Source organism: Micromonospora sp. NPDC049051, assembly GCF_043197575.1.
Classification (GTDB): domain Bacteria; phylum Actinomycetota; class Actinomycetes; order Mycobacteriales; family Micromonosporaceae; genus Micromonospora.
Window position 1 is genome coordinate 508,425 of sequence record NZ_JBICTL010000001.1, and the last position, 56,706, is coordinate 565,130.

Sequence of the window (56,706 nt, forward strand, 5' to 3'; positions counted from 1 at the left end):
GTTGCTTGAGGACGTGGTGACGGTTCGTGCTGTCGGGCGTTGGGTTTCGGAGTCGGTGGCGCGGGGTGATGGTGTCGTGGTGGCGCCGGAGCCGGTCCTGGTGAGTGCTGGGCCGGCGGCGACGCCCGCTGCCCGGGGCGGCACCGGAGAGATCCGGCAGGCGGTGGCGGAACCGGCGGTGGAACGGCCGGGACACCAGCGGGACCGGGGCGCGACCTACGCCACGGCCACCGCCGCGTCGCGCGAGCTCAGCCGGCGCAGCCAGGGGCATCTGTGCAACAACCGGAAGATCGCCCAGCGTGAGCACGAGGAGCGGGCGGCGTCGTACCCGATCTGGATCGACCGGTCGAGCGGCGCCCACGTGTGGGACGCCGACGGACGGAAGCTGATAGACCTCACGATGGGGTACGGCGCTCACCTCTTCGGCCACAACCCCGACTTCGTCCGCGAAGCCGTCGAGCGGCAGATCGAGCGGGGGTTCCACATCGGCGCCGAGATCGCGCAGACCTCGGAGGTGGCCCAGCTGCTCTGCGAGCTGACGCGGATGGACCGGGTGAACTTCTGCGTCACCGGCACCGAGGCGGTCTTCACCGCGATCCGCCTCGCCCGCGCCTACACGGGACGGGCGCTCGTCGTCCTCCTCCAGGGCGCCTACCACGGCCATTCCGACTCCACCCTCTTCAGCCCGCGCCCGGGAAAGCGCCGCGAACACCTGGCGACCCCGTCCTTCCCCGGCGTGTCCCCGAGCGCCGCGGAGGACGTCCGCGTGCTGCCCGTGAGCGAGCAGCACCTGGCCGACTTCATGGCCGCGCACGGCGAGGAGGTCGCCGCCGTGGTGATGGAGCCCCGGCTGAACCAGTCGCCCGACGTCGACCTCGCCTCGCTCGCGCGAACGGCGCGGAGCCTGACCGAGAAGGCGGGCGCCCTGCTCGTGTTCGACGAGGTCCTCACCGGGTTCCGGTTCCACGTCCAGGGCTTCCAGGGGATCTACGGCGTCCGTGCGGACCTGGCCACCTACGGCAAGACGCTCGCCGCCGGTCTGCCGATGGCCGCCGTGGCGGGCCGCGCCGACGTCATGGACCTGATCGACGGGGGGCCCTGGACCGACGAGGTGCGCGCCGACCCGGACCGCGTGTCGTTCACCGGAGGGACGTACGCGAAGCATCCGCTCTCCGTGGCCGCGGCGGGCGCGGTGCTGCGGCAGCTCGCCCGGGAGGGGGACGGCGTACTCGCCGAACTCAACGCCGCGGGCGACGACCTGCGTGAGGCGATCGCGCGGATCCTGGAGGACTCCGGCGTCGGCGTCCGAGTGCTGGGGACCGGGTCCTTCTTCCGCTTCGTGCCCGCGACGTCGACGAGCTTCGCGTACGGGGGGAAGGCGTTCCACGAGTTCCGGCGCATGATGATCGCCGAAGGCGTACTCGTGCCGGAGACGGGCAACTGCTTCCTGTCTCCCGCCCACACGGCGGAGGTCCGCCGCGCCGTCCTCGACGCGGTCGCCGGCGCGACCCAGCGGCTCGCCCGGGGTGGCGACGCGGAGGTCGACCCCGAGGGGGGCCGGTCCCCGTCGGTGAGCCTCGCGCTGTTCGGTTTCGCGGCCAACGGCGAGAAGGACATCTACTCGCGCCTGCTCGACCTGGTCGAGGTCGCCGAGGCCGAGGGACTGGAGAACGTCTGGCTGCCCGAGCGCCACTTCGACGACTTCGCGGGGTTCTCGCCGAACCCGGCGGTGCTCGGCGCCATGGTCGCGATGCGCACCTCGCGGATCGGCATCCGGGCGGGCAGCAGTGTGCTGCCGCTGCACTCGGCGATCTCCGTGGCGGAGGACTGGGCGATGGTCGACGTCGCCTCCGGCGGGCGGGTCGGGCTCGGTGTGGCGTCCGGCTGGATGAAGCGCGACTTCGTCCTCTCCGAGGGGACGCACGCCGAACGCCGTGAGCTGTTCCGGACGCGTGTCGCGCAGCTGGAGCGTCTCTGGGGCGGCGAAGCCCTCGCCGTCGAAGGGGGGTCCGGCGAGCGTACGGAGGTCCGGCTGCACCCGCGTCCGCTGAGCGAACTTCGGCTCTGGCAGGCGTGCGTGGGATCGCCTGACTCGTTCTACGAGGCGGGCCGGGCCGGGCGCGGTGTGCTCACGAACCTGATCCAGCAGGACCTGGCTCAGCTCACCGGCAACCTCGAACGCTATCGGCAGGGGCGGCGCGACGGCGGGCTCCCGCCGGACGGCGGAGACGTGACGGTCCTGCTCCACGCCGCGGTCGCCACGGACGAGGCGGCGGAGCAGCGGAACATGGCGGCGCTGGAGCGCTACATGTTCGCCACCTTCCGCAGCACGCACGACAACCCCGAACTCGTCGCGGAGGAGACCTGGGCGCCGCGCATGAAGGCGGCCGCGAACCGTCTGCGCGACGGCCTGTCGCTCGTCGGCCCCGAGGCGGAGTGGGCGAAGCTGACCACCGAGCTCGCCCGGCTCGGCGTGACCGACATCGCCTGTCTCGTCGACTTCCTGCCGCCGGGGCAGGCGTGGAACGACACGATGCGAGCGCTCGGCCGGCTCAGCGAGCGGCTGGCGAGCACCCCCGCCGCAGCGGCGTCGTCGGCGGACCGTCCGGCCGCACCGGTCGAGAAGGCGGACCGGCCGGCCGGACCGGTCGAGGAGGCGGACCGGCTGGCCGGACCGGCGGCTGCGGAGTCCGTGGCCCCGCTGGGTGCCGCCCACGACGCGGATGAGGTGAGGCCCGTCGACCCGGCGGCGCGGGACCCGTTTCCCGTCTCGACCAGTCGAGCCGCCCGCGAGATCTGGGCCGCGTGCCAGATCAGCGCCGAGACGCGTGAGGCGTACGTCATCGACCGCACCTTTCTCATCTCCCCGGCAGTCGATCTCGACCGACTGCGGAGCGCCTATCTCGACACGATCGAAGCGCAGCCTGCCTACCGTCTACGTGTCAATACGGATGGCGTTGACGGGTGGGTGGAGCCGTTTGGCGAGGCGCATCGCCAGAGCTGGCAACTGATCGACGGGGTCGCGGAGTCCGTGGGGGACTTCGCGGCCGCCATCCGGGTGAGGTCGTACGCCGAACCGCTCGACCCGGTCGCGCGCTGCGGCGTGCGGCTGACGTGCCAGCGGTCCGCCACCGGGGTGTTCGTCAACCTCCGCGCGTCGCACGTCGTCCTCGACGGGATGCGCTTCGCCGAGCTGCTCGACTCCGTCGCCGCGCGCTACCAGGGCCGGCCCGTCCAGGAGCTGACGATCCCCCCGGTGGCGCAGTTCGACCGGGAGACCAGGGAAAGGGACCGGGCGCACTGGACCCGCTGGGTGGACGCCCTGCCGGACGAGGCGTTCGAGGCCGGGTTCGACGCGCGGACCCTCGACCGTCGCGGCTACCGGGTGTCGGGTCGCCTCGCCTCGGACCTGCGCGCGGGCCTCGCGTCGTATGCCCGCTCCGAGCGGTCGACGTCGTTCGCCGAGGCGCTCCGGGCGGCGGCGGAGATCATCGACGAGACGCTCGGACGGCACCACCTCTACGCGTTCCCCGCCAAGCCGTCGGTGGTCGAGTACGGCAGCTGCGCCGTGCTGGCGCCGTTCTGGCTGGGTCCGGTGGCGGGGGACGACCCACGCCCGTCGGTCAAGGGCGCCGTCATGTCGGGGGTCGAACACGGCTCGCTCACCTTCCGCCAGGTGTTCAACGACGTCACCCGTCGCGTGCAGACGCCCACGGTGACGGTGTCGTGGGACAACCTCGAGGCGTTCGCACTGGACGGCCACCAGGTGGACGAGGTGTCGATGCCCACCGACGTGGTCCGGTTCCCGCTCGCCGTGACCTTCACCCAGCGGCCCGGCGGTGACGTCGAACTGTCGATCGACGCGGCGCAGGCGTTCCTTCCGAAGGACCGGGGCGAGCTGCTGCTCGCGCGGTTGATCCGCGGCATCGAGGAACGGTTCGTCCCGACGACCGAGCCGGAAGCGGCCACCGCGGACGACGGGCGCGGCGGCGTGGACCGCGCGGAACGGGTCTCGGCGCGGGGGCTCGCCCGGCTCGTCCGTGGCCTCGCCGAGCCGCAGGGGGACCCCGGCGCCGCGGAGGCGCGGCTCGACGGCCGGGTCCGCCCCCTCGACCTCGTCGTGACGAAGGCGCGTGCGTCCGCGCGCGTCCTCGCCGAGGAGGAGCCGGGTTCTCTCGACGCCGAGGCGGTGGTGATCGACGTCGACACCGCGTTCGACGCCACCGTCGCGCTGCTGGTGACCGGCATGGTGGGTCTCGCGGGCCGGGTTCGTGCGGCGGGCGCGCCCGGTCGGCTCGTCGTCGTCGGCACGGGCCGGCCCGGCGCAGGCGCCGTCGGCGACGGCACCGTCCTCGCGCTGAGCCGCTGGGCGATGGTGGGCGCGGAGGAGAGGCTCGCACTCAGCCCGTCGTCGGCCGAGGACCTCGACGCGGCCCTGTCGCATGTGCTGCGCTCGCTGCGAGCCGACCAGGGGGCCGAGGTCATGGCGGCGCTCCGCGCACTGGTCGACGAGTACGTGGGCGAGGCGGATCAGGACCACGACGGTGACGGCGACCGGCCGGCCGGCGCGGAGGTCCACGGCTACGTTCCCGAGCTGGTACGGGGGATCTGGAAGCGGGTGCTCGACGGGTCCGTCGATTTCGGTGACGAGGACGACTTCTTCGATCTGGGTGGCGACTCGGTCGACGCGATCCGGATCATGGCGATCCTGAATCAGGAGCTGCGCACCGAGCTCGACGTGGCGTTGATCTTCGACAATCCGACGGTCAGCCAGCTGAGCCGGGCCGTGACCGCGCGCATCTGAGACAAGTCAGCTGCTTCGATCGAGGGGTGAGGGAATGGCTCTGGAAGTCAGGACAACGTTCGGGGAACTCCGCCAGTTCGCTGCGTGGGTGGAACCAGACGCGCGGACCGCAGCGCAGTACGGATTCCAGGACAGGACGATCCCCGACAGCGCACAGGCGATCGTGGACGGCGACCTCGCCGTGTCCACGACGCACGGGCGGGGCCCGATCGTCAACGACTCCCGTGCGGACTGGGCGTTGTTCTGCCAGGAACGGTTCGGGCTCCAGTCCTCGCGTTGGCCGTCCTTCCGCCGCCACCCGCTCAGCGACAGCTTCCTCTGGCGCTCGATCGGCAGCGGCAAGCGGGTGCTCAGCGACGCCGAGGCCGAGGCGTACGACCGTGACGGCTACGTGATCGTCGAGGACGTGCTCAGCAAGGCGTTCCTGGCGGAGGTGGTCGCCGACCTCGACCGCTTCGAAGCGGAGCGCCTCACGGCCGCGAGCGTCGCCGGCGGCAAGAACAACATCACGCAGGCCGGCAAGGTGTCGTTCAACGTCCAGCTCGCGCGCCATTCGGCACCGCTGCGCAAGCTCATCGCGCTGCCGCTCCTGCAACACATGATGTACGACCTGATCGGGCCGAACGTCCGCCTGTACTGGGACCAGTCGGTCTACAAGAGCCCGAACTCCTGCCTGGCGTTCCCGTGGCACCAGGACACCGGCTACACGTACGTCGACCAGCCCGGGAAGATCGTCACCGCCTGGGTCGCGCTCACCGACGCGGACGAGGATTCCGGGTGCATGTGGGTGCTCCCCGGCAGTCACCGCGTGGGACCGCTCGTGCACGAGAAGAGCGAGTTCGGCAACCGGGTGTTCGCCGAGGATCCGTCCGGCATGATCCCGCTGCCGATGCGGGCCGGATCCATCATGGTCTTCGCGGGCCTGCTGCCGCACATGACCGGCGGCAACTTCCAGAACTGGACGCGCAAGGCACTCGTCGTCGAGTACGCCCCGGACGGCATGAACCGGATCGCGATCGACCCGTGGGGCGACAAGGTCATCAGCCCGGCGAACAACCCGCACACGCAGTTCGACGTCCTGCGCGACGGGCGTCCGGTGGTTAGTCGGTAGAGATGCAGACCGAGCACCGCGTAATCGCCCAGCTCGCGGGCCGGCCGCTCGCCACGGTACGGACCGAGGGGACGCCACGGAGTCTCTCGGAGGTCCTCGACCGGGCGGCGGACGGCACGACCACCGTCGGCACGATCGACTCCGACGGGACCCGGCGCGAGGAGAGTTGGCGAGCCTTCCGGGACCGCGTACGGCTGATCGCCGCCGACGCCCGTCGCGGGGGCCTCGACCGTGGCTCCATCGTGGTCGTGGCCGCGACCGAACCGTCGGAGATCCTCGCGCTCTTCTGGAGCAGTGTCGTGGCGGGGGCCGAGCCGCTGCTGGTGCCGGCCGAACTCCTCGACGACCGCGCGGGAGGGGGCGAGTGGTTGGCCGCGCTCGCCGAGCACGCGCCCGTCCGCGCGCTCGTCCACGCCAGGGCCGCCCGGTTCCGGGTCGTCTCCGAGGCGCCGAGGTGGGGGATCGACCCGATCCCGCTCGACCTGGACGAGCCGGGCGGGCACGACGGCGCCGCTGCCACCGCCGACGGTCCCCTGTCGCTGGTGCACTTCATGACCTCGGGGAGCACCGGCGCCCCGAAGGTGGTGCCGCAGCGCCACCGGGGCGTCATCGACATGGCGCTCGGCGCCGTGGCCGTGAACGAGCTCGACGCCACGACGGTCGGCTTGAACTGGATGCCGCTGTCGCACGTCGGCGGCATGCTGATGGCCCACGTCCGGGACGCCGTGATCGCGGCCAGGCACCTCTCCGTCGCGACCGAACGCATCCTCGCGAATCCCGGCGAGTGGTTCCGGCTCGTGACCGAGCACCGCGTCAGCGCGGTGTGGTCGCCCAACTTCGCCTATCGCATGCTGGCCAACGAGGCCGGGAACATCCCGGCCGACGGGTCCGTCGACCTCGCGAGCATCCGGTTCTGCCTGAACGGCGGCGAGGCCGTCTCCGCCAGGGACTGCGCGCGCTTCGAGGAGTCGCTGGGCCGTCTGGGCCTGCCCAAGGGCACGATCGCACCGGCCTGGGGCATGGCGGAGACGTGCTCCGGGGTTCTGTACGCCCCGCACTACGACCCACTCGCGGACACGTCTCCGACGGTCTCCGTCGGCTTCCCGCTGCCCGGGGTCGAGGTCCGGATCGTGGCGACGGACGCCGCGGACGACGGCCTCGGCGTGGGGCACCTGGAAGTTCGTGGTTCGCCGGTGCTGGAGCGCTATCTGGTGGGTGGGGACCTCGCCATGGGTGCCGACGGCTGGTTCCGGACCGGTGACCTCGCCCGGATCGACGACAGCGGCGTGCACTTCGTCGGCAGGGACGGCACCAGGATCGTCGCGAACGGCGTGACCTGGAACTCCGCCGACCTCGAAGGTGAGGTCGAGCGGGTCGGGGGCGTCGTGCCGGGGACGTGCGCGATCACCTCCTTCCGGGCACCGAGGCTCGACCGTGATCAGATCGCCGTGTTCTGTGCCGTCGACGGTGACGCGTCGAAGGTGCGCGGCGAGGTCCGGCGGTGCGTGGAGACGATCATCGGCGTACCCGTCGCGCACGTCATCGACATTCCGGCGAGCGCGATCGAGCGGACCAGCATCGGCAAGGTCCGCAAGGGAAGGCTCGTCCGGAGGTTCATCGACCCCGACCCGCCTCGGCTGTGGGAGTTGGAGTGGGTCGCCCGGCCCTCGCCTGCGGAGGGGACACCGGCGGGAGCGCAGGGGCAGGTGCGCAAGCCGGTCGTCCTGCGTGGGCGCGGGCTGGTCCACTCGGCCCTGGCCGGCTGCGCGCCGCAGCAACTGCACGAGACGCTGGAGCACTGGCGTCAGGCGGCCGAGCCCGACCGGTTGCGGGGGCAGGACGTGGTGATCCTCGTCGAGGCGCGCGAGGGCGACGCCCGGCGGCTGCCCCGGTCGCATCCCGTGGCGGCGTACCTGCGCGCGGTCGCGCACGGGGCGGGCGCCCGCTCCGTGCGTACGGTCTGGCTGCATCCGCTCGCGCACGAGCAGGTGCTCGACGACGTCCTGGCGCAGGAACCGGCCGTGGAGGCGGGCGCGCGCACTGCCGTCGCGGACCTCTTCGTGGGCCCTCGCGGTGACCTGTGGCACCGCGTCCTCGCGCCGGTCTCCGCCGGAAGCGACGTCCCGCCCGCGACCCATGCCGTGCTCCTCGGTGGCACCGGGCGACTCGGCGAGGCGCTCGGCGCCGAACTGTCCGCTCGCGGCCTGCGCGTCACGCTCGTCGGTCACCGGGCCCGGTCCGGGAACGCCCCGGCGGACGGGGTCGACCGGGTCTGCACCGACATCGGTTCGACGGCGGCCGTGGGCGACCTGCTGGAGAAGATCGGATGGGCTCCCGGGGAGCGGACCCTGGTTGTCCACCTGGCGGGCGAGCCCCGGCCCGCGCCGCAGGACGCGCTCGCGCGTCTTCTCGGCCCGAAGACCGACGGGGTCCGCACGGCCGTGGAACTGGCGCACGCCCTGGACGCGCCGCTCGCGGTCGTCTCCTCCGTCAACGCACACGTCGCGGGGACGGGCGTCGAGACCTATTCGGCGGCGTGCGCGGCGGCCGAGGTGATCGCCGAGCAGGCCACCCGGATCCCGGTCACGGTCGTGTCGGTGACGTCGGTGCGCGAGGCACGGCAGACCGACGAGGCGAACGTGGCCGTGGCCCAGGCCCTGGGGCTCGACGAGATCAGCGTCATGGACATCGCCGCCTGCGTACTGGCCCGGCCTGCCCGCTCCGTGCTGCTCGGGGTACGCGAGGACGTCGCGTTCCTCCCGCAGCGCGACGGCGGGGCGCAGCCCTCGTCCGCCGCCGACCCGCCGAGCGCCGGGAAGGCGGACGAGACCGGGTGGTCGCCGACCGTCAGCGCGCTCGCGCTCGGGCTGCGCCCGCTCGTCGGCGCGGAAACGGTACGCCCGCACGCCAGCTGGTTCGACATGGGGTTGACGTCGGTCGACCTGCCGAACCTCGCTCGCGCTCTCGCGGGCCGTACCGGTCAGAAGATCGGAGTGTTGGAGCTGATGCGGTTCCCGAGCCTCGCGGCACTCGCGGACCACATCGACGACAGCGGGAAGAGGAATGCCGGGTGAGCGGCGAGATCGCCATCGTCGGGTACGACGCATGTCTGCCCGCCGGACGTGAGCGGGTCGAGATCGACTCGTTCCTGAGGTCGGGAACGAGCGCCGTCGTGGACGTCTCCCGCGAGGAGATGGTCGCCGCGGGCGTACCGGAGTCGGACTTCGGCCGCGAAGGCTACGTGGCGCGGTCGGCCAGGGCGGCCTGGAGCCCGGAAACCGCACGCCACCTGGCCGGCCTGACTCCACACGAACTGGCGATCACCGATCCGCAGCACCTGCTCTTCCTCGACTGCTGCATCGGGGCGCTGCACGACGCGGGCATGAGTCCCGACAGCGTGCGTGGCCGCGAGATCGGCGTGGTCGGCGGCATCGGCATGGGTCTGTACGCGGGCCAGTCGCTCGACTCGTACTTCACGACGCGGTTGCAGCGGGACCTCGCGATGCGGGACCAGCTCGCCTTCCCGGAGATCCTCATCGGCAACAGCAGTGACCACTGCGTCGGACGGGTCTCCTACCGGCTGGGGCTCATCGGCCCGAGCGTGAACGTCCAGACGGCCTGCTCGACAGCGCTCGCGGCGGTGGAGCACGCGGTGCTCCTGCTCCGCAGCGGCCGGGTCGACACCGTCCTCGCGGGCGCCGCGGCGTTGTACTTCCCCGATCGTCGGGGATACCAGTGGGAACGCGGCGGGATCCTGTCGCCGACCGGGGAGTGCCGGGCGTTCGATTCCCGGGCCGACGGCACCGTCGGCGGCAGCGGCGGGGGTGTCTTCGTGCTTCGTCGCCACGAGGACGCCGTCGCCGACGGCAACACGATCCACGGTGTGATCGAGGGCGTCTACTCCGCCAGCGACGGCGCGCAGCGCGCCAGTTACGCCGCACCCGCGTTCGACGGTCAGGTACGGGTCATCCGTCGGGCGATGGCGGACGCGTCCGTCGGACCGGACGACATCGCGTACGTCGAGGGGCACGGCACGGGAACGACGGTGGGCGACATCGTGGAGCTGGGCGCCCTGCACGAGGTGTTCGGCACGCGCCGGGACCCCCTTCCCGTGGGCTCGGTGAAGCCGGCGCTGGGTCACCTCGACACGGCTGCGGGCATCGCGTCCCTCGTGAACGTCCTCCTGGGGCTGAAGCGCGGCTGGATGCCCCCGACGGTGCACTTCGAGGAGCTGAACGCCGACGCACGCGAGTGGATCGCCCAGCCGTCGTTCCGTCCCGTTCCGCTTCCCACGGGCACCGCGCGGGTCGGCGTCAGCTGCTTCGGGGCGAGCGGCACGAGCGTGCACCTGGTGCTCTCCGCTGGCCGGGCACGGCCGGGCGAGCCCGGGGACGGGCCCGACGTGCGTGGCCGGGAGCGCCTCTCGATCGACGTCGGCGGCGCCGCGGGCCGGGCGCCCGCGCCTGCGGCGGACGAGGTCGGCGGCGACGCGGGCCGGATGTCCGCGCCCGCCCCGCAGCCCGCGGCGGACGAGGCCGGGGCGAACGGAGCCGCCCGGCCGGAGGACGGGCCGAGGTCCCGCCCCGGGCGGGAGGAGATCGTCAGCGGGCTCGTGGAGGTGCTCCGGCAGCGCGGCGACTTCGCGCACCTCAGCGACGACCAGCTCCTGGAGGTCGGGTTGCTCGACTTCGGGATCGACTCGGTCGACCTGCTCGCCGTCGTCAACCTCATCCACAAGCGGTGGGGAGTGGTCCTGGAGGTTCTGGACCTGCTCACGGCGGAGAACGTCGAGGCGATCGTGGACATGGTCGAGCAGGGACTGGACGAATGACGTCTCCGGAACACCCGGCGGTGCGGCAGCCGCCTCGCCAGCGGGCGGGGAGGCCGCCGACCACGGCCATCGCGGGTCACCGTTGAATGAGCAGGTGATGAGGCGACGGGTGGCACCGGACCGGCCAGGCGTCGGTACCACGGTCGTCAGGCGGCTCCGGCTGAACCTCTTCGCCGTGGGGTGGCGGCTCCTCCCCGGGTTCACGCTGGGTCTCGTCCTGCTCCTGCTGGCGACGGCGGCGGTGCCGGCCGCGTCGATCGTGGCGATCGGCTTCGTCGTGGGCGGCGTGGCCGGCGGCTCGTCGGCGGTCGTGCTGGCCGGTACGGCGTTCGTGGTCCTCTTCGTCGTCGACCAGCTCTGCAACGTGGTCGTGGACGTCCTCGCCGACCGCTACGGGGGCCGGATACAGGAGAAGTCGGAGCGCGCCCTGATCCGAGCGCGACTGTCCGACCCCGGTGCGGGTTCGCGGGCCCTCCGGGAGGCGCTGGATGCCGTCAGCTCCGCGCCGCCGATGCGGCGGCTCGTGGTGTCGACGGTGCGATACCTGCTGATGCGTGCGCAGGCGGTGATCCCTGGACTCGTGCTCGTGTTCGTGGAGCCGCTCGCGGGCGTCCCCGTCCTGGTCGCGTTCGTCGTGCTGTCCGCGACGATGGAGCGGGACTACACGGCCGAGCAGTCGGCGGCGTACTCGGCGGACAAGGAGAGTGCGCGCGCGGTGTACCTCGCGGGTCTGGCGTTCCACCGCCGCACGGCCCGCGAGGTGATCCTCTTCCGCGCGGCCGACTGGGTGATCGGCAGGTTCCGCGAGGCCGCGCACGGCGCCCGCCCGGCCACGCGCATCGGCCCGCCGCTGCTGGCGGCGCTGGCCCTCGCGGTGGTCGCGATGGCGTTCGCGCTGTTCGTGCTGGTGCGGGCCGGCCTGCCGCCCGCCCAGGTGGTGATGGGCGTGTCCTCGCTGGTCGCGTTGATGCTCGTCTTCGGCGTCACCATGGACGTGGTCTACTCGTCGATGGGTGCGGAGGTCTTCGACCGAGTCCGGCTCGCGACGACGGCGCACCCGCGCCCGGTGGTCACCGGCTGGAGCGCTCCCCGGGCGGGACCGGGCAGCAGGATCCGGTTCGAACGGGTCACGTTCCGTTATCCCGGCGCGGCCGAGCCGGTGTTCGCGGAGCTGAGCTTCGAGGTGGAACTCGGGGGCAGCCTGGCGATCGTCGGCGCGAACGGAGCGGGGAAGTCCACCCTGCTGAAGCTGCTCGTCGGGCTGCTCGCGCCCAGCTCGGGACGGATCCTCTGCGACGGGGTCGAGGTGTCCGCCGAGGCGCTGCGCGTCGCCTGGCGCGACTCGTTCGCGTTCCTCGGCCAGCAGTACGTCCGCTACCCGGCCTCGGCGTACGACAACGTGACGTTGGGGCGCACGGACAGTGCGGCCGTACGCGAACCGCGGGTGCGGGCCCTGCTCGACGATCTCGATCCGGAGCTGTTCGAGCCGGGAGCGCCACGCCTCACGGCGGCGATGGGCGCGGGGAGCGGCCTCTCCGGCGGGCAGTGGCAACGCCTCGCGACGGCGCGCGCGCTCGCGGGCATGGTGGACGACGATCGGCGCGTGCTGGTGCTGGACGAGCCGACGGCCGCGCTCGACGCGCAGGCTGAGGCGCGGTTCTTCGCCCAGCTCGGCGAACTCGCGGGCCCGGGCCGGACGACGGTGATGGTGTCGCACCGCTTCGCGGGCGTCCGGCGCGCGGCCGAGATCCTGGTGCTCCACGACGGCACGATCGCCGAGCGCGGGACCCACGCGACGCTGATGGACGACGACGGGACGTACGCGCGGATGTTCCGCTCGCAGGCCGACCGCTACCGGACGCCGAGCGAGGGGGGTGTGGCCCGATGACCTTCTCAGGCGCGCTCCGCGAGCTTCTGCGACTGTCCTTCCGGGCGGATCGGCGTGCCGCCTGGGTCACCCTCGTGGCGTTCACGGTGCGGCCCGTCGCCACCGTCGCCGCGTCGGTCGCGATCGCGATCATGGTGGCCCTCTGGGCGGCGGGGGAACCCACGTCGGGGGTGCCGTTCCTGGGCCTGGCCTGTGCGGCCCTGGTGGCGCAGGTGCTGCTCGGCCGCTACTCGCTCGCCGTCTCGGCTGTGTTGATCGACCGGACGAACCGGCTCATCGACGAGGACCTGCAGCGCGGGCTCTACGACGCCAGGTCGACCGAGCACTTCTCGGAGCGGCCCTTCGTCGACGACCTGCAGATCGTGCGCTCCGAACAGGCGCGGCTCACCGAGGGCGCCGACGTCGTGGGCCTCATCCTCGGCACGACCGTCCGGTTGGCCATGACCGTGGTCATCACGGTGCTGGCGACTCCGTGGCTCCTGCTCATGCCGCTCGCCGCCGTGGGGGCGTACCTGTGCGTCCGCCGGCGTGACGCGGCCGTCGGGGCAGCCCAGCGGGCGGCTGCCGAGAACGCGCGGGTCAGCGGCGAACTCGCGGGCATCGGCACGGACGAGAGGTACACCGACGAGCTGGTCCTGTCCCGGGGGAGCGAGTACCTCCTGGCGGCGCACCGCGCCTCGGCCACGGCGGCGGAGGCGACGCGGAACGCCGGCCTGTGGCGGGGTGCCCTGTGGACGATGCTCGGGATCGTCCTGACGGGTGCGGCGCTCGCCGCCGGGGTGGCTGGCCTCGTCCACGCGCTCGCGGAGGGCACCGTGGGCATGGCGACGACGCTGGCCTCGCTGCTGCTGCTCTCGACGACCACGTCGCTGGTCGGCGCCCTGGCGCGCTACCTGGCATCCTGCGCGGACTCGATCCGTGTGGTCCGCTCCCTCGATCGGGTACGCGAGCGGCTGCGCCGCGATCCGGTCGTGCACCGCCCGGCGGGCGAGGTCTCCGCGATCGAGCTGCACGACGTCTCCTACCGCTATCCCGGAGCGGCCACCGCCGCCATCGAGGGCGTCTCCCTCCGGCTCGTCGAGGGCCGCATCTACGCCCTCGTGGGCGCGAACGGGAGCGGGAAGACGACCCTCGTGAACCTGCTGAGCGGGTTGATCGCCCCCTCGTCCGGGGAGATCCGGCTGATCGGTGCGGGGGCGGCCGGCCAGGACGGGGCGCGGGGACGGACTCCCGGCACCACCTACATCACCCAGGACTTCGCCGAGCTGGAGTTCGAGCTTGGCGACGCGGTGCGGCTCGGCGACGACCGGTTCACCGACACCGATGTCGAGAACGCGGTGGAGAGCGCAGGTCTGGGGCAGCTCGTCAGGGAGCACGGTCTGGGGCTGCCGTTGGGCGCCACGATGACGGACGGGCGTCGCCTCTCCGGCGGACAGTGGCAGCGCGTGGCACTGGCCAGGGGCTTCCTGCGAGCGGATGCCGCTGTGCTGCTCTTCGACGAGCCGACCGCCGCCATCGACCCGATCGCCGAGGAGATGCTGCTCGACCGGCTCATGTCCCGGGCGCGCGCCGTCGCGCGGGAGCGGGCCGGAATCGTCGTCGTGGTCACCCATCGGATGTCGCTCGCGTCCGCGTCCGACGAGGTGGTCCTCCTGCACGAGGGCCGGGTGGCCGGGGTGGGTCCGCACGAGCGGTTGCTCGACGTGCCCCTGTACGCGAGGTTGTACGACGCGCAGCGCGAAGGCTACCTGGGCGGGGACTAGCCGACGGCCGCCTACGCCCGAGCGCCGACCGGGTCGGTCGATCCGTCGCGGGTGAGTTCGCCGACCGCGTCCCGCCACAGGGTCAGCAGTCGGTGCAGATCGTCCGCTCCGAGCACGTCCGCCGCGCCGATCAGCAGCGCGTTCGTGTCGGACGGGGACTCGGTGACGAAGATGAGCAGCTCGATGGACGCCTGCGGGTGATCGAGTTCCACCGCTCGCACGTCGACACCGTCCAGCGTCCAGTGCAGGTCCACGTCCTCCCGCGCATACGCCAGCACGACCTGGTAGAGCGGGCTCCGGCAGGCGCCTCCCTCGCGCTTCCCGGCGGCGTGGGCGATCAGCGAGGCGATGGGATAGTCACGCCGCCGCAGCGAGTCGCGTACGAGCGTCCGGCACTCCTCGAAGGTCCGTCGCAGGCCCGCGGATCGGGGCGAGCGCGAGCGGAGGAAGATCAGATTCTGGAAGAAGCCGACGGTGTCGAAGTCCTGCGGCCTGCGTCGGGTGTCCACGGCCGTGACGAGGCCGACGTCGTCGGTCCCGGAGAGCTGCTTCAGCGCCCAGAGCAGCGCGGTGACGTTGATGATGAAGCGCGTGCAGCCCAACCGCTTCGCCGCGGTGCCCATGCGGGCGGAGATCTCCGGGCCGAGCAGGCCCTCGGTCACCACCGGCCGAGTTGCCTCCACCTCGAGATCGGTCAGGAAGCGTGGCGGCAGCGGCGTGAGGAGATCGAGGATCTCCGGCGAGTCCTCGACGCTCGGGAACGTGTTCCGGACGGCGGACGAGTCGTAGGCGTACGGCTCGTCGAGATCCTCCGACCGGCCTGCGTAGAGCGTGGCGAGATCCCGCTGGAGGACCGCCCTCGAACGCTCGTCGATCGCGATGTGGTCGATGACCAGGAGGAGGCTGTGGACGCCTGGCGTGTGCGGGATCAGGATCGCCTGGAGCATCGTGTGGCGGTCCGGGGTCGTGAACCGTTGGGTGGCGTCGTCGAGGACGTCGCTCACGTGCTTGCGGATCTCGTCCTCGTCGGACATCCCGGTGGCCGGCGCGATCGTGAACACGTCCGGGCCCTCGCCCGGATGGACGATCGCCAGCACCTCTCCCGATTCGGCGAAGGCGTAGTTGGTGCGGAGGATGGTGTGCCGGCGGACGAGCCCGATCAGCGCGTCGCGGAGCCGGTCGACGTCCAGCGGCCCGCGGATCAGCAGGTGGGTGCCCACGATCTGCGCGGGCGGGCCGCCCGGCGCGTGACGTCCCTTGATCAGGCGGCTCTGGGTCAGCGACGCCGGATAGACGGTCGCCCGTGGCCGGCCGCTTCGATCGAGGTGGTTCGTCATCCTGCCCCGCCCTTCTCGCCGCTCGACCCGCGACCGCCGACCCGCGCCGCTGCCGCGGTCGGGTCCGCAGAACGCGCCCGCGAGCGTACTAGCTCGCGCCGGAAAGCGTTGCCCCAGAAGCGATTGAGGCGCGACAGAGCGGGTACGGGGCGGCATGCGGATCGTGGTGGTGGGGGCGACCGGCAACGCGGGCACCGCCCTGTTGCGCCGGCTGCGACGGGAGCGCGGGCTGGAACTCGCCGGGGTGGCGCGTCGGCTGCCTGGGCCGGAGTGCGGCGAGCCGTACGACCAGGTGGAGTGGCACTCCTGCGACGTCGGCCTGCCCGGGGCGGCCGGCCAGCTCGCCGAGGTCTTCGCCGGGGCCGACGCGGTGGTGCACCTGGCCTGGCAGATCCAGCCCAGCCACGACCAGCGGGTGCTGCACCGTACCAACGTGGGCGGGAGCGCGGCCGTGATCGACGCCGTGGTCCGCGCCGGCGTGCCGGCTCTGGTGTACGCGTCGTCGGTCGGCGTCTACGCGTCCGGCCCGAAGGACCGGCCGGTCTCCGAGCGCTGGCCGGCGACGGGGGTGCCCGGCTCGTCGTACAGCCGGGACAAGGCCGAGGTGGAGGCGCTGCTCGACCGGGCGGAGCGGGAGCACCCGGAGCTGCGGGTGGTGCGGCTGCGGCCCGGGCTGAACTTCCAGCGGGCGGCGGCCACCGAGATCACCCGCTACTTCCTCGGCCCGTTCGCGCCCGTCCGGCTGCTGCGCTTCGGCCGGATCCCGATCGTGCCGACGAACCGGCGGCTGCGGATGCAGGCCGTGCACACCGACGACGTCGCCGACGCGTACGCCCGGGCGGTCCTGGGTGACGCGCGCGGCGCGTTCAACGTCGCCGCGGACCCGGTGCTGACCCCGGAGCTGGTGGCCCGGCACTTCCACGGCTGGACGGTGCCCGTGGCCGCCCCGGTGCTGCGCGCCGCCGCCGCGCTGACCTGGCGGGCGCGGCTGCAACCGATCGACGGCGGCTGGGTGGAGCTGGCGTTGCACGCGCCGCTCATGTCGAGCGAGCGCGCCGAGACGGAGCTGGGCTGGCACCCGCGCCACGACGCGCTCAGCGCGCTGCGGGAACTCCTCGCCGGCATGGCCGACGGCGCGCACGCCACCAGCCCGCCGATGTCGGCGGCCGGCGGCCTCCCGGGCCGTCCCGCCGCCCTGCTCGGCGGTCGCCTCGCCGGCCACGGCAACCCCTACTGACCGACCGCGAGCGGCGGCGGTCAGAAGTCGGAGAAGAGGTACGGGTGCTGGCGGGGGAAGAGCCGGCGCAGCTCCGCCGCCGCCTCCGGCGACACGTCACCCAGCCCGCGCAGGCCCACCTCGACCGGGTCCAGCACCCCGTACGCCAGCGCGGAGAGTCCGGCGGCGGTCAGCGTGCTGGTCGGCGGCGAGCCGGCGGTGGCGGCGGCGCCGGTGACCAGCTCCAGCGCGCCGGTCGTGCCGTCCAGCAGGTACGACCCGGCCAGCCACCGGTCGCCGGCCAGCTCGATCCGCACCCGGCCCGGCCCGACGGGCAGCCCGGCCAGCGCGTCGATCGACAGCAGCCGGGCCATCGGCGCGGAGGCGCTCGGGCGGGCCACCCGTGCCTCGACGTGCACCGCCAGGTCGGTCAGCCACAGCTCCGGCGCCTCGTCGACGGGCACCTGGACGGTCACCCGCTCCACCTGGTCGACGTGCCGGGCGAAGAACTGCAACAGCAGCGTGCGCGCGAGCGGGTCGGTCGCGAGCAGGTCGCCGGCGGCGAGCGTGCCGCCGTGGTCGTCGATCCGGTAGATCACCGCGCCGGTGACCGTGCCGCCCGTACGGGCCGTCAGCAGCCAGTGTTCGTCGCGGTCGCGCAACCCCACGTCCCGGTAGCCGGGGAAGATCGCGAAGCCGTGCCGCTCGTTCAGGCACCGCTCGGTGAACGCGCGCCACTGCGGGTAGCCGTCGCCGATCCGCTCCCAGCCGACCTCGCCCGGCAGGTCGGCGCGGAGCAGCTCGCCCAGGTCCGCCGGCGAGAACGTGACGGTACGCGGCTTCGGCAGCCCCACGTAGCCGAACCGGGCGTAGAACGACGGCCGGAACGGGTAGAGCGCGCTGAGCTGGTGCCCCTCGTCGCGCATCTCGTCGAGGAGCTGGTGCAGCAGGGTGCGTACGTGCCCGCGCCGGCGGGCCAGCGGGTGGGTGGCCACCCCGGCGACACCGGCCATGGGCAGCACCTCGCCGCGCAGGTTCTGCCGCATCGGGATCGCCGAGGCGGCGGCGACCGTGGTGCGCCCCTCCTCGACGATCAGCGTCCGGTTGCCCTCGTTGTAGGGCAGGTAACCGCGGAACTCCTCCGCCCGGGCCACGCTGCGCGGCGACGCCTCGAAGGCGTACGCGCCGAGCGCGAAGCTGGTGGTGAGTCGTTCCTCGGCGTGCACCCGGCGGACGGTCATCCGCCCATCCCATCCCGGTCCGGCAGCCGCCGCAACCGCAATCGCCGGTTACCGGCGTGGCGCGCCGTCAGCCGATCGGCAGGTGTCGAAGGTGCCGGCGGCGGCGCAGCCGGACGCTGAACACGGCCGCCACGGCGCCGATCAGCAGCGCGGTGACGGCCAGCCCGTGCAGCGAACCGCGCGTCAGGTAGCCGGAGTCGGCGTGGTCCACCGCCCAGGTGGCGATCTCCCGACTGGACCAGAAGGGGGTCAGCTTGGCGCCGGTGCCGGCCGGGTCGATCAGCATCTGCACCGCCACCACGGTGAGCAGCAGCAGCGTCCCCTCCAGCTCGCGGGGGAGCAGCGCGCCGATCAGCATCCCGAACGGCGCGGCCACCGCCACGCAGCAGAGCATCGCCACCGCCACCCCGCCGTGCCGCAGCTCGGGCGCATCGACGACGGTGAGCAGGAAGAACGGTACGGACAGCAGGAGCCCGGCCGCCCACAGGCCGAGCAGCCGACCGAGGTAGAGATCGCGCGGGCGGTAGCCGGCCAGCCGCAGCCGGGGCTCCAGTTCGCGGGCCGCGCCGGTGGCGAAGAGGGCGGCGGTGCTGACGGCCCAGCTGATGCCGAGCAGCAGCGAACGCACCGACTGCCCGACGTGGGAGTCCCGCCGGATCATCCAGAACGCCAGCGGCATCAACAGCAGCAGCAGGAGCACGCCCCGACGGCGCAGCAACTCCCGCAGGGTCATCTCGGCGACGGTGGCGAGGCGGTTCACGCGCGCCCTCCCTGGGTTGCCGGGGTCAGGTCGAGCACCAGGTCGACCCGGTCGAGTTGGTTGAGCAGGTGCGTCACCACGACGATCGCCCGTCCCTCGTCGCGCAGCCGGGCGAGCTGGTCCCAGAAGTTGACGTACGTGCCCTGGTCGAAGCCCTGGTAGGGCTCGTCGAGCAGCAGCACGTCCGGCTCGCTGAGGGTGGACATGGTCAGGTTCAGCTTCTGCCGGGTGCCGCCGGAGAGGTCGCGGGCGAGGACGTCGCCGTCGGCCTCCCAGCCGAGGTGGCGGGCCGCCGCCCGGCCGGCGCGGCGAGCCGGACCGCGGGCCACGCCCCGGCCGGCGCCGATCAGCACGAAGTGCTCGTCGGGCAGCAGGAAGTCGGCGGTGCCGCCCTGCTGGGGGCAGTAGCCGACCCGGCCGGAGACGGTCACGTCCCCGGCGTCGGGGGAGACCAGGCCGGCGCAGACGCGCAGGAAGGTGCTCTTGCCGCAGCCGTTCGCCCCGATCACGGCGGCGATCTGCCCGGCCCGGACGGTCAGGGACGCGTCGCGCAGGACGGTGTGTCGCCCGTACCGCTTGGTGATGCCCCGGGCGTGCAGCCGGACCGGCCCGGGGCGCGGACCGGGCGCGGTGCCGATGGTCTCGACGATCGCGGCGGCGTAGTCCTGCGGCCGGCCGAAGACGGCCCACGGGTCGCCCCCACCGTCGCGCAGGTGCGCGGCGGCCTCGGCGACCACGTGCCGGGCGGCGTCCGCCCGGACCCGGCGCCGGTCCAACTCGGCCGCGAACGCCCGCAGCCAATCGTCGGCGTTCATCCGTCGACCCCCTTCGTGACGAGGCCGGTCACCGGGGCGACGAACGCGAGCCAGGCGTTGCCGCCCTGGCGCAGGGTCGCCCGCCCGTCGTCGGTGAGCCGGTAGTACTTGCGGGCCGGTCCGGCATCGCCCTCCCGCCACTCGGCGGTGACCAGACCGGTGCGTTGCAGCCGCAGCAGCACCGGGTAGAGCGTGCCGCCCTGGATCGGCCCGATGCCGGCGGCCTCCAGTGCCTGGGCGAGCTGGTAGCCGTAGGACTCGCCCTCGCGCAGCAGCGCCAGGACGCAGAGGTCGAGCACCCCGCGCAGCCACTGCCCACGCCGGTCGGATTCCACGCGACGAACATAGCGACGCTACCTAGATGGCACAACTACCTAGATACCCGCGAGCGCCCGCGAAAGGAGCCGGAACGATTTTCAGACGGTCACGACGTCCGAGACCACGACGGTCACGTTGTCCGGCGCGCCCGCCTGGTGGGCGAGCTTGACGAGTTGCTCGCCGCACTGGTGGCGGTCCGCGTACGTGGTCAGGGCGGCGGCGATCGTGGCGTCCTCGACATAGTCGGAGAGCCCGTCGCTGCACAGCAGCAGCCGGTCGCCGGCGACCACCGTGAGTACGCCGACCGCCGGGGGCGTGTCCGAGCCCTGCACCGCCCGGGTCACCAGGGACCGCTGCGGGTGGTGCCGCGCCTGCTCGGGCGAGAGCGCCCCCTGGTCGACCAGCGCCTGGACGAAGGTGTCGTCCCGGGTGAGCTGGGTCAGCTCCCCGTTACGCAGCAGGTAGCAGCGGGAGTCGCCCACCTGCGCCAGCACCAGCGCATCCCCGGCGAGCAGGGCGGCGGTCAGCGTCGTACCCATGCCGTCGCGCGCCGGGTCGACGGTGATGGCGGCGTGGATGCGGCGGTTCGCCGTGCTCACCACGGCCCGCAGCGCTCCGGCCGCCTCGTCGGGGGCGGTCGGCGGGTTCAGCTCGTCCAGGATGCGAATGACGATCTCGCTCGCCACCTCCCCCGCAGGCAGGCCGCCCATGCCGTCCGCGACCGCGACGAGGCGGTCACCGGCGAGGGCGGAGTCCTCGTTGTTGGTGCGGACCAGGCCGATGTCGTTGATGATGGCCGAGCGGAGGATCAGCTTCATGGGGTCAAGCTTGCCAAGAACACCCTCCCGCCGTCTCTACGCACTACTGCGTAGGGTTGGGGAATGATGCCGGTGTCCATGGTCGGACGCGCCGGTGAGCTCGCCGAGCTCGACCGCGCCTGGTCCACCGTGGTCACCTCCCGGCCGGGCGCGCCGACCGTCGCGGTGATCACCGGGGCCGCCGGGGTGGGCAAGTCCCTGCTGGTCGCGGCAGCCCTCGACGCGTTCGCCCCCCGGCCGGCGGTGGTGCTCTCCGGCGCCGCGCGGGTGCACAGCCCCGCGCCGTACGACTGGTTGGCCGCCGTCCTCACGGGCCGGGACACGAGCCGGCTCGACCTGCCGCGCGACGCGCTGGCCTGGCTCGCCCAGCAGCCGAGCGCGCCGCGCGAGCGCTACGCGCCGGGCACCCTGCTGCGGCTCGCGGTGCGGGTGGTCCGGATGCTGGTCGGCGCCGGCCCGGCCGTGCTGGTGGTGGAGGATCTGCACGCCCTCGACCCGGCCAGCCTCAACCTGGTGGGCGAGCTGGCGACGGCCGCCGACCTGCCGGCGCTGCTGGTGGTGGCGAGCCGGCCCGCCGAGGACGCCGTCGCGCCGGACCTCGCGGTCCGCGCCCTGGCCCGGCTCTGCGGCGTCCGGGGCGCCGTCCGCCAACACCTCGGACCGCTGCTTCCGGCCGAGGTCGCCCAGGTGCTGACCCAGGTGTACGCGGACCCGCCCCCCTCCGGCCGGCTCGTGCGCGCCGTGTGGCAGCGCACCGGCGGCAACCCGTACGCGCTCACCGAGTTGCTCGCCGCCCACGCCGGCCGGGGGCCCGAGGCGCTGCTCCGGCCGCCGCCCGCGCCGCGCCCGCCCCGGGTGACGCCGCAGCGGCCCGCCGACCCCGTCGACGCCGAGCTGACCGGGCGGGAGATCGAGGTGCTGGGCTGCCTGGTCGCCGGGATGTCCAACAAGCAGGCGGCGCGGGCCCTCGGCATCTCGGTGCGGACGGTCACCGTGCACGTGTCGAACCTGCTGCGCAAGACCGGGTCGGCGTCGCGTACCGAGGCGGCGATCTGGGCGGTGCAGCGGCGGCTGCCGGTGTCGACGCCCGTGGACGGCTGAGCCGCCGCGCTGGCCCGGCGTCCGGCGAGTCGGGCCGTGTCGTCGCCGGGGTGGTCACTGGTCACCGGACCTGTGCGGGCCGTGTCGTCGACGGGTGTCAGTGGCGGGGGTAGCGGAGCAGGAGGCTCGCGGCGACCTCCTCGTCGCCGACGGCGGCGTACACGTGCGGCACGTCGGAGGTCCAGCGCAGGTGCCCGCCGGCGGCGGCGGTCAGCGGCGCGTCGACCGGGCCGGCGCGCAGCACACCCGAGAAGACGGTGATGTGCTCGGTGACGCCGCGCTGGTGGGCGGGGGAGAGCTGCTCCGCGCCGGGCGCGACCAGCATGCGGTACAGCTCGTAGGTGGCGTCGGTGTCCTCGAAGACCTCCAGCAGGATGCCGCTGACCGCGGCGCCGCGGATGTTGGCCCCGGCGCCCGGGCCGGAGAGCACGGCCGTCAGCGGCACGCTGAGCTGCGCGGTGATCGCGTAGAGCGTCTCCAGGGTCGGGTTACGGGTGCCGTGCTCCAGCCCGGAGAGGGTCGCCTTTCCCACGCCCGCCAGCCGGGCCAGGGTGGACAGCGACATGCCCCGCTCCTCGCGCAGCGCGCGGAGCCGCCGGCCGACGGCGACGCGCTCCGGGTCGACGTGCGGTGGGTGGGCTGGTGACGTCGGTGGCATCCCGCTATCGTGCTACACGTTTCTGTTCCATAAACGGAACGATCGGGGGGTGGGATGGCGGGACGGACGCAACCGGTGCTGGCGGGCGTGGTGACCGCGCTGGTCGGATTCGCCAGCTCGTTCACGGTGGTGCTGGCCGGCCTGCGGGCCGTGGGCGCCTCGGACGCGCAGGCCGCCTCCGGGCTGCTCGCGGTGTGCGTGGCCTCCGGGGTCTCCGCCGTGTGGCTGGGCCTGCGGCACCGGATCCCGATGAGCATCGCCTGGTCCACCCCCGGCGCGGCGCTGCTGGTCGCCACGGGCGCGATGCCCGGCGGATGGCCCGTCGCCGTCGGGGCGTTCCTCGTCTCGGGCGCGCTGATCGTGGCCGCCGGGCTGTTCCCCGCGCTCGGGCGGGCCGTCGCGGCGATCCCCCGGCCGGTCGCGGGCGCGATGCTCGCCGGGGTCCTGCTGCCGCTCTGCACCGCCCCCGTACGCGCGCTCGTCGAGGTGCCCCGGCTGGCCGTCCCCGTGGTGCTGGCCTGGTTGCTGCTGCACCGGTTCGCCCGGCGGTGGGCGGTGCCGGGTGCGCTGGCCGTCGCGGTGGCGGCGATCGCGCTGACCACCCCGGTCTCCGGGCTCGGTGGCGCGCGGCTGCTGCCCGTGGTCGAGCTGACCGCCCCGGCCTGGAACGTCTCCGCGATGGTCGGCCTGGCGCTGCCGCTCTTCCTGGTCACCATGGCCGCGCAGAACGTACCCGGGATGGCGGTGCTGGTCGGCTACGGCTACCGGCCGCCCTTCGGTGCCGCGCTGCGCGCCACGGGGCTGACCACCGTGCTCGCCGCGCCCGCCGGCGGGCACGCGGTCAATCTCGCCGCGATCACCGCCGCGCTGGCCGCCGGCCCCGACGCCCACCCGGACCCGGGCCGCCGCTGGATCGCCTCGGTGACCGCCGGGACCGGGCTGGCCCTGCTGGGGCTGGGCGCCGGGGCGGCCACCGCGCTGGTCGCGCTCGCCCCGCCGGTGCTGATCGAGGCGGTGGCCGGGCTGGCGCTGCTGGGCGCGCTGGCCACCGCGCTCACCTCGGCGCTGGCGGAGCCGGCGGCCCGGGAGGCCGCGGTGGTCACCTTCGTGGTCACCGCCTCCGGAGTGACCCTGCTCGGCGTGGGCGGCGCGTTCTGGGGCCTGGTCGCGGGCGGGGTGATGCTCCTGCTCTTCCGCCAGCGCTCCGGCGGGCCGGCCGCGCCGGAACCGGCGGTCGAACCCGCCGCGCCCGGGCTGGCGTCACCTGGGCCAGCGTCGCCCGGGTCGGAGTCCGTCGCGGTTGCCGGGCCGCCGAGCGGCGTGCACCAGCCGGGCGATCGCGGCCGGGTCGGCGGGCGGTCCGGCGGCACCTGAGCGTCCACGAGCGCTGTCGAGCTGAATCGTCTACGACATCAGCGTGAGTCGGTCTACGACATCAGCGTGAGTCGTCTACGACATCAGCTCGACAGCGTGCGGCGAGCCTGCCCGGTGCTGACGACGTGCCCACACCCGGCGGCATATCGGACGGGCCCCGCTACTCCTCGGGCGGCAGGTCGCGGGCCGGGACGTCGAGGCGTACCTGGTCGTCGGTGACGGCGGCGATCTGCTCGGCGAGCACGTACACCGCGCCGGTGCGGACGAGGTCGGTGGAGACCTTCAGGTAGCCGCTGTGCAGCAGCCGGGCCGCCAGGTCGGCCGGTACGTCCGGCTCCTCGACGGCCGTCGACTCGATCAGCTCGTCCAGGCTGCTGCCCGGGTCGGCGGTCGGCGCCTGCACGGTCACCGCGTTCGGGTCACCCCGCTGGACCAGGTCGACGGTCCCGAACTCGGTGCCGTCGGCGTCGATCACCCGCATGCCCGTGGTGACCCGGGAAACTGTCGCCTGTCGCTCGGTGCCCTGCTGCTCCATCCTGGCGCGGTTCCCGGACCCCGCTCCGACTAAACCATCGTCGAGATCTTGGACAGTTTCGTTCGGCCCGAGCGGCAACTGTCCAAGATCTCGGGCGGTGGCCGTTCACCAGGCGGTCGGGGGGCGGGGGGAGAGCTCGCGCCACGTGTCGGTGCCCTGGAGCAGCGCCCGGACCGTCTCCTCGGCCTCGTCGGCGGTGTCGTGCTCGTAGAAGCGGGAGACGCCCTCGGAGCCGCCGGCGCGCTGCTCGACGTGCCACCGGTCGCCGTCCACGCGGAGGAAGACGTCGCGCCGGGCCAGCCGGCCCCATTTCCCGTTCCACCAGTGCTTCCGCTGCTCCATGACGGGGACTCTATCGAACATGCGTACGAAAAAGTCCGGCCCCTGCGGGAATCCCGCAGGGGCCGATGTGCGTGTGCCGGGTTCAGCGCATGGTGGGCGGTTCCTGCCGGCGGCCGAGCACGTCGTCGAGCGCGCCGCGCTGCTGCCCGGGGGTGGTGTGGCCGGCGGCGACCAGGGCGTCGCGGATCTCGGTGAGCAGCCTGACCTCCTCGCTCGGCGCCTTCGGCGGCGGCTCCTCGCCCCGCTTGCGCCGCTCGGCCAGCTTGTTCATTGGGAACACTACGAGGAAGTAGAGCGCCGCCGCGGTGAGCAGGAAGGTGATCAGCGCGTTGACGAACGCGATCCAGTCGAAGGCGATGCCACGGAACATCGGGGCGGTGCCGGCGAGGCCCTTGTCGCTGCCGGTGATGAGCAGCACGAAGACTCTGATCATCGGTTCCAGGAACGACTTGGTGAGCTGGGTGACCACGCCCGTGAACGCGGCGCCGATGACGACACCGACCGCCAGGTCGACGACGTTGCCGCGCATGATGAAGTCTTTGAATCCCTTGAGCATCCGTACTCCTGAGGTGTCCGCTCTTCCGTCCGGCCCAACCTATGCCCCTGGTGTGGGCTCCAGAAAAGCGCCGGCCTCGGTCGCCGCCAGGCCGGGATCGCCGGCCCGGATCGCCTCGACCAGCCGGGAGTGGTCGACGTAGCGTTCCGGCTCCAGCGCGTCGCCCATCGACTGGGCGACCGTGTGGCGCAGCGCGGTGCCGACGGAGGCGTACAGCTCGGCGAGCATGCCGTTGTGCGCCGCCGCGACCACGGCGGTGTGCAGCGCCGCGTCGGCCTCCACGAACTCGTCGACCCGGCCGCCGCGCCAGGCCGCCTCGCGGGCGGCGAGCGCGCCGTCCAGGGCCGCCAGGTCCTCCGTCGTACGCCGTAGCGCGGCGAGCCGGGCGGCCTCCACCTCGAAGGCGCGACGCACCTCGACCACCTCGGCCATCCGGTCGGCGGTGAGCCGGCGCGCCACCACCGGGGCCAGTTCGTCGGTCGACACCACGTACGTCCCCGAGCCCTGCCGGCACTCCAACACCCCGGCGTGGGCCAGCGCGCGTACCGCCTCGCGGACCGTGTTGCGCCCCACACCGAGCGCCGCGACCAGTTGCGGCTCGGTGGGGATCCGCTCGCCGACCGGCCACTCGCCGCCGAGGATCCGCTCCCTGAGCTGCGCGATGGTCTGCCGCACCCGGTGTCCCCGGGGCGGCGCGGCGGGGGAATCAGCCGACGGTGGCACTGGTTACAACACCCGCCAGGAATTCATCCCATGATTGTAGGTTCGGACGCATGACCCCGCCAACCACCGCCGCCCCGGCCGTCTCCCTCGACGCCGGCGCCCCGCCGTCCCCCGCCGGCCCGGCACCGGACGCGGGCACCCGGCCGGACGGCGTGCCCACCCCCGCGCCGGCCGGCCCGGTCACCGGTGGGCTGCTCGTACTCGTCGGGATGCTGCTCGTGGCGCTCAACCTGCGGGCCGCGATCACCAGCCTCGGCGCCCTGCTCGACGAGGTACGCGACGGCCTGGCCCTCTCCGGTGCGCTGGCCGGGTTCGTGACCACCCTGCCCGCGGTGGCCTTCGCCGTCTTCGGGTCGCTCACCCCCCGGCTGGTCCGCCGGCACTCCCCGGCCCGGGTGCTGGTGGTGGCGATGCTGATCCTCGCCGCCGGGCAGCTCGTCCGGGTCGGTACGGGCTCCGCGCTGGTCTTCATCGCCGGCAGCGCCCTCGCGCTGGCCGGGATCGCGGTGGCGAACGTCCTGCTCCCGCTCCTGGTCAAGCAGTACTTCCCGCACCGCGTCGGGCTGGTCACCGGGGCGTACTCGATGACGTTGACGGCGGGCGCGACGGTGGCCGCCGCGGCGGCGGTGCCCGTGGCGCACCTCTTCGGCACCTGGCGGGCCGGTCTCGCCGTCTGGGCCGGGCTGGCCCTGGTGGCCGTACTCCCGTGGGTGCCGCTGGCGCTGCGGGCGCGCGCGGCCCGGCGGGCGGCGACCCCGACGGTGGTGGCGTCCCGCCCCCGCCGGATCCGGCCGGGACGGACCCGGCTCGGCTGGGCGATGGCGGTCTACTTCGGAACGCAGTCGCTGGGCGCCTACGCGATCATGGGCTGGCTCGCCCAGCTCTTCCGCGACGCCGGCTACCGGCCGCAGGACGCCGGCCTGCTGCTCGCCGGGGTGACGGCGCTGGGCGTGCCGATCGCGCTGCTGATGCCGACCCTGGCCGGGCGGCTACGCACCCTGCACCCGCTGGTGCTCACGCTCTCCGCCGCGATGGCGCTCGCCTACGTCGGGATGGCCGTCGCGCCGTACGAAGGGGCGCTGCTGTGGGTGGTGCTGCTCGCGATCGGGCAGAGCGCCTTCCCGATGATCCTGGCCACCATCGGGCTGCGCGCACGGACCGCCGACGGGACCGTGGCGCTCTCCGCGTTCAGCCAGAGCGTCGGCTACCTCATCGCCGCGCTGGGGCCGCTGCTGGTGGGCACGCTCTACGGGACGACCGGCGGCTGGACCGCCCCGATCGGTCTCCTGCTGGTGGCACTCGCCGTGCAGACCGGCGCGGGCATGGTGATAGCCCGTCCCCGACACATCGAGGACGAGGCGTGAGGGGCGAGCGTCAGGAGGACGCCGGGGCGGAGTCGCCGGCCACGGCCTCGTCGACGGTCGGGTAGGTGTGCAGCACCTCGACGAGGCCGCTGACCTCCAGGATGCGGAGCACCCCGCGCTGCGGGGCGGCCAGCCGCACCACGCCGCCCGCCTCGTCGCAGCTGTTCTTGGCCCGGACGAACACCGACAGCCCCGTGGAGTCGCAGAACGAGACGTTCGCCAGGTCGAAGACGAGCCGGCTGCGACCCTTGTCGAGCAGGTCGGTGATCTGGTCCTGCAACTGCGGTGCGGTCGCCATGTCCAACTCGCCTGCGACCGAGACGACGACCACGTCGCCGCGCTGTTCCGTGTGCACCGTCAAGGACATTCGCCAGACCTCCTGTTATCGGGGAAACGGTATCCCACGATCGGGGTGGTACGCAGAACGGGAGCCGGGATCCGGTGGCCGCCCCCATTCGTTTGCCGTGCGGCAAGTAGCGGTCCGACCCCCGGTGATAGAGTCCGCCGTCGAGGTCGAAGGGGGTTCACCATGGCGTTGAGCGCCGAGGAAAGCAGCCGCTTGGCCGGTCTGCTGACCGATCACGCCGAACGGATCACGCACCGCTGGACGGAAATCGTCGCCGCGTCCCTGCGCGGACGACTCAGCCAGGGGGAGCTGCGCCGGCAGCTGCAGGAGCTGCATTCTAGCATGATCACCGCCAGCACCCAGGGCGCCGTCGACCTCGACTCCGAGCACGCCACGGAGCTGCGCGCCGTGCTCTCCGAGCTGTCCCGCGGGCGCGCCCGGCAGGGCTTCTCCGCCTCCGAGACCGCCATCAGCGTGTTCTCCTTCAAGGAGGTGCTGCTGGAGCTGCTGGAGGGTGAGGGCGGCCCGGACAAGCTCCGCGACTACGTCGCCTTCACCGGCCTGATCGACCAGATGGGGCTCTTCACCTTCGAGAGCTTCGTACGCACCCGCGAGAGCCTCATCGCCGACCAGGCGGAGCAGTTGCTGGAGCTGTCCACCCCGGTGGTGAAGCTCTGGGAGGGCGTGGTCGCCGTGCCGCTGGTCGGCACCCTCGACTCGGCCCGGGCCCAGGTGGTGATGGAGCGGCTGCTCCAGACCCTGGTCGACACCGGCTCGCCCTACGCGATCATCGACATCACCGGCGTACCGGCGGTGGACACCCAGGTCGCCCAGCACATCCTCAAGACCGTGGTGGCCGCCCGGCTGATGGGCGCCGACTGCATCATCTCCGGCATCCGGCCGCAGATCGCGCAGACCATCGTGGCCCTGGGCATCGAGTTCGGCGACATCGCCACCAAGGCCAGCCTCGCCGACGCGCTGCGGCACGTGCTCCGGCTCACCGGGGTCGAGACCGGCCGCCGCCAGCGCCGGGAGGCCTGATGGAACGGGTGCCGATCCTCAAGATCGGCGACATCCTGCTGGTCTCCATCCAGGTCGACATGTCCGACCAGACGGCGGTCCAGCTCCAGGAGGACCTCGCGGAGCGGATCGTCGCCACCGGCTGCCACGGCGTGATCATCGACATCACCGCCCTGGACATCGTCGACTCCTTCGTCGGGCGGATGCTGTCGACGATCGCCTCGATCTCCAAGGTGCTCGACGCGGAGACGGTCGTGGTCGGGATGCGTCCCGCCGTCGCCATCACCCTGGTCGAGCTGGGCCTGTCGCTCAACGGCATCCGGACGGCGCTCAACGTCGAACGGGGCATGGAGTTGATCGCCGCGGCCCACGCCGACGAGCACGAGCCCGAGTTCGACGAGGAACCGGACGCCGAGACGACGGCGTTGTCATGACCGCCGGAGTCGACCTGGGCCAGCCGCAGGCGCAGGCGATCCGCAGCGACGAGGACGTGGTCCGCGTCCGGCAGCTGGTGCGTACGGTGTCGGTGGCGGTCAAGCTCTCGCTGGTCGACCAGACCAAGGTCGTCACCGCGGCGAGCGAGCTGGCCCGCAACACCCTGGTCTACGGCGGTGGCGGCACGGTCGAGGTGGCCAGCGTGGACAACGGCCGGCGCAGGGGCGTACGGATCGTCTTCGCCGACGCCGGTCCGGGCATCGCCGACCTCGACCTGGCACTGACCGACGGCTACACCACGGGCGGCGGGCTGGGCCTCGGGCTCAGCGGCGCACGCCGGCTGGTCGACGAGTTCGACATCCAGACCGCCGTGGGTGAGGGAACCCGGATCACCGTCACCAAGTGGTCCCGGTGAACGACGACGCGGTCTCCGACCGCGGGGTCTGGTTCCGGGTCGAGAGCGGCAGCGCGGCCAGCACGGTGCGCCGGGCCGCCGAACGGCTCGGCAACCAGCTCGACCTGGGTGCCGACCGCATCGCCGACCTGTCCATCGTCGCCGCCGAGCTGACCAGCAACCTGGTCAAGCACGCCGACGACGGCGTCCTGCTGCTGCGGCCGGTGCGGCGCGACGGGGAGGCCGGCGTGGAGCTGATCGCCCTCGACACCGGGCCGGGGATGGCCGACCTCACCGCCTCCTCCCGCGACGGGCACTCCACCGCCGGGACGCTCGGCATCGGTCTCGGCGCGATCGTCCGGCAGGCCAACTGGTTCGACGGCTACTCCCGACCGGAGCGCGGCACGGTCCTCACCGTCCAGATCTGGCCGAATGACGCCGGCGGGCCCGAGCGGCCCTGGGTCGGCGCCCTCACCCGGCCGCTGGCCGGGGAGTCGGTCAGCGGCGACGGGTACGCGTGGCGGATCGTCGACGGCCGGCGTCAGGTGCTCGTCTGCGACGGCCTGGGGCACGGGCCGCTCGCCTCCGCCGCCACCGACGCCGCGCTCGACGCGTTCCGGAAGGCGCCGGCGGGGGCGCCGTCGGCGGTCGTCGCGCACCTGCACCGCTCGATGTCGCACACCCGGGGCGCGGCGCTGGCCGTGGCCGAGCCGGATCCGTCGGCCGGGGTGCTGCGCTACTCGGGGCTCGGCAACATCTCCGCCGCCGTCATCGACGCGGACGGCAAACGGCGGGGCCTGGTCTCGCTACCCGGCATCGCGGGGCACCAACGCCCCCCGATCCGGGAGTACGACTACCCCTTCGGGACCGACGCCCTGCTGGTCATGCACAGTGACGGGGTGGTGGACCGCTGGCAGCTCGCCGACTACCCCGGTCTCGTCGACCGGTCGCCCCTGGTGGTGGCCGCGACGTTGCTGCGGGACGCCGGCACGCGCCGCGACGACGCCTGCGTCCTGGCCGTGCGGGCGTGGCCGTGACCGGGTCCACCGGGGCGCCGCTGCTGACGATGGCGCTGCGGGTCGAACACGACATCTTCGTCGTGCGGCAGCGGGGCCGCGAGGTCGCCGCCGCCGTCGGGCTGGAGCACCAGGACCAGGTACGCATCGCCACGGCGCTCAGCGAGGTGGCCCGGGACCTGCTGCACTCGGCCGGCGGGGCGGAGGTGGCGTTCGTCCTCGTCCACGACGCCGTCGACGGCAGGCGGCACCTGCGGGTGGACCTCCTCCCGGTGCGCCCGCTGCCCGGCGGCCGGTACGAGCCGCAGTCCGGGGCCGTGGCGCGCCTGGTGGACAAGTTGGGCGTGGTGACGCGGGAAGGGGATACGGTCGTGAGGATGTCCCGACGTGTTCCGGTCGCCGCCGCGGTGCTGACCCCCGAGCGCCTCGCCGAGCTGCGCGCCGAGCTCGACCGGAACGCCCCGGGCAGCGCCCTGGACGAGTTGGCCGCCCAGAACGCGCAGCTCATCGCCGCCCTCGACGAGGTACGCAGCCAGCGCGACGAGCTGGCCGTCCTGAACGAGGAGCTGGCCGAGACCAACCGTGGGGTGATGGCGCTCTACAACCAGCTCACCGAGGAGCTGGAGGAGACCAACCGCGGCGTGGTGGCCCTCTACGCCGAGCTGGACGAGAAGTCCGCCCAGCTGCGCGCGGCGAGCGAGTCGAAGAGCCGGTTCCTGGCGAACGTCAGCCACGAGCTGCGGGCACCGGTCACCGCCATCATGGGGCTGGGGCGGCTGCTGGGCGACTCCGCCTCCGATCCGCTCACCGCCGAGCAGGCCCGCCAGGTCGGGCTGATCCGCTCCTCGGCGGGTGACCTCCTCACGCTGGTCAACGAGCTGCTCGACCTGGCCAAGGCGGAGTCGGGCCGGATCGAGCCGGACTGGGCCGAGGTCGACCTGCGGCCGGTCTTCGGCCAGCTGCGCGGCACGCTCCGGGCCCTGGCCACCCGGCCCGAGGTGGAGCTGGTGGTGGAGGAGCCGCCCCTTCCGGCGACGCTGCGCACCGACGAGGTGCTGCTCGCCCAGGTCCTGCGCAACCTGCTGCACAACGGACTCAAGTTCACCGAGCGCGGGGAGGTCCGGCTGCGGGCGGAACGGCACGACGACCGGTGGTCGCTCGCCGTCTCCGACACCGGCGCGGGCATCCCCCCGGAGCTGCACGAACGGATCTTCGAGGAGTTCTACCAGGTGCCCGGCACGACCCGGGTGGGCGGCACCGGCCTCGGCCTGCCGTACGCGCGGCGGTTGGTGACCATGCTCGGCGGCTCCCTCGTGGTCTCCAGCGAGCCGGGCCGGGGCAGCACGTTCACGGTCACCCTGCCCGTGGGAGGAGCGTGACGGTGGAGGGTGGCCCGGCGACGGTGCTGGTGGTCGACGACAGCCCCACCAAGCGCTACCTCCTGGTCAGCTGGCTGTCCCGGGCGGGTTTCACCGTGCTGGAGGCCGAGACGGGCACCGAGGCGCTGGCCCGCGTCGAGGTGGTACCGGTCGACCTCGTGGTGCTCGACGTGCGGCTGCCCGACCTGAACGGGTTCGAGGTCTGCGAACGGATCAAGGCGGCGCACCCGGCGTTGCCGGTGATCCACGTGTCCGCGCACGCGGTAGACGTGGTGGACCGGGCGCAGGGGCTGACCCGGGGCGCGGACGCGTACCTGGCCGAGCCGATCGAGCCGGAGGAACTGGTCGCCACCTCCCACGCGGTGCTGCGCTACTACCGGGCCCGGCAGCGCGCGGAACTGCTCGCCGAGCGGCTGCTCGGGCTGGCCGACACCACACTGGCGGTGCACTCCGCCCCGAACTTCGCGCGCCTGCTGGAGGAGGCGGCGGCCGGCGCCGCGCAGATCTTCAGGAGCCCGGCCGCCGTGGTCGCCGAGACGTTCGACGGCGACTGTCTCGCCGGGATCGCGGCCGGCCCCGACAGCACGGCCACGATCGTCCCGTGGATCGTCGACGACTCCGGGGTGCCGACCGGGACGAGGGTCCAGGTGGACGAGCCGGCCGCCTGGGGCCTGGTCGACTGGCCGACGGACGACACGGTGACGGTGGCCGCCGCCCGGCTGCGTGAGGACCGCGCGCCGCTCTACGTGGTCGTGCCCACCGCCACGCAGACCGCCCGCACCCCCGTGCTGCGGCAGCTCGCCCAGGCGGTGGCGGCGGCCGTGGAGGCGCAGCGCTCCTTCGACGAGGAGCACCGCATCGCGGTCACCCTCCAGCGCAGCCTGCTGCCGCGCCGGATTCCGGAGATCAACGGACTCGACCTGGCCGTGCGGTACGAGCCGGCGAGCGCGCAGACCGAGGTGGGCGGCGACTTCTACGAGCTGGTGATGCTCGACGGCCACCTGCTGCTGGCGATCGGCGACGTGGCGGGCCACTCGCTGCACGCCGCGACCGTGATGGCCGAGCTACGGCACGCGGTGCGGGCGTACGCGGTGGAGGGGCACCAGCCGGGCGAGATCCTGGACCGGGTCAACGAACTCATGCGTACGTTGCTCCCCAACGAGCTGGCCACGATCTGCGTACTGCTGCTGCACCCGCCCAGCGGCCGGGTTCGGCTGGCCAGCGCCGGGCACCTGCCGCCGGCGCTCAGCATCGACGGCAAGGTGGAGTTCGTGCAGCACTCGGCCCCGCTGCTCGGGGTGCGCGCCCCCCGGCCGCCGGACCTGGAGTTCGTGCTGCCGGCCGGGGCGACGCTGGTGTTCTACACCGACGGGCTGATCGAGCGGCGGGACGTCACGATCGACGACGGGCTGGCCGCCCTGGCCGTGGCCGCCGGCCACATCGACGACGACCTGGACCGCTTCTGCGAGCGGCTCCTGGTCGAGCTGGCCCCGCCGGAGATCCACGACGACGTCGCCGTGGTGGCGCTGCGCCGCCGCTGACCGGTGGCGCCGGCGGGGCACCCGGTCAACGCCGGGCGGGCACTGCCCGTGAGGGGTGGCGGCCGGGCCGGCCGACCGAGTGGGCGTACGCGGCGGGGGAGACGCCGATGACGGCGCTGAAGTCGCGGACCAGGTGGGACTGGTCGCTGTAGCCGAGTTCCGCCGCGAGCCTCGCCCAGTCGAGCGGGCCGCCGGCCGCCTGCTCCACCGCCTCGTGCAGCCGGTACTGGCGGATCACCCACTTCGGGCCGACGCCGACGTACGCGAGGAACAGGCGTTGCAGCCGCCGGACGGACACGTCGCGTCGCCGGGCGAAGTCGTCCACCCGCCGTACCGTCCGGTCGGCGCGGATCGCCTCGACAAGCTCGATGACCTCGTCGGTGACCGGGTCCGCCTCCGGCGCCCAGCCGGTCAGCAGGTCGTCCAGCGCGCGGCAGCGCTCGGCGTCCGTACCGTCGCAGCGGCCGGCGGGCCCCGCGCCGCCGCCCGCCCTGCCGCCGTCCGACGCGATGCCATCCGCCGTGCTGACGCCCGACCCGATGCCGTGCGGCGCGGCGGCGACCAGGGCGGCGGCCGGCGGCCAGCGGTCGGCGAGCGACGACATCGGCCACCGCCGTCCGGTCAGCTCGGCGACCGGGCGTCCCCGCCAGAACGGGCGGAAGCCGCCCGGCCGGAACTGGACCCCGCTGACCCGGCCGGCGCCGGCGAGCGTGATCGAGAAGAGTTCCAGCCCGACGCCGGACACCTCGGCGGTCTCCGGGCCGGCACCGTCGCGCTGGAACACCACGTTGACCGCCGGGTGCGGCACGACCCGCTGCGTGAGCGGCTCGGGCAGCTCCCAGTCGACCAGCCAGTAGTGCTCGACGTACGGCCGGAGCGCGACGGCGGGCAGGTGCCGGCGGAAGTGGACCCGCCGCAGCAGCCGGGCCGGGTCCACGATGCCCCGGCTGTCCCCGCGCGGCTGGTGTCGCATTTTTTCAAGACCACCCTCATACGCTGGCCGTATGGCAACCCAGACTAGTGACCTGCTGGCGGCGGCCGCGTCGCCGACCGTGGCGGTGGTGCGCGCGATCGCCGACGAGCAGCTCGACCTGCCCACGCCGTGCCGCGGGTACGCGGTGCGCGACCTGCTCAACCACCTGTTCGAGGTGGTGGTGAACTTCCAGGCCCTGGCGGCGAAACGCCCCGTGGAGTGGGCGGACAAGCCCGACCACCTCACCGACGACGGCTGGCGCGACCGGTTCGCGGCCGAGACGCGGCGGCTGGCCGACGCCTGGTCCGACCCGTCGGCCCTGGAGGGCGTCTCGCCGGGGATGGGCATCCCGCAGGCCACCGTCGGCGGCATGGTGCTGCTGGACCTGACGGTGCACGGCTGGGACCTGGCCGCTGCGACCGGCCAGCCGTACCGGCCCGCCCCGGGGGCGGTGGCCGCGCTGCACGAGCTGGTCGCGCAGCTCGGGCCGAACGCCCGGAAGATGGGCATCTTCGCCGAGCAGGTGCCGGCCGACGCCGGGCTGTCGGGGCTCGACCGGCTGCTCTGCGACACCGGTCGCGACCCCGCCTGGTCTGCGTCCGCCTGACGTCAGCCGGCGGAGAAGAGGCCGGCGGAGAGCGCGAGCAGCGTCCCGGCGGCGGCGGAACAGCAGCACACGAGCAGGAACGCGACCACCGCGAGGATCGCCCAGACGCGCCGGTCGCGCGCCGCCGCCCGCCACCCCGACGCCGGTACGTCCTCTGCCGGCTCGTCGTCGTCCCCGGCCCCGGTCATCCCGGCAGTCTAGGTGCCCCGGGCGGGCGTCACCCGCTTCCCGCCATCGCCACGAGGCGGCGGGCGAGCCGGACAAGGGACTCCCGCAGCTCCGGAGGCTCAAGCACCTGCGCCTCGAAGCCCAACCGGGCCACGTGCAGGGCGAGCCAGTCCAGGTCCTCCCCGCCGACGACGAGTACGCACCACCCGTCGCGGTCGTCCTCGACGCGCCCCACCTGGGGCGGCACCAGCTCCCGCACCCGCTCGGGCCGGGCGTGCACCCGCACCCGGGCGACATGCCGGTACGGCGCCTCGGCCACGGAGCGCTGCACGTAGGCGCGCGGGTCCGGGTGCTCCCGCGCGCGGAAGCGCCAGGTCGTCGCCGCCACCTCGCGCATCCGGTCCAGCCGGAAGGTACGCCAGTCGTCGCGGTCGACGTCCCAGGCCATCAGGTACCAGCGGCGGCCGGTCGTGACCATCCGCACCGGTTCGACCGTGCGCCCGCGCTCCCCGCCGGCGCGGTCCGGGTAGCGGAACCGCACCCGTACGGCGTCGCGACAGGCCCGCGCGAGCGTCACCAGCAGCTCCCCGTCGATCTGCGCCGTGGGACCGACGAGGGTCTCGGTGGCGCCGTGCACCGCCCGGACCTCGGCGCGCAACCGGGCCGGCATCACCTGGTCGAGCTTCGTGAGCGCCCGCAGCGCCGCCTCGGCTGCCCCGGCGACCGTGCCCCCCGACGCCAGCCGCAGGGAGACCGCCGTCGCGATGGCCTCCTCGTCGTCGAGGAGCAGCGGCGGCAGCCGGCTGCCCGCGCCGAGCTGGTAGCCGCCGCCGACCCCCGCCGTCGCGTGCACGGGGTAGCCGATGGCGCGCAGCCGCTCCACGTCGCGGCGTACCGAGCGGTCGGTGACCCCCAGCTCGGCGGCCAGCTCGGCGGCGGTCCAGGACGGCCGCCGCTGCAACAACGCCAGCACCCGCAGTACCCGTTCGGTGGTCGCCTCGACGGTCACCCGCCGATCGTTGCACGGATAACGGAACGATCCTGTCCGCTATCCACGGGAGGCTGTGGTCATGACCGACTGGAACCCCCTGCTGCGCGAGCAGCTCGACTGGCACTGGACCAACCAGCTGCGCGGTCGTCTCGACGGCCTCACCGACGACGAGTACTTCTGGGAGCCGACGCCCGACTGCTGGAACGTGCGTCCGCGTGGCACCGGCACCGCACCGGTGCAGGCGGGGAGCGGCGCGATGACCATCGACTTCGCGATGCCGACGCCTGATCCGGCGCCGTTCACGACGATCGCCTGGCGGCTCGGGCACGTGATCGTCGGCGTGCTCGCGGTGCGCAACGCCGGGCACTTCGGTCGCGCGCCCACCGACTACCAGTCGTTCGAGTACGCCGCGACGGCGGCCGGGGCGCTGGCCCAGCTCGACCGGGAGTACGCGGCGTGGCGGGCCGGTGTCGAGTCCCTCGGCGAGACGGGCCTCGCCCGGCTGTGCGGGGAGGCGGAGAGCCCGTACGCCGACCTTCCGATGGCGACGCTGGTGCTGCACATCAACCGCGAGTTGATCCACCACCTGGCCGAAGTGTGCCTGCTGCGCGACCTCCACCTGCACAATCGACGGCAGACCCGACAGGAGACGAACTGAGATGGCCCGTGACGTCCAGATAACCTTCGATTGCGCCGACCCGGCCGGGTTGGCGGCGTTCTGGGCCGAGGCCCTCGGCTACCAGTTGCAGGGCCCGCCCGGGGACTTCCAGTCGTGGGAGCAGGCGCTGGAGGCGATGGGCGTGCCGCCCGAGCGCCGCAACGACGCCTCGGCCCTGGTCGACCCCGAGGGCTCCCGGCCGCGGCTGTTCTTCCAGCGGGTGCCGGAGGGCAAGCAGGCCAAGAACCGCGTACACCTCGATGTGCGCGCCGCCCCGGGGGCCGAGGGCGACGCGCGGATGGCCGCCCTGGAGGCCGAGGCCGAGCGGCTCGTCTCGCACGGCGCCACCCGGCTCAGGCGACACGAGCCCGAGCCCCCGCTCGGCGCCGGCCACATCGTGATGGCCGACCCCGAGGGCAACGAGTTCTGCCTCGACTGATCGGCCGGCGCGGCCCCGACCGCTGCCCTGAGCGCGACTTCGGGGGCGGCGGCGGGTCCGTCCACATCGACCGGATCGGGCAGGATGGGGCGATGGAGCTGGTCTCGATCACCGACGTCCGGGCCGCCGCCGCCGACATCGCGGGCACCGTGACGCGTACCCCGCTGCTGCGGACCGGATGGGACGCGGAGCTGTGGCTAAAGCCGGAGAGCCTGCAACCGGTGGGGTCGTTCAAGCTGCGCGGCGCGACCCACGCGATCGCCCGGCTCACCCCGGAGGAGCGGGCGCGCGGGGTGGTCACCCACTCCTCGGGCAACCACGGTCTGGCACTGGCGTACGCCGCCCGGGCGGCCGGCGTGCCGTGCCGGATCGTGGTGCCGGAGGGGGCCCCGGCGGCGAAGGTGGACCGGATCCGGGCACTGGGCGTGGAGGTGCTGCTGGTGCCGCCCCCGCAGCGCGGCCCGGAGGCCGAGCGGATCGCCGCGACGACGGGTGCGGTGCTGGTGCCGCCCTTCGACGACCGGCGGATCGTCGCCGGGCAGGGCACGGTCGGGCTGGAGATCGTCGAGGACCTGCCCGACGTCGACGTGGTGCTGGTGCCGGTGGGCGGCGGCGGGCTCTCCTCCGGCGTCGCCACGGCGGTCACGGCGGTGCGGCCGGCGGCGACGGTGATCGGGGTCGAGCCGGAACTCGCCGCCGACGCCCGGGAGTCGCTGGCGACCGGGTCGGTGGTGGTGTGGGGCGAGGAGCGCACCTACCGGACGATCGCCGACGGGCTGCGCCTGCCGCCGTCCGAGCTGACCCTCGCCCACCTGCGGGCCCGGCTCGACCGCATCGTCACGGTGACGGAGGAGGAGATCCGGGCCGCGATGGGCCGGCTGGTCCACGACGCACGCCTGGTCGTGGAGCCGAGCGGCGCGGTGGCCGTGGCCGCCCGGCTGTTCCACGCCGCCGAACTGCCGCCCGGTCGTACGGTCGCCGTGGTCACCGGCGGCAACGTCGACCCGGCGGTGCTGGCGGGCGTCCTGGGCTGAGCGTGTCGCCCGTCCTGCGCTGAGACGCCGGGCGTCCTGGGCTGGAAGTGCCGGGCGTCATCCGCTCCCGCACGGAGCTGGCCCGCGCCCTCTCCTGCGCCGAGCGCGTGTCGGGAAGGGCACCTTCCTGGTCGGGATCCGTCAGGAAGGTGCCCTTCCCCAACCGCAGGTCAGGCGCGGCCGAGGCGGTCGAGGATCCAGGCGTTGACGAACGCCTCCTCGCGCCAGGAGTTGTAACGGCCGCTGGGCCCGCCGTGGCCGGCGCCCATCTCGGTCTTCAGCAGGTAGTCGCCCTGCGGGGCGACCGCCCGCAGCCGGGCGATCCACTTCGCCGGCTCGTGGTAGAGCACCCGGGTGTCGTTGAGGCTGGTCACCGCGAGGATCGCCGGATAGTCCACCGCCCGCACGTTCTCGTACGGCGTGTAGGACTTCATGTACGCGTAGACCTCCGGGTCGGCCAGCGGGTTGCCCCACTCCTCCCACTCGGTGACGGTCAGCGGCAGCGACGGGTCGAGGATCGAGGTGAGCGCGTCCACGAAGGGCACCTGCGCGACGATCCCGGCGAACGCGTCCGGGGCGATGTTGGCGACCGCGCCCATCAGCAGCCCGCCGGCCGAGGCGCCCCGGGCGACGAGCCGGTCGCTCGTCGTCCAGCCCGCCTTGACCAGGTGCCGGGCGCAGGCGACGAAGTCGGTGAAGGTGTTCTTCTTGGCCAGCAGCTTGCCCTGGTCGTACCAACGGCGGCCCAGCTCGCCGCCGCCCCGGACGTGCGCGACGGCGTAGATGACGCCCCGGTCCAGCAGGGAGAGCCGGGCGATGGAGAACCACGGGTCGATGCTCGCCTCGTACGAGCCATAGCCGTAGATCACGCAGGGGGCGGAGCCGTCCTTCGGCGTGCCGGCCCGGCAGACCAGCGAGATCGGCACCCGGGTCCCGTCGTCGGCGAGCGCCCAGTCGCGGTGCTGCTCGTAGTCGGCCGGGTCGTACGCCCGCCCGTCCGGCCCGGGCTGCACGGGCTTCTGCCGGCGCAGCACCATCTGCCGGGTGACCAGGTCGTAGTCGTACACCGAGTCGGGGGTGACCAGCGAGGCGTAGCGGAGCCGGAGCTGCCTGGTCTGGTATTCGGGGTTGCTGTCCAGCCCGACGCTGTAGAGCGGCTCCGGGAAGTCGATGTCGAAGGCGTCGCCACCGCCGATCGGCAGCACCCGCAGCCCGGTCAGCCCGTTGGTGCGCAGCGAGACGACCAGGTGGTCGGCGAAGGCGTCGACGGCCTCCAGCCGGGTGCCGGGTGAGTGCTCGATCAGCGGCACCCAGTCGCCGGGGGCGTCCGCCGAGGTGTACGCCAGCGCGAAGTCCTCCGCGCCGTCGTTGTGCAGGATCAGGAAGCGGTGTCCGTGGTGCTCGACGGCGTACTCCACGCCCTGCCGCCGGGGCGCCACGGACGCCGGCACACCGGTCGGGTTGCCGGCCGGGATCACCAGCACCTCGCTGGTGATCTTGCTGTGCGCGTCGATGAGGATGAACCGCTCCGAGCGGCTCAGCTCCACGCCGACCCAGAACCGCTCGTCGTCCTCCTGGTAGACCACGACGTCCTCGCTGGACGCGGTGCCCAGGGTGTGCCGCCACACCCGGTTGGGACGCCACGTCTCGTCCACGGTGACGTAGAACAGCACCGAGGCGTCGGCCGACCAGGCGGTGCCGTAGAACGTGTCGGGCACCTCGTCGGGCAGCAGCTCGCCCGTGGAGAGGTCCTTGACCCGCAGCGTGAAGCGCTCGTCGCCCGAGAAGTCCGTGGAGTAGGCCAGCCACCGTCCGTCCGGGCTGACGTCGAACGCGCCGAGCGCGAAGAAGTCGTGCCCCTCGGCGACCACGTTGCCGTCGAGCAGCACCTCCTCGCCGTCGAGCGGCGCGCCGTCCGTGCTGAGTGGCGGCTCGGTCTCGCCGTCGCGGACCGCCCGGCGGCACTGCACGCCGTACTGCTGGCCCTCGACCGTCCGGGTGTAGTACCAGTAGCCGCCCTTGCGGCTCGGCACCGACAGGTCGGTCTCCTGGGTGCGCTGGCGGATCTCCTCGAACAGGTCGCCGCGCAACCCTTCGAGATGCGCCGTCCGGGCCTCGGTGTACGCGTTCTCGGCGGTCAGGTGGGCGATCGTCTCCGGGTCGTCCTTGCCGGTGAGCCAGGCGTACTCGTCGACGACGGTGTCGCCGTGGTGGGTGCGCTCGCTGGGCACCCGCTTCGCCGTGGGTGCGGGGGTCTCGGTGGTCACGGCGCCACGTTACCGGCCGCGCGCCGCCCGCCGCGCCGCCTCGTCGGCGACCCGCCGCCACACCTTTCGAACATGTGTACGATGGCCGGCATGGCGGCTGCAACGAGTTCCACCGACCGGCCCGGAGCCCTCGACATCACCCGGCGATTGACGGAGATCTGCGGCCCGCCGTTCGCCCGCTTCGCCGGCCCGGCCGACGAGGTGGCCGGCCGCCCGGCCCGCTGGGTAGCCGTACCGGGTGGTGCCCGGGCCGCGGCCGAGGTGCTGCGGCTCGCCGCCCGGCACGACCTGACGGTGGTGCCACGCGGCGCCGGCACGAAAATCGACTGGGGCGCCGCCCCCGACCGGGTCGACATCATGCTCGACACCGGCCGGCTCGCCGGGATCGGGCACGGGCCGCCCGGCACGCCCACCACGGAGGTCGGGGCGGGCACGCCGCTGCGGGCGGTGCAGGCCACGTTGGACCGCACCGGGCAGCGCCTGGCGCTCGACGCCCCCTCGCCCGGCGCTACCCTCGGCGGGGTGCTCGCCGCCGGCGAGGCGGGGCCGCTCCGGCACCGCCACGGCAGCCCCTGCGACCAGCTCGTACGCGTCCGCTACCTCGACGCCGAAGGCGAGCTGGTCGACGCCGGGGGAGGCGCCGCCGGGCTGGAACTGGCCCGGCTGCTCTGCGGCTCCCAGGGGGCGCTCGGCGTGCTGGTCTCCGCGACCCTGCGGGTGCAGCCCGTCCCGGCCGGCCGGATCTGGGTTAGCCGGCCGGTGTGGACCCCGCTGGAGGTGCACGAGCTGGTCCGCACCGTGCTCGCCGCGCGCCTCGACCCGGCCGCGGTCGAGCTGGACCTGCCGGCCGGCGCGGGACCCCGGCCGCGGCAGGGCAGCCGGGCCGCCGCGATGGCCGCCCACCCGTCCATGATGGGGCGTGCCGGCGGCGGCCCGGCCGGTGCCGGGCGGCTGGTCGTGCTGCTGGAGGGCGGTCCGGCTGACGTCGCCGAGCGCGCCGACCGGCTCGTCGCGCTCCTCGGCGCGGGTGCGACCGCCAGCCACGCCGTGCCCGAGTGGTGGCGGCGCTACCCGTTCGGCCCGGGCGACACGGCGCTGCGGATCGAGGTGCCCATCGCCGACCTGCACGCCGCCGTCTACGCGCTGCGCGACGCTGCCGGTGGCCCCGTCCCGGTGCGCGGCTCCGCCGGCCTCGGCGTGGTGCACGCGGCCCTGCCCGGCACCATGCCCCCCGACCGGGTGGCGTCGATCCTGGCCGCCGTGCGCGGCGTGCTGCTCGCCCGGCAGGGCCGGTGCGTGGTGCTCGCCGCGCCGGCAGCCGTCCGGCGGGAGGTCGACCTGTGGGGCGAGCTGGCCGGGCTGGCCCGGCTGCGCGCGGCCAAGGAGCACCTCGACCCCCACCACCGCCTCGCCCCGGGCCGCCTCCCCGGCGGCCGCTGACCGGCAGCGCCCTGTCGCCGATGGACCGGGCGCGCGGACGGAGTAGGTCAGGTCCGACCGTCGGAAGACCGCCCGTCCCAGTCAGGTGGCGTCGTTGCGGAGCACCAGGATGGCGATGTCGTCGCGGGGCGCCTCGGTGGAGAAACCGATCGCCGTCGAGCGGAGCCGCGCCGCGATGACGTCGGCCGGGTAGCCGGCCAGCGGGGCGGCGGCGTCGCGCAGCCGCTCGGTGCCGAACAGATCCCGGCCGCGCCGCCGCTCGGTGACACCGTCGGTGTAGAAGACCAGCGCGTCCCCCGGGCCGAGCGGCACCTCGGCCGACGGGGAGGCGATCGAGTCGAGCAGGCCGAGTGCCGTGCCCCCGGTGCCGACGAAGCGCGCCCCACCGCTGGCGGGCAGCAGCACCGGTCGATCGTGGCCGGCGAGGTGCAGGGAGACGGAGAGCTGGTCGCCGTCGCCGGGGCCGACCGCCGCCAGGGCCAGCGTGCAGTAGCGCCCGCCGCCCCGCTCGAAGAGCGTCTCGTTGACCCGGGCCAGCGCCTCCGGCAGCGGCTTGCCGTCACCCACCAGCACCCGGATGACGTCGCGGACCAGGCCGGTGACCGTCGCCGCCTGCACCCCCTTGCCCGAGACGTCGCCGATCACCACCAGCCAGCGCCCGTCCGGCAGGGGCACCACGTCGTAGAAGTCTCCGCCGACGTCGACGTTGCCGCCGGTCGGGACGTACTCGGCGGCGAGACCGATGCCCTCGACCACGGGCAGGGCCGGCGGCAGCAGCGACTGCTGGAGGGTGTGCGCGATCCGCCGGCGTTCGGCGTGGATCCGGGCGTTCTCGATCGCCAGCGCCGCCCGCCGGGCGACGTCCTCCAGCACGGCGACCTGGTCCGGGTCGTGCCGGTGCCGCTGGTGTCGACCGACGGCCATCGTGCCCAGCCGTTGCCCCCGCGCGATCAGCGGGACGGCGAAGCCCTCCATCGGCGCGCCGAGCGGCATCTGGGTGCCGTTGCGGGACGCCTCGCGCAGCCGGGCCTGGACCGAGTCCGGGCCGGTCTCCTCGAGCGCCTGGTGCAGCTGGGGCAGCACCGACTCGTCGGCGTGGCTGGCCGCCGCGAGGCGGAGCCGACCCCACTCGTCGGTCGTGTGCACCGCGCACCACTGCCCGAGCCGGGGCACCACGAGCTGCGGGACGAGCACCATCGTCAGCTCGACGTCGAGTGACTGCGCGAGCAGCTCGCTGGCCTCGGCGAGGAAGGTCAGCCAGGCCTGCCGGCGGACGTCCGCCCGGCGGAGCCGGTCGTTCTCCAGGTGCAGCGAGAGCCGTTCGGCCATCAGCACGGCCAGCGGTCGCGCGTACGCCGACGGGGCCGCGTCCAGCTCCAGCTCGCCGGCGTACGGCCGGTGCACCGCCAGCGGCACCCGGAGCAGCTCGTTGCCGGGCCGGGGCTGGCGGCCGTACCGGGCCAGCACCTGGGGGCCCTGCCCTTCGCCCCGGTCCAGCCGCACGACCCCGCCCGCCGCGCCGACCATCTCCGCCACGCGGGCGAGCAGGCTGGTCGCGAAGTCGGGCAGCGGATCCTCGGCGTACGGGTCGGGAGTGATCTGCATCAGCTCGCTCATGGCCCCGGCGCTCGGCGCGGAGTTCTCCGCGTCCGCAGGTGCGCCGCCCCCGGCGGTGGCCGCGCCGGGTCTGCCCACTGCCCGGTGACCGGCGGTCGGGCCGGGCAGGTCCAGCCGGAACCAGACGCCCTTGCCGGTGGGCAGGTAGGTGGTGCCCCAGCGGCTGGCGAAGTGGTCGACCAGCAGCAGTCCCCGGCCCCGCTCGGACACCTCGTCGATGTCGGTGGTGTCGTTGCGTACCCCGACGGTCAGCTCCTCCACCGGGCCGGCGGCGAAGTCGGACACGGTGACGGTGATCCCGACCGGATCGGCGACCACCTCGATGTCCAGCTCGGTGCGGGCGTGCTCCACGGCGTTGGTGGAGAGCTCGGTGGTGAGCAGCATGGCCTCGTTGGCCAGTTCGTCGAGGCGGGCCTCGGTGAGGACGGACCGGACGAGGGCCCGCGCCGCGGCGGGCGTACGCCGGTCGGCGGGGAGCCGGACGCGCCGGACGTGTTCGTCTCGGCCCCCGGTCGTCGCGGGCCCCGCCTCCGCTGACATCCCCGTATCCTCCACCGCCACCGCGCGACTGCCAAGCCACTCTCCGCCCCGCCCTTCCGCCGATCATGCACTTGTGGTGGGCTGTTTCTAGCGCTCTGCCCGTTTCGCGGGGCACCGCAACTGCGTGATCGACGGCCTGGAGGGTGGGCGCGTGGGGTTGGCGGGGAGGGGTCCGCAGGCACAATGAGGGGATGGCCGGCGTCGGCAGGACCCGGTGGCCCCGAGCTGAGCGAGGAATGATGAGCACGAAACAGTCGGCGACCGCGGACCCGTCCGCGCCCGACCACGAGGCGCTCCTCGGCGAGCTGACCGAGGCGCTGCGGCGGGTCCGCCGGGGTGACCTGAAGGTCCGGCTGCCCCGCCGGGCGGGCCGGGCCGGTGAGGTGGCGGACGCCTTCAACGAGGTCGTGTCGCTCCAGGAGCGGCAGTACCTCGACCTGCGGCGGATCAGCCGGATCGTCGGCCGGGACGGCCGGCTCACCGAGCGCCTGGACGACGAGGGCCTGGACGGCTCGTGGGCGGAGGGGCAGCGGGCGGTCAACTCGCTGATCGACGACCTGGGCCGGCCGACCACGGAGATCGCCCGGGTCATCGTCGCGGTGGCCGACGGCGACCTCTCCCAGCACATGGCCCTGGAGATCGACGGCCGGCCGCTGCGCGGCGAGTACCTGCGGATCGGCCGCACGGTCAACACGATGGTCGACCAGCTCTCGTCCTTCTCGAACGAGGTGACCCGGGTGGCCCGCGAGGTGGGCACCGAGGGCAAGCTGGGCGGCCAGGCCGACGTGCGCGGCGTCGCCGGCACCTGGAAGGACCTCACCGACTCGGTGAACACCATGGCGTCGAACCTGACCGGCCAGGTGCGGTCGATCTCCCACGTGGCGACGGCGGTGGCCCAGGGTGACCTGTCGCAGAAGATCACGGTCGGCGCGCGCGGCGAGGTCGCCGAGCTGGCCGACACGATGAACTACCTCACCGACACCCTGCGGCTCTTCGCCGAGCAGGTGACCCGGGTGGCCCGCGAGGTGGGCACCGAGGGCAAGCTCGGCGGGCAGGCGGACGTGCCGAACGTGGCCGGCACCTGGAAGGACCTGACCGACAGCGTCAACTCGATGGCGTCCAACCTGACGGCCCAGGTGCGCAACATCGCGCAGGTCTCCACGGCGGTGGCCCGGGGCGACCTGTCGCAGAAGATCACCGTGGCGGCGCAGGGCGAGATCCTGGAGCTGAAGGACACCGTCAACACGATGGTGGACCAGTTGTCGTCGTTCGCCGACGAGGTGACCCGGGTCGCGCGTGAGGTGGGCATCGAGGGCAAGCTGGGCGGCCAGGCCCAGGTGCGTGGCGTCTCCGGCACCTGGCGCGACCTGACGGAGAACGTCAACCAGCTCGCCGGCAACCTGACCAGCCAGGTCCGCAACATCTCCCAGGTCTCGACGGCCGTGGCGAAGGGCGACCTGTCGCAGAAGATCACGGTCGACGCCCAGGGCGAGATCCTGGAGCTGAAGAACACCGTCAACACGATGGTGGACCAGTTGTCGTCGTTCGCCGACGAGGTGACCCGCGTCGCGCGCGAGGTGGGCACCGAAGGCAAGCTGGGCGGCCAGGCGCAGGTCAAGGGCGTTTCGGGTACGTGGCGGGACCTGACGGACAACGTGAACTCGATGGCGTCGAACCTGACGTCGCAGGTGCGCAACATCGCCTCGGTCACCACTGCGGTGGCGAAGGGCGACCTGTCGCAGAAGATCACCGTGGATGCCCGGGGCGAGATCCTGGAGCTGAAGTCGACGGTGAACACGATGGTGGATCAGCTGTCGTCGTTCGCCGACGAGGTGACGCGGGTGGCCCGCGAGGTGGGTACGGAGGGCAAGCTGGGCGGTCAGGCCCAGGTGCGGGGCGTCGCCGGCACCTGGCGGGATCTGACGGACAACGTCAACTCGATGGCGTCGAACCTCACCGCCCAGGTCCGCAACATCGCCCAGGTCTCGACGGCGGTGGCGAAGGGCGACCTGTCGCAGAAGATCACCGTGGACGCCCGGGGCGAGATCCTGGAGCTGAAGTCGACGGTGAACACGATGGTGGATCAGCTGTCGTCGTTCGCCGACGAGGTGACCCGGGTGGCCCGCGAGGTGGGCAGTGAGGGCAAGCTGGGTGGCCAGGCGCAGGTCAAGGGCGTTTCGGGTACGTGGCGGGACCTGACGGACAACGTGAACTCGATGGCGTCGAACCTGACGTCGCAGGTGCGCAACATCGCCTCGGTCACCACGGCGGTGGCAAAGGGCGACCTGTCGCAGAAGATCACCGTCGACGCCCAGGGCGAGATCCTGGAGCTGAAGTCGACCGTGAACACGATGGTGGACCAGCTGTCGTCGTTCGCCGACGAGGTGACCCGGGTCGCGCGCGAGGTGGGCAGTGAGGGCAAGTTGGGTGGCCAGGCGCAGGTCAAGGGCGTCTCGGGCACGTGGCGCGACCTCACCGAGAACGTCAACCAGCTCGCCTCGACCCTGACCACCCAGCTGCGCGCCATCGCGCAGGTGTCCACCTCGGTGACCCGGGGCGACCTGACCCAGCGCATCGCGGTCAAGGCGCAGGGCGAGGTCGCCGAGCTGAAGGACAACATCAACCAGATGATCGTCACCCTCCGGGAGACGACGAAGAAGAACGCCGAGCAGGGCTGGCTCGACTCCAACCTGGCCCGTATCGGCGGTCTGCTCCAGGGGCAACGCGACCTGGGCGAGGTCTGCCGCATGATCATGATGGAGGTGACCCCGCTGGTCGACGCGCAGCTCGGCGCGTTCTTCCTGGCGGACACCTCCGAGGGCGTGACGCGGCTGCGGTTGACCGCCTCGTACGGCTACGTCGCCCGGGGGCACGAGGTCACCTTCGGCCCCGGTGAGGGGCTGGTCGGCCAGGCCGCCCTGTCCCGTCGCACCATCCGGGTGGGCGGGGCGCCGGACGGCCGGCTGATGCTCCGCTCCGGGCTCGCCGAGACCCCGCCGGCCGACCTGGTCGTACTGCCCGTGCTCTTCGAGGGCGAGCTGCTCGGGGTCATCGAGTTCGCCAGCGTGGCGGCCTTCTCCGAGCTGCACCTGTCGTTCCTGGAGCGGCTCGTGCTCACCATCGGCATCGCCGTCAACACCATCCAGGCCAACCGGCGTACGGAGGAGCTGCTCGCCCAGTCGCAGCGGCTCGCCCACGAGTTGCAGGAGCAGTCGGCGGAGCTCCAGCGCACCAACGCCGAGCTGGAGGACAAGGCGCAGCTGCTCTCCGAGCAGAAGGGCAACATCGAGACGAAGAACCGGGAGATCGAGCTGGCCCGGCTCGGCCTGGAGGAGAAGGCCCAGCAGCTCACGAGGGCGTCGGCGTACAAGTCGGAGTTCCTGGCCAACATGAGCCACGAGCTGCGTACGCCGTTGAACTCGCTGCTGCTGCTGGCCCGGCTGCTGGCCGAGAACTCGGAGCAGAACCTCACGCCGAAGCAGATCGAGTTCGCGCGCACGATCCACGGGGCCGGCTCCGACCTGCTGTCGCTGATCGACGACATCCTCGACCTGTCCAAGATCGAGGCGGGTCGGATGGACGTCGAGCCCACGCCGGTCCGGTTCGACGACATCCGTGGGTACGTGGAGCAGGCGTTCGCGCCGCAGGCGGAGGAGAAGGGCCTGGACTTCCAGGTACGGATCAGCAGGAACCTGCCGGAGGCGCTGGTCACCGACGCCCAGCGGCTCCAGCAGATCCTGCGCAACCTGCTCTCCAACGCGGTCAAGTTCACCGACAACGGGGCGGTGACGCTGCGGATCGCGCCGGCGCCCGAGAGCACGGTCTTCGACGTGCCGGCCCTGACCAACGCGCGGCAGGTGATCGCGTTCACCGTGGTCGACACCGGCATCGGCATCTCCGACGACAAGCTGTCGCTGATCTTCGAGGCGTTCCAGCAGGCCGACGGCACCACCAGCCGCCGCTACGGCGGTACGGGCCTGGGGCTGTCGATCAGCCGCGACCTGGCCCGGCTGCTGGGCGGCAGCATCGTGGTGGCGTCGGCGCCCGGTCAGGGTTCGACGTTCACCCTCTTCGTGCCGGACGTGCTCGCGCCGGACGCGGTCGTCGCGCCGCTGCCGCCGTCACCGGCCCGCGCCGGGCTGCCGTCCTCGCTGCTCATGCCGCCGCCGGAGTTGCCCGAGCCGGCCTCCACGCCGGCCACCCGGCGGCTGGAGGGAACCACCGTGCTGATCGTCGACGACGACGTCCGGAACGTCTTCGCGCTGACCAGTGCGTTGGAACTGCACGGCCTGACCGTGTTGTACTCGGACAACGGGGCGGACGGCGTCCGCCTGCTGGCCGAGCATCCGGAGGTCGACATCGTCCTGATGGATGCGATGATGCCCGATCAGGACGGGTACGAGACGACTCGCCAGATCCGGCGTAACCACCGGTTCGCCGACCTGCCGATCGTCTTCCTGACGGCGAAGGCCATGCCCGGCGACCGCGAGTCCGCGCTGGCGGCCGGCGGAAGCGACTACATCACCAAGCCTGTCGACCTGGACGAGTTGATCGAACTCATGTCGTCCTGGATCGGTGGCAGCCGAACCGAGGAGAGTTCGTGACCCAGATGGCTAAGGCGCTGCTGGTGGACGACCGCCGGGAGAACCTGATGGCGCTGGAGGCGATTCTCCAGGGCCTGCCGGTGCAGTCCGTCGCCGTCGAGAGCGGCGAGGCGGCCCTGAAGCAGCTGCTGGTCGACGACTTCGCCGTCATCCTGCTGGACGCCCAGATGCCGGACATGGACGGCTTCGAGACGGCCAGCCACATCAAGCGGCGTGAGCGTACGCGGCACGTGCCGATCATCTTCCTCACCGCCGCCGACCGGGACGCCCAGCTCGCGCTGCGCGGCTACGCGGTCGGCGCGGTCGACTACCTGACGAAGCCGTTCGACCCGTGGGTGCTGCGGGCCAAGGTGTCGGTCTTCGTCGAGCTGTGGGTGAAGACCCGGCAGCTCGCGGCCCAGTCGGATCTGGTGCGGGAGCGGGACACGCAGTTGCGGGTGCTGACGGACGCGGTCGACGAGGCCACCGCGATGCTGCGCCTGGACGACCCGGACGCCCGCGATCGCGCCGTCGAGCTTCTCGAACAGGCCCGCTGGGGCAACACCCCCTGACGATCCACCGCACCCCGCCCCCGCTCGGAAGGGGGCGGGTCAGCCGGTCGTCTGGTCGTTGCGGATCATCAGGGCGCTGCGCAGGCCGGTGATGTCCAGGACGCGGAGCAGGAAGTCGCCGACGTTGGTCAGGACCAGCAGACTCTGCGCGTGGCTGGCCTTGCGGCTGAGCACGACGAGGGTGCCGAGGCCCTGCGAGTCGCAGAAGGTGACCCCGCCGAGGTCGAGGACGATCCGGGGTGGCGGATCGGTGAGGACCTCGTTGACGACGGTCGACAGCTGGGCGGCCGTGAGCATGTCGATCTCACCGGCCAGGCGAAGCACAGCTTCGTCGCCCGTCCGGTGTAGCGTGATGGACAGTTCGGCACGATCCACCGGGTCAGCCTATCGCGATCCGGGCGACCCGGCCTGTCGAGCGGTGGCGACCGAGCGCGACGGATCGCGCGGCGCCCCCTTCCGGCAGCGCGGGTGGTTCCGCACCCGACACATCGGCCACGGCCTGTCCCGCACCGCGCGGGCGGGCGTCGCCGGACAGCGGTAAAGGGCCGACCCGGGTGAGCCTGGTAACCCCGGTGCGGGGTGCCTGCCGATTCGCCGCCCGGCGCTGACACAATGGCGGCATCGTGACCGATATGTTTCCCGCCGGACCTGGCCGTTACCCGGCCGACGCGCCGGCCTCCGAGGCCCTGTTCGACCGCGCCAAGGCCATCGTGCCCGGCGGGGTGAACTCTCCCGTGCGCGCGTTCCGTGCCGTCGGCGGCACACCGCGCTTCATGGTCCGTGGGGAGGGACCCTGGCTCTACGACGCCGACGACCGGCGCTACGTCGACCTGGTCTCCTCCTGGGGGCCGCTGATCCTCGGCCACGCGCACCCCGAGGTGGTGGACGCGATCAGGTCGGCCGCGACCCGGGGCACCAGCTTCGGTACCCCGACGCCGGGCGAGGTCGAGCTGGCCGCCGAGATCGTCGACCGCACCCCGGTCGAGCAGGTGCGGCTGGTCAACTCCGGCACCGAGGCCACCATGTCGGCGATCCGGCTGGCGCGCGGGTTCACCGGCCGCCCCCGGATCGTCAAGTTCTCCGGCTGCTACCACGGGCACTCCGACGGCCTGCTGGCCGCCGCCGGCTCGGGCGTGGCCACTCTCGGCCTGCCCGATTCGCAGGGCGTGACCGGCGCGGCGGCCGGTGACACGATCGTGCTGCCGTACAACGACGTCGCCGCCGTGGAGCAGGCGTTCGCCGCCGAGGGCCAGCACATCGCGGCGATCATCACCGAGGCCGCCGCCGGCAACATGGGCGTGGTCGCCCCGCGCGACGGCTTCAACCAACAGCTCGCCCGGATCGCGCACGCGCACGGCGCGCTGCTGATCGTCGACGAGGTGATGACCGGGTTCCGGGTCTCCCGCGCCGGCTGGCACGGCCTCGACCCCTCCGACGCCGACCTGTGGACGTACGGCAAGGTCATGGGGGGTGGCCTGCCGGCCGCGGCGTTCGGCGGGCGCGCGGAGATCATGGAACGTCTGGCCCCCGCCGGCCCGGTCTACCAGGCCGGCACCCTCTCCGGTAACCCGCTGGCCTGCGCCGCCGGCCTGGCCACCCTGCGGCTCGCCGACGACGCGCTCTACCGCAAGCTGGACGAGACGGCCGCCGTCGTGAGCCGGCTGGCCACCGACGCGCTGGCCGCCGCCGGGGTCCCGCACCGGCTGTCGTACGCGGGCAACATGTTCTCGATCTTCTTCACGGACGCCGACGTGGTCGACTACGACAGCGCCCGCACCCAGCAGGTGCCGGCGTTCAAGGCGTTCTTCCACGCGATGCTCGCCAGCGGCGTCTACCTGCCGCCGAGCGCGTTCGAGGCGTGGTTCGTGTCTGCGGCGCTGGACGACGCCGCTCTGGAGCAGATCGCCGCCGCCCTGCCGGTGGCGGCCAGGGCTGCGGCGGCGGCAGGTCACGGGGGGTAGCGGTGAGCGCGAGGAGTGAGCCGGGTTTGCGAGCCCCGCAGTCGCGAACGAAAGGGTCTGCGGTGAGCGCGAGGAGTGAGCCGGGTTTGCGAGCCCCGCAGTCGCGAACGAAGGGGGTGCAGCGGTGAGTAAGACGGTGGTCCACGTGCTGCGGCACGGCGAGGTGCACAACCCGGACGGCATCCTCTACGGCCGGCTGCCGGGCTTCCGGCTCTCCGAACTCGGCGTGCAGATGGCCAAGGCCGCCGCGCAGGGGCTGGCCGAGCGGGAGATCGTGCACGTGGTGGCGAGCCCGCTGGAACGCGCCCAGCAGACGGCCGAGCCGATCGCCGCGCAGTTCGGGCTGCCGGTCGGCGTGGACGAGCGGCTCATCGAGAGCGCCAACTGGTTCGAGGGCAAGAAGGTCTCTCCCGGCGACGGCTCGTTCCGCGACCCGCGCAACTGGTGGGTGCTGCGGGATCCGGTCACCCCGTCGTGGGGCGAGGCGTACCGTGCCATCGCGGAGCGGATGTTCGCCGCCCTGCACGCGGCCCGCGTGGCCGCCGAGGGGCGCGAGGCCGTGCTGGTCTCCCACCAACTGCCGATCTGGACGCTGCGCCGGCACGTGGAGCGCAAGCGGCTCTGGCACGACCCGCGCAAGCGCCAGTGCGGGCTGGCCAGCCTCACCTCGTTCCACTTCGACGGCGCGAAGGTGGTCGGCATCGGCTACTCCGAGCCGGCCGCCCACCTGATCGCGATGTCGCCGACAGCCAGGACAGCCAAGGGGGCCTGATGAACGCCCGGAGGTGGACCGCGGGTCTGCTCGCCGCCGTCGCGACGGTGGCGCTGGCCGGCTGCTCGTCGCGCGACGGCGAGGAGGCGTGCGACAACACCGACGGCATCATCGAGTGCGCCCCCGACCAGCGATCGGCCGCCCCGAAGCTCGCCGGTGAGCTGCTCACCGGCGGCAGCCACGACGTGGCGAGCGACCGCGGTCAGGTCGTGGTGGTCAACTTCTGGGGCTCGTGGTGCGCGCCGTGCCGGGCCGAGGCGGACGACCTGGAGAACACCTACCAGGCCACCAAGGCCTCCGGGGTCAAGTTCCTGGGCATCAACATCCAGGACCAGCGGGACAAGGCGCTCGCCTTCGAGGAGAGCTTCAAGGTCACCTACCCGAGTCTCTTCGACCCGCCGAGCCGGCTGGCGCTCGCCCTGGACATCCCGCCGAACACCATTCCGGCCACCATCGTGCTGGACCGCGACGGCCGCATCGCCGTGGTGATCCGTGCGGCGGTGAAGCAGGAGGGCCTCCAGCCCATCGTCGAGCGGATCGCGGCCGAGCAACCCGCCTCCGACGGTTCCCGCTGATGGGCGAGACGTTCTCCGAACTCGCCCAGTCGGGTCCGCTGCTGCTCGCCATCGGCGCGGCGGCGCTCGCGGGGCTGGTCAGCTTCCTCTCCCCGTGCGTACTTCCGCTGGTGCCGGGCTACCTGTCGTACGTCACCGGCCTCGCCGGCGCGGACCTCGAAACCCACCGCCCAGGTGCGCGGAGGGGCTCCCCGTCAACGGATCCGGACCGCACCTCCAGTGGCGGCGGCCTGGCGGTACGGGAGCGGGCCGAGCCGGCGCCGGCCGCCGTCAAGGGCCGGGTGCTGGCCGGCACGCTGCTGTTCATCGGCGGCTTCACCGCCGTCTTCACGGCCACCGCGATCCTCTTCGCCAGCGTCGGCCGGGTCTTCTTCGAGTACCAGCGGGCGCTGGAGATCGTCATCGGTGGGCTGATCGTCGTGCTCGGGCTGAGCTACGTCGGGCTGCTGCCGGGGTTGCAGCGGGAGTTCCGGATCCAGCGGCTGCCCGCCGCCGGGCTGCTCGGCGCGCCGGTCTTCGGCGCGGTCTTCGCGTTGAGTTGGGTGCCCTGCGTCGGCCCGACCCTCGGTGCGGTGATCGGCATGGCCGCCGTCGGCGGGCAGACCGACCGGGCCGTGGTGCTGGCCGTGGCGTACTGCGTGGGGCTCGGGGTGCCGTTCGTCGTCTTCGGGCTGGGCTTCGAGCGGCTGCTCGGAGTGTTCCGGGCGGTCCGGCGCAACAGCCGCTGGGTCACCCGGCTGGGCGGCGCGCTGCTGGTCCTGATCGGCCTCGCGCTGGTCACCGGCGGCTGGACGAACTTCGTGATCTGGCTGCGGACCATCGTCGGGGTGGGCGAGGTGAGTATCTGATGACCGCCGTCGACGAGCGGCCGGCACCGCCGGCCGAGGCGCCCCGGCGCCGGCCCAACCGGCTGCTGGCCCTGCTGCGCAACTCGTGGCGGCAGCTCACCAGCATGCGTACGGCGCTGGTGCTGCTCTTCCTGCTCGCGGTGGCCGCCATCCCCGGCTCGGTGCTGCCGCAGCGCGGGGTCAACCCGGAGGACGTGCGGGACTACTTCACCGCGCACCCCGACCTGGCGCCGGTGCTGGACCGGATCGGCGCCTTCGAGGCGTTCGGCTCGGTCTGGTTCTCCGCGATCTACCTGCTGCTCTTCACCTCGCTCATCGGCTGCATCACGCCCCGGCTGCGGGATCACGTGCGGGCGCTGCGGTCGAAGCCACCGGCCGCGCCGAGGCGGCTGGACCGGCTGCCGCAGCACGCCGTGCTGGCCGCGCCGGAGGGCGGCGTGGCGGCGATCGCGGACGCGCTGCGCCGGCGGCGCTGGCGGGTGGTGGTACGCGGCGACGAGGTCTCCGCCGAGAAGGGCTACCTGAAGGAGACCGGCAACCTGCTCTTCCACAGCTCGATGGTGGTCGTGCTGGTCGGCGTCGCGCTCGGCTCCTGGTACGGCTGGAGCGGCAACAAGCTGCTGGTGGCCGGCAAGGACAACGCGTTCTGCAACACCCGGCAGCAGTACGCCGAGAGCAAGCTGGGCCCCCGGGTCAGCAGCGCCGACCTGCCCGGCTTCTGCATCCAACTCGACGACTTCCACGCCCGGTTCCTGGAGTCCGGCCAGCCGGAGTTCTTCGACGCCGAGGTGACCGTCGACGAGGCGGGCGGCGAGCGGCGGCAGGCCAACTTCTCGGTCAACTCCCCGCTGCGCCTCGACGGCGCGAACGTCTACCTGCTGGGCCACGGCTACGCACCGGTGATCCGCTACACCGACCGGTTCGGCAAGAGCCAGACCAGCAACTTCCCCTTCCTGACCACGGGCGACGTCGGGCTGACCAGCGAGGGCCTGGCGGCCTTCCCGGACATCAACGTCGACCCGGCCACGGGCACCCGCGACCCGGACCTCCAGATGGCCTTCTCCGGCCTCTACCTGCCGACCGCCCCCGCCGCCGCGCCGTTCGCCCGCTCCGAGTACCCCACCGAGCGCAACCCCGCGCTGAACCTCGTCGCCTACCGGGGCAACCTGGGCATGGACGCCGGCATCCCCGGCTCGGTCTACGAACTTGACCAGCGGCAGGTGAGCGCAGGCAAGGTCAAGGAGGTCGGCACGAAGCTGCTCCGCAAGGGCGAGACCTGGGAGCTGGACGACGGCACCAAGGTCGAGTTCCTGGGCACCGTGCCGTACATCACCCTGTCGGTCCGCTACGACCCCGGCGCCACGCTGCTGCTGGTCAGCTCCGCCGTGCTGCTGGTCGGCCTGATGGGCTCGCTGTTCGGCCGGCGCCGCCGGGTCTTCTTCCGGCTGCTGCCGGCCGGTGCCGACCCGACGAGTGGATCTCCGACGAGCGGTAGTAGTTTGGTCGAGGCCGGTGGCCTGCCGCGCACCGACCATCCGGGGTTCGCCGACGAGTTCGCGCAGCTCGTGGCCGCCATAGGCGGCGACGGGCGGCCGGACGACGAGGCCGGTGTCGACCGCGACGGCGGCGACCGGGCCGGAGCGCGAGAAGGAGCCGAATGATGTCCGCACTCTCCGACCAACTGGTGTCGTTCGCGATCCTGGCCTACCTGGTGGCGATGATCAGTCACGCCGTCGAGTACGCGCTCGGCAACGCCCGCGCCCGGGTCGCGGCACCCGTACGGGAACTGGTCGGTGCGGGCGTGGGCGCGCCCGGGGGCGGCATCCCGGACGCACCTGACGAGGCCGGGGCGGCGGCCGCCGAGCGCACCGCCCGGCGTGCCCGGATGGCGGGCCTGGGCGGCGTCGCGGTCACCGCGATCGGGGCGCTGCTGCACCTCGGGGCGCTGGTCACGCGCGGCATCGCCGCCGACCGGATGCCCTGGGGCAACATGTACGAGTTCGTGCTCACGGGCACCTGGATCGGTGTCGCCGCCTGGCTGGTGGTGCTCTGGAAGCTGCCGCAGCTGCGCCGCCTCGGACTGTTCCTGTCGCTGGTGATGGTGCTGCTGGTGGCGACCGCCGAGCTGGTGCTCTACACCCCGATCGTGCCGCTGGTGCCGGCGCTCAACTCGTACTGGTTCGTCATCCACGTCTCGACGATCGTCTTCGCCTCCGGCGTCTTCCTGCTGGGCGCGGTGCCGGCGGTGGCGTTCCTGCTGCGCGCCGGCTACGAGCAGGGGCGGCGGAGCTTCCCGTACACCCTGGCGAAGCGGCTGCCGGCGGCGGCGGCGCTGGAGCGGCTGACCTTCGTGCTGCACGCCTTCGCGTTCCCGGTCTTCACCTTCGCGGTGATCGCCGGAGCGATCTGGGCCGAGGCGGCCTGGGGGCGGCCGTGGGGCTGGGACCCGAAGGAGACCTGGTCGTTCATCTCCTGGGTGATCTACGCCGGCTACCTGCACGCCCGGGCCACCCCGAGCGTGAAGCGGAACGTGGCGACCTGGCTCGCCATCGTCGGCTTCCTCACGATGATGATGAACCTCTTCGGCGTGAACATCTTCTTCGAGGGCCTGCACTCCTACGGCGGCCTCGACTGAGCTGACTCCGCAAGACGGATAACCGCCTTTCTTACAAGTGTGGTCATCCGTCCTGCTGTGGACCTGACGAGGCCGCCCGAGTCCGGCGAACGTGGTTCTGGTCGACCCTGATCGGCTCTACTCCGGCGCCTGGGATTCGACACCGATGAGGCGCGGCGGGGCGGTCAGGCCGCGTCGTCCAACTGCCGCCGGATGAGCCGCTCGGCGGCGGCGGCACCGGTCGGTTGCAGCTCGGCGTCGTCGTTCTGTTCCTGGACGTCGATGGCCACCGCGATCCGGTCCGATCCGGCGATGATCATCTCGAAGACCTTGGCGAACCGCACCTCCGACTCCTCGCCCT

At 73.2% G+C, this 56,706-nt stretch carries 48 protein-coding genes (1 of these 48 cut by a window edge); 29 read left to right on the plus strand and 19 right to left on the minus strand.

Annotated features, from left to right (window positions below; all coding sequences use genetic code 11):
• Positions 1 to 100: 100 nt before the first annotated feature.
• From ACGFIR_RS02505 to ACGFIR_RS02530, 6 genes are all read left to right on the plus strand, one after another.
• Positions 101 to 4,804 (plus strand): MupA/Atu3671 family FMN-dependent luciferase-like monooxygenase, encoded by a 4,704-nt coding sequence (locus ACGFIR_RS02505; protein WP_393142816.1) that lies wholly within the window; start codon positions 101 to 103, stop codon positions 4,802 to 4,804.
• Positions 4,805 to 4,892: 88 nt separating this feature from the next.
• Entirely contained in the window at positions 4,893 to 5,915 is a 1,023-nt protein-coding gene (locus ACGFIR_RS02510) for a phytanoyl-CoA dioxygenase family protein (RefSeq protein ID WP_393001208.1), read from the plus strand.
• A 2-nt stretch (positions 5,916 to 5,917) separates the two neighbouring features.
• Positions 5,918 to 8,989, plus strand: a complete 3,072-nt coding sequence (locus tag ACGFIR_RS02515) for an AMP-binding protein (protein WP_393142818.1) — start codon at positions 5,918 to 5,920, stop codon at positions 8,987 to 8,989.
• The gene (locus ACGFIR_RS02520) at positions 8,986 to 10,746 is read left to right on the plus strand and encodes a beta-ketoacyl synthase N-terminal-like domain-containing protein (RefSeq protein WP_393142820.1); all 1,761 of its coding nucleotides are present in this window, start codon (positions 8,986 to 8,988) and stop codon (positions 10,744 to 10,746) included. Before ACGFIR_RS02515 ends, ACGFIR_RS02520 begins: the two co-directional genes overlap by 4 nt.
• A 97-nt stretch (positions 10,747 to 10,843) precedes the next feature.
• On the plus strand, positions 10,844 to 12,634 hold the full coding sequence (locus ACGFIR_RS02525; RefSeq protein WP_393142822.1) for an ATP-binding cassette domain-containing protein: 1,791 nt from the start codon (positions 10,844 to 10,846) through the stop codon (positions 12,632 to 12,634).
• Positions 12,631 to 14,397: an ATP-binding cassette domain-containing protein gene (locus tag ACGFIR_RS02530; RefSeq protein ID WP_393142824.1), complete on the plus strand. Its 1,767-nt coding sequence runs from the start codon at positions 12,631 to 12,633 to the stop codon at positions 14,395 to 14,397. The genes ACGFIR_RS02525 and ACGFIR_RS02530 overlap by 4 nt, the downstream gene beginning before the upstream one ends.
• 11 nt (positions 14,398 to 14,408) lie before the next feature.
• On the opposite strand, the gene ACGFIR_RS02535 is transcribed toward ACGFIR_RS02530, so the two are convergent.
• Complete coding sequence (locus ACGFIR_RS02535; RefSeq protein WP_393142826.1) at positions 14,409 to 15,890, minus strand: condensation domain-containing protein; 1,482 nt, start codon at positions 15,888 to 15,890, stop codon at positions 14,409 to 14,411.
• On the opposite strand from ACGFIR_RS02535, the gene ACGFIR_RS02540 reads away from it, so the two are divergent.
• Entirely contained in the window at positions 15,889 to 16,971 is a 1,083-nt protein-coding gene (locus ACGFIR_RS02540) for an NAD-dependent epimerase/dehydratase family protein (protein WP_393142828.1), read from the plus strand. The genes ACGFIR_RS02535 and ACGFIR_RS02540 overlap by 2 nt on opposite strands.
• 20 nt (positions 16,972 to 16,991) lie before the next feature.
• Here ACGFIR_RS02540 and eis read toward each other — a convergent pair whose 3' ends face one another.
• From eis to ACGFIR_RS02565, 5 genes are all read right to left on the minus strand, one after another.
• Positions 16,992 to 18,191, minus strand: a complete 1,200-nt coding sequence (eis, locus tag ACGFIR_RS02545; protein ID WP_393142830.1) for an enhanced intracellular survival protein Eis — start codon at positions 18,189 to 18,191, stop codon at positions 16,992 to 16,994.
• 67 nt (positions 18,192 to 18,258) lie between these two features.
• Positions 18,259 to 18,951, minus strand: coding sequence for an ABC transporter permease (locus ACGFIR_RS02550; protein WP_393001192.1), 693 nt, complete (start codon positions 18,949 to 18,951; stop codon positions 18,259 to 18,261).
• Positions 18,948 to 19,766, minus strand: a complete 819-nt coding sequence (locus ACGFIR_RS02555; RefSeq protein WP_393001190.1) for an ATP-binding cassette domain-containing protein — start codon at positions 19,764 to 19,766, stop codon at positions 18,948 to 18,950. The genes ACGFIR_RS02550 and ACGFIR_RS02555 overlap by 4 nt, the downstream gene beginning before the upstream one ends.
• Complete coding sequence (locus ACGFIR_RS02560; RefSeq protein ID WP_393001188.1) at positions 19,763 to 20,101, minus strand: PadR family transcriptional regulator; 339 nt, start codon at positions 20,099 to 20,101, stop codon at positions 19,763 to 19,765. The genes ACGFIR_RS02555 and ACGFIR_RS02560 overlap by 4 nt, the downstream gene beginning before the upstream one ends.
• A gap of 81 nt (positions 20,102 to 20,182) precedes the next feature.
• Entirely contained in the window at positions 20,183 to 20,902 is a 720-nt protein-coding gene (locus ACGFIR_RS02565; protein WP_393001186.1) for a PP2C family protein-serine/threonine phosphatase, read from the minus strand.
• Between the two features lie 63 nt (positions 20,903 to 20,965).
• On the opposite strand from ACGFIR_RS02565, the gene ACGFIR_RS02570 reads away from it, so the two are divergent.
• Positions 20,966 to 22,003, plus strand: coding sequence for an AAA family ATPase (locus ACGFIR_RS02570; RefSeq protein ID WP_393001184.1), 1,038 nt, complete (start codon positions 20,966 to 20,968; stop codon positions 22,001 to 22,003).
• Positions 22,004 to 22,100: 97 nt separating this feature from the next.
• Here ACGFIR_RS02570 and ACGFIR_RS02575 read toward each other — a convergent pair whose 3' ends face one another.
• Positions 22,101 to 22,661 carry a helix-turn-helix domain-containing protein gene (locus tag ACGFIR_RS02575; protein WP_393001182.1) on the minus strand — a complete coding sequence of 187 codons (561 nt, stop codon included), beginning with the start codon at positions 22,659 to 22,661 and terminating at the stop codon, positions 22,101 to 22,103.
• A 54-nt stretch (positions 22,662 to 22,715) separates the two neighbouring features.
• Here ACGFIR_RS02575 and ACGFIR_RS02580 point away from each other — a divergent pair, with 54 nt between their 5' ends.
• Complete coding sequence (locus tag ACGFIR_RS02580) at positions 22,716 to 24,035, plus strand: benzoate/H(+) symporter BenE family transporter (protein WP_393142832.1); 1,320 nt, start codon at positions 22,716 to 22,718, stop codon at positions 24,033 to 24,035.
• 160 nt (positions 24,036 to 24,195) lie between these two features.
• Here the strand turns inward: ACGFIR_RS02580 and ACGFIR_RS02585 are convergent, their stop codons facing one another.
• The 4 genes from ACGFIR_RS02585 to ACGFIR_RS02600 all read right to left on the minus strand — a co-directional run bounded on the left by ACGFIR_RS02585 (position 24,196) and on the right by ACGFIR_RS02600 (position 26,191).
• Positions 24,196 to 24,570: a hypothetical protein gene (locus ACGFIR_RS02585; protein ID WP_393001178.1), complete on the minus strand. Its 375-nt coding sequence runs from the start codon at positions 24,568 to 24,570 to the stop codon at positions 24,196 to 24,198.
• A gap of 105 nt (positions 24,571 to 24,675) precedes the next feature.
• The gene (locus tag ACGFIR_RS02590; protein WP_393001177.1) at positions 24,676 to 24,912 is read right to left on the minus strand and encodes a hypothetical protein; all 237 of its coding nucleotides are present in this window, start codon (positions 24,910 to 24,912) and stop codon (positions 24,676 to 24,678) included.
• 82 nt (positions 24,913 to 24,994) lie between these two features.
• Positions 24,995 to 25,468: a large conductance mechanosensitive channel protein MscL gene (gene mscL, locus ACGFIR_RS02595; RefSeq protein WP_393001175.1), complete on the minus strand. Its 474-nt coding sequence runs from the start codon at positions 25,466 to 25,468 to the stop codon at positions 24,995 to 24,997.
• Positions 25,469 to 25,507: 39 nt separating this feature from the next.
• Positions 25,508 to 26,191: a FadR/GntR family transcriptional regulator gene (locus ACGFIR_RS02600; protein WP_393142834.1), complete on the minus strand. Its 684-nt coding sequence runs from the start codon at positions 26,189 to 26,191 to the stop codon at positions 25,508 to 25,510.
• 50 nt (positions 26,192 to 26,241) lie between these two features.
• On the opposite strand from ACGFIR_RS02600, the gene ACGFIR_RS02605 reads away from it, so the two are divergent.
• Complete coding sequence (locus ACGFIR_RS02605; RefSeq protein ID WP_393142836.1) at positions 26,242 to 27,555, plus strand: MFS transporter; 1,314 nt, start codon at positions 26,242 to 26,244, stop codon at positions 27,553 to 27,555.
• A gap of 10 nt (positions 27,556 to 27,565) precedes the next feature.
• On the opposite strand, the gene ACGFIR_RS02610 is transcribed toward ACGFIR_RS02605, so the two are convergent.
• A complete protein-coding gene (locus tag ACGFIR_RS02610) occupies positions 27,566 to 27,922 on the minus strand; it encodes an STAS domain-containing protein (protein ID WP_393001169.1) in 357 nt (118 codons plus the stop codon).
• 162 nt (positions 27,923 to 28,084) lie between these two features.
• Between ACGFIR_RS02610 and ACGFIR_RS02615 the strand changes: the two genes are divergently transcribed.
• From ACGFIR_RS02615 to ACGFIR_RS02640, 6 genes are read left to right on the plus strand one after another with little or no spacing between them, the layout of a single operon-like run.
• Positions 28,085 to 28,942: an STAS domain-containing protein gene (locus ACGFIR_RS02615; RefSeq protein ID WP_393001167.1), complete on the plus strand. Its 858-nt coding sequence runs from the start codon at positions 28,085 to 28,087 to the stop codon at positions 28,940 to 28,942.
• Positions 28,942 to 29,355 (plus strand): STAS domain-containing protein, encoded by a 414-nt coding sequence (locus tag ACGFIR_RS02620; protein WP_393001165.1) that lies wholly within the window; start codon positions 28,942 to 28,944, stop codon positions 29,353 to 29,355. Before ACGFIR_RS02615 ends, ACGFIR_RS02620 begins: the two co-directional genes overlap by 1 nt.
• Entirely contained in the window at positions 29,352 to 29,771 is a 420-nt protein-coding gene (locus tag ACGFIR_RS02625; RefSeq protein WP_393001163.1) for an ATP-binding protein, read from the plus strand. The genes ACGFIR_RS02620 and ACGFIR_RS02625 overlap by 4 nt, the downstream gene beginning before the upstream one ends.
• Positions 29,759 to 30,787, plus strand: a complete 1,029-nt coding sequence (locus tag ACGFIR_RS02630) for a SpoIIE family protein phosphatase (RefSeq protein ID WP_393142838.1) — start codon at positions 29,759 to 29,761, stop codon at positions 30,785 to 30,787. Before ACGFIR_RS02625 ends, ACGFIR_RS02630 begins: the two co-directional genes overlap by 13 nt.
• Positions 30,788 to 30,816: 29 nt before the next feature.
• Positions 30,817 to 32,145 (plus strand): ATP-binding protein, encoded by a 1,329-nt coding sequence (locus tag ACGFIR_RS02635; protein ID WP_393143718.1) that lies wholly within the window; start codon positions 30,817 to 30,819, stop codon positions 32,143 to 32,145.
• Between the two features lie 2 nt (positions 32,146 to 32,147).
• Positions 32,148 to 33,686, plus strand: coding sequence for a SpoIIE family protein phosphatase (locus tag ACGFIR_RS02640; protein WP_393001159.1), 1,539 nt, complete (start codon positions 32,148 to 32,150; stop codon positions 33,684 to 33,686).
• A 25-nt stretch (positions 33,687 to 33,711) separates the two neighbouring features.
• On the opposite strand, the gene ACGFIR_RS02645 is transcribed toward ACGFIR_RS02640, so the two are convergent.
• Complete coding sequence (locus ACGFIR_RS02645) at positions 33,712 to 34,659, minus strand: DUF6597 domain-containing transcriptional factor (RefSeq protein ID WP_393142840.1); 948 nt, start codon at positions 34,657 to 34,659, stop codon at positions 33,712 to 33,714.
• Between the two features lie 31 nt (positions 34,660 to 34,690).
• Between ACGFIR_RS02645 and ACGFIR_RS02650 the strand changes: the two genes are divergently transcribed.
• Complete coding sequence (locus ACGFIR_RS02650) at positions 34,691 to 35,266, plus strand: TIGR03086 family metal-binding protein (protein WP_393142842.1); 576 nt, start codon at positions 34,691 to 34,693, stop codon at positions 35,264 to 35,266.
• 2 nt (positions 35,267 to 35,268) lie between these two features.
• Here ACGFIR_RS02650 and ACGFIR_RS02655 read toward each other — a convergent pair whose 3' ends face one another.
• Entirely contained in the window at positions 35,269 to 35,454 is a 186-nt protein-coding gene (locus ACGFIR_RS02655; RefSeq protein ID WP_393001153.1) for a hypothetical protein, read from the minus strand.
• Between the two features lie 29 nt (positions 35,455 to 35,483).
• Complete coding sequence (locus ACGFIR_RS02660) at positions 35,484 to 36,443, minus strand: helix-turn-helix transcriptional regulator (protein WP_393001152.1); 960 nt, start codon at positions 36,441 to 36,443, stop codon at positions 35,484 to 35,486.
• Positions 36,444 to 36,504: 61 nt separating this feature from the next.
• Between ACGFIR_RS02660 and ACGFIR_RS02665 the strand changes: the two genes are divergently transcribed.
• The 3 genes from ACGFIR_RS02665 (at position 36,505) to ACGFIR_RS02675 (ending at position 38,556) form a co-directional block, all read left to right on the plus strand.
• Positions 36,505 to 37,083, plus strand: coding sequence for a DinB family protein (locus tag ACGFIR_RS02665; RefSeq protein WP_393001150.1), 579 nt, complete (start codon positions 36,505 to 36,507; stop codon positions 37,081 to 37,083).
• Position 37,084: 1 nt separating this feature from the next.
• Complete coding sequence (locus ACGFIR_RS02670; RefSeq protein ID WP_393142844.1) at positions 37,085 to 37,522, plus strand: VOC family protein; 438 nt, start codon at positions 37,085 to 37,087, stop codon at positions 37,520 to 37,522.
• Positions 37,523 to 37,614: 92 nt separating this feature from the next.
• A complete protein-coding gene (locus tag ACGFIR_RS02675) occupies positions 37,615 to 38,556 on the plus strand; it encodes a threonine/serine dehydratase (protein ID WP_393142846.1) in 942 nt (313 codons plus the stop codon).
• A gap of 170 nt (positions 38,557 to 38,726) precedes the next feature.
• Here ACGFIR_RS02675 and ACGFIR_RS02680 read toward each other — a convergent pair whose 3' ends face one another.
• Complete coding sequence (locus tag ACGFIR_RS02680) at positions 38,727 to 40,823, minus strand: S9 family peptidase (RefSeq protein WP_393142848.1); 2,097 nt, start codon at positions 40,821 to 40,823, stop codon at positions 38,727 to 38,729.
• 90 nt (positions 40,824 to 40,913) lie between these two features.
• Between ACGFIR_RS02680 and ACGFIR_RS02685 the strand changes: the two genes are divergently transcribed.
• Positions 40,914 to 42,263: an FAD-binding oxidoreductase gene (locus ACGFIR_RS02685; protein ID WP_393001142.1), complete on the plus strand. Its 1,350-nt coding sequence runs from the start codon at positions 40,914 to 40,916 to the stop codon at positions 42,261 to 42,263.
• 81 nt (positions 42,264 to 42,344) lie between these two features.
• Here ACGFIR_RS02685 and ACGFIR_RS02690 read toward each other — a convergent pair whose 3' ends face one another.
• Positions 42,345 to 44,420: a SpoIIE family protein phosphatase gene (locus ACGFIR_RS02690; RefSeq protein WP_393142850.1), complete on the minus strand. Its 2,076-nt coding sequence runs from the start codon at positions 44,418 to 44,420 to the stop codon at positions 42,345 to 42,347.
• 236 nt (positions 44,421 to 44,656) lie between these two features.
• Between ACGFIR_RS02690 and ACGFIR_RS02695 the strand changes: the two genes are divergently transcribed.
• On the plus strand, positions 44,657 to 49,024 hold the full coding sequence (locus ACGFIR_RS02695; RefSeq protein WP_393142852.1) for a HAMP domain-containing protein: 4,368 nt from the start codon (positions 44,657 to 44,659) through the stop codon (positions 49,022 to 49,024).
• Positions 49,021 to 49,575 carry a two-component system response regulator gene (locus ACGFIR_RS02700; RefSeq protein WP_393001133.1) on the plus strand — a complete coding sequence of 185 codons (555 nt, stop codon included), beginning with the start codon at positions 49,021 to 49,023 and terminating at the stop codon, positions 49,573 to 49,575. Before ACGFIR_RS02695 ends, ACGFIR_RS02700 begins: the two co-directional genes overlap by 4 nt.
• A 39-nt stretch (positions 49,576 to 49,614) precedes the next feature.
• Here ACGFIR_RS02700 and ACGFIR_RS02705 read toward each other — a convergent pair whose 3' ends face one another.
• A complete protein-coding gene (locus ACGFIR_RS02705; protein ID WP_393142854.1) occupies positions 49,615 to 49,950 on the minus strand; it encodes an STAS domain-containing protein in 336 nt (111 codons plus the stop codon).
• Between the two features lie 248 nt (positions 49,951 to 50,198).
• Between ACGFIR_RS02705 and hemL the strand changes: the two genes are divergently transcribed.
• The 6 genes from hemL to ccsB all read left to right on the plus strand — a co-directional run bounded on the left by hemL (position 50,199) and on the right by ccsB (position 56,366).
• Positions 50,199 to 51,536: a glutamate-1-semialdehyde 2,1-aminomutase gene (hemL, locus tag ACGFIR_RS02710; RefSeq protein WP_393142856.1), complete on the plus strand. Its 1,338-nt coding sequence runs from the start codon at positions 50,199 to 50,201 to the stop codon at positions 51,534 to 51,536.
• Between the two features lie 124 nt (positions 51,537 to 51,660).
• Entirely contained in the window at positions 51,661 to 52,308 is a 648-nt protein-coding gene (locus tag ACGFIR_RS02715; RefSeq protein ID WP_393001127.1) for a histidine phosphatase family protein, read from the plus strand.
• Positions 52,308 to 52,883: a TlpA family protein disulfide reductase gene (locus ACGFIR_RS02720; protein ID WP_393001125.1), complete on the plus strand. Its 576-nt coding sequence runs from the start codon at positions 52,308 to 52,310 to the stop codon at positions 52,881 to 52,883. The genes ACGFIR_RS02715 and ACGFIR_RS02720 overlap by 1 nt, the downstream gene beginning before the upstream one ends.
• Complete coding sequence (locus ACGFIR_RS02725) at positions 52,883 to 53,731, plus strand: cytochrome c biogenesis CcdA family protein (protein ID WP_393142858.1); 849 nt, start codon at positions 52,883 to 52,885, stop codon at positions 53,729 to 53,731. Before ACGFIR_RS02720 ends, ACGFIR_RS02725 begins: the two co-directional genes overlap by 1 nt.
• A complete protein-coding gene (locus ACGFIR_RS02730; RefSeq protein ID WP_393142860.1) occupies positions 53,731 to 55,392 on the plus strand; it encodes a cytochrome c biogenesis protein ResB in 1,662 nt (553 codons plus the stop codon). Before ACGFIR_RS02725 ends, ACGFIR_RS02730 begins: the two co-directional genes overlap by 1 nt.
• Complete coding sequence (gene ccsB / locus ACGFIR_RS02735) at positions 55,392 to 56,366, plus strand: c-type cytochrome biogenesis protein CcsB (RefSeq protein ID WP_393142862.1); 975 nt, start codon at positions 55,392 to 55,394, stop codon at positions 56,364 to 56,366. Before ACGFIR_RS02730 ends, ccsB begins: the two co-directional genes overlap by 1 nt.
• Positions 56,367 to 56,530: 164 nt before the next feature.
• Here the strand turns inward: ccsB and ACGFIR_RS02740 are convergent, their stop codons facing one another.
• Positions 56,531 to 56,706 carry the 3' portion of a hypothetical protein gene (locus tag ACGFIR_RS02740; protein WP_393142864.1) on the minus strand. The gene runs 1,156 nt beyond the window's last position, so the window shows 176 of its 1,332 coding nt (coding positions 1,157–1,332); its start codon lies off the right edge, out of view — the gene reads right to left on this strand; the stop codon is at positions 56,531 to 56,533.

Excerpts from the sequence above, each read along its gene's own strand:
- ACGFIR_RS02515 (WP_393142818.1), top strand. The coding sequence starts at position 5,918 with ATGCAGACCGAGCACCGCGTAATCGCCCAGCTCGCGGGCCGGCCGCTC.
- ACGFIR_RS02525 (WP_393142822.1), top strand. The coding sequence starts at position 10,844 with ATGAGGCGACGGGTGGCACCGGACCGGCCAGGCGTCGGTACCACGGTC.
- ACGFIR_RS02530 (WP_393142824.1), top strand. The coding sequence starts at position 12,631 with ATGACCTTCTCAGGCGCGCTCCGCGAGCTTCTGCGACTGTCCTTCCGG.
- ACGFIR_RS02540 (WP_393142828.1), top strand. The coding sequence starts at position 15,889 with ATGCGGATCGTGGTGGTGGGGGCGACCGGCAACGCGGGCACCGCCCTG.
- ACGFIR_RS02535 (WP_393142826.1), bottom strand. The coding sequence starts at position 15,890 with ATGCCGCCCCGTACCCGCTCTGTCGCGCCTCAATCGCTTCTGGGGCAA.
- eis (WP_393142830.1), bottom strand. The coding sequence starts at position 18,191 with ATGACCGTCCGCCGGGTGCACGCCGAGGAACGACTCACCACCAGCTTC.
- ACGFIR_RS02555 (WP_393001190.1), bottom strand. The coding sequence starts at position 19,766 with ATGAACGCCGACGATTGGCTGCGGGCGTTCGCGGCCGAGTTGGACCGG.
- ACGFIR_RS02565 (WP_393001186.1), bottom strand. The coding sequence starts at position 20,902 with ATGAAGCTGATCCTCCGCTCGGCCATCATCAACGACATCGGCCTGGTC.
- ACGFIR_RS02570 (WP_393001184.1), top strand. The coding sequence starts at position 20,966 with ATGATGCCGGTGTCCATGGTCGGACGCGCCGGTGAGCTCGCCGAGCTC.
- ACGFIR_RS02575 (WP_393001182.1), bottom strand. The coding sequence starts at position 22,661 with ATGCCACCGACGTCACCAGCCCACCCACCGCACGTCGACCCGGAGCGC.
- ACGFIR_RS02580 (WP_393142832.1), top strand. The coding sequence starts at position 22,716 with ATGGCGGGACGGACGCAACCGGTGCTGGCGGGCGTGGTGACCGCGCTG.
- ACGFIR_RS02585 (WP_393001178.1), bottom strand. The coding sequence starts at position 24,570 with ATGGAGCAGCAGGGCACCGAGCGACAGGCGACAGTTTCCCGGGTCACC.
- ACGFIR_RS02590 (WP_393001177.1), bottom strand. The coding sequence starts at position 24,912 with ATGGAGCAGCGGAAGCACTGGTGGAACGGGAAATGGGGCCGGCTGGCC.
- mscL (WP_393001175.1), bottom strand. The coding sequence starts at position 25,468 with ATGCTCAAGGGATTCAAAGACTTCATCATGCGCGGCAACGTCGTCGAC.
- ACGFIR_RS02605 (WP_393142836.1), top strand. The coding sequence starts at position 26,242 with ATGACCCCGCCAACCACCGCCGCCCCGGCCGTCTCCCTCGACGCCGGC.
- ACGFIR_RS02610 (WP_393001169.1), bottom strand. The coding sequence starts at position 27,922 with ATGTCCTTGACGGTGCACACGGAACAGCGCGGCGACGTGGTCGTCGTC.
- ACGFIR_RS02615 (WP_393001167.1), top strand. The coding sequence starts at position 28,085 with ATGGCGTTGAGCGCCGAGGAAAGCAGCCGCTTGGCCGGTCTGCTGACC.
- ACGFIR_RS02620 (WP_393001165.1), top strand. The coding sequence starts at position 28,942 with ATGGAACGGGTGCCGATCCTCAAGATCGGCGACATCCTGCTGGTCTCC.
- ACGFIR_RS02625 (WP_393001163.1), top strand. The coding sequence starts at position 29,352 with ATGACCGCCGGAGTCGACCTGGGCCAGCCGCAGGCGCAGGCGATCCGC.
- ACGFIR_RS02635 (WP_393143718.1), top strand. The coding sequence starts at position 30,817 with ATGGCGCTGCGGGTCGAACACGACATCTTCGTCGTGCGGCAGCGGGGC.
- ACGFIR_RS02645 (WP_393142840.1), bottom strand. The coding sequence starts at position 34,659 with ATGCGACACCAGCCGCGCGGGGACAGCCGGGGCATCGTGGACCCGGCC.
- ACGFIR_RS02650 (WP_393142842.1), top strand. The coding sequence starts at position 34,691 with ATGGCAACCCAGACTAGTGACCTGCTGGCGGCGGCCGCGTCGCCGACC.
- ACGFIR_RS02655 (WP_393001153.1), bottom strand. The coding sequence starts at position 35,454 with ATGACCGGGGCCGGGGACGACGACGAGCCGGCAGAGGACGTACCGGCG.
- ACGFIR_RS02665 (WP_393001150.1), top strand. The coding sequence starts at position 36,505 with ATGACCGACTGGAACCCCCTGCTGCGCGAGCAGCTCGACTGGCACTGG.
- ACGFIR_RS02670 (WP_393142844.1), top strand. The coding sequence starts at position 37,085 with ATGGCCCGTGACGTCCAGATAACCTTCGATTGCGCCGACCCGGCCGGG.
- ACGFIR_RS02675 (WP_393142846.1), top strand. The coding sequence starts at position 37,615 with ATGGAGCTGGTCTCGATCACCGACGTCCGGGCCGCCGCCGCCGACATC.
- ACGFIR_RS02685 (WP_393001142.1), top strand. The coding sequence starts at position 40,914 with ATGGCGGCTGCAACGAGTTCCACCGACCGGCCCGGAGCCCTCGACATC.
- ACGFIR_RS02690 (WP_393142850.1), bottom strand. The coding sequence starts at position 44,420 with ATGTCAGCGGAGGCGGGGCCCGCGACGACCGGGGGCCGAGACGAACAC.
- ACGFIR_RS02695 (WP_393142852.1), top strand. The coding sequence starts at position 44,657 with ATGATGAGCACGAAACAGTCGGCGACCGCGGACCCGTCCGCGCCCGAC.
- ACGFIR_RS02720 (WP_393001125.1), top strand. The coding sequence starts at position 52,308 with ATGAACGCCCGGAGGTGGACCGCGGGTCTGCTCGCCGCCGTCGCGACG.
- ACGFIR_RS02725 (WP_393142858.1), top strand. The coding sequence starts at position 52,883 with ATGGGCGAGACGTTCTCCGAACTCGCCCAGTCGGGTCCGCTGCTGCTC.
- ACGFIR_RS02730 (WP_393142860.1), top strand. The coding sequence starts at position 53,731 with ATGACCGCCGTCGACGAGCGGCCGGCACCGCCGGCCGAGGCGCCCCGG.
- ccsB (WP_393142862.1), top strand. The coding sequence starts at position 55,392 with ATGTCCGCACTCTCCGACCAACTGGTGTCGTTCGCGATCCTGGCCTAC.